The sequence below is a fragment of the Thioalkalivibrio sp. HL-Eb18 genome (assembly GCF_000364985.1).
GTDB lineage: Bacteria > Pseudomonadota > Gammaproteobacteria > Ectothiorhodospirales > Ectothiorhodospiraceae > Thioalkalivibrio.
The window spans coordinates 1-56,717 of the sequence record NZ_KB822963.1 but is presented as its reverse complement, the minus strand read 5'-3'; the positions used below and the strand labels follow the sequence as shown (position 1 = coordinate 56,717).

The 56,717-nt window shown below is 67.2% G+C and carries 50 protein-coding genes (1 of these 50 running past the window's edge); 27 read left to right on the top strand and 23 right to left on the bottom strand.

Going from position 1 to position 56,717, the window contains the following annotated elements:
* The 7 genes from F813_RS0104190 to F813_RS0104160 form a co-directional block, all read left to right on the top strand.
* Positions 1 to 2,219: the 3' portion of a heavy metal translocating P-type ATPase gene (locus tag F813_RS0104190; RefSeq protein WP_017925681.1), read on the top strand. Its footprint begins 304 nt before the window's first position; only the last 2,219 of its 2,523 coding nucleotides appear in the window; the start codon falls outside the window, past its left edge; it ends in the stop codon at positions 2,217 to 2,219.
* On the top strand, positions 2,216 to 3,799 hold the full coding sequence (locus F813_RS0104185; protein WP_017925680.1) for a multicopper oxidase family protein: 1,584 nt from the start codon (positions 2,216 to 2,218) through the stop codon (positions 3,797 to 3,799). The genes F813_RS0104190 and F813_RS0104185 overlap by 4 nt, the downstream gene beginning before the upstream one ends.
* 28 nt (positions 3,800 to 3,827) lie before the next feature.
* Positions 3,828 to 4,664, top strand: coding sequence for a ferritin-like domain-containing protein (locus F813_RS0104180; protein WP_012983289.1), 837 nt, complete (start codon positions 3,828 to 3,830; stop codon positions 4,662 to 4,664).
* A 919-nt stretch (positions 4,665 to 5,583) separates the two neighbouring features.
* Positions 5,584 to 6,189, top strand: coding sequence for a TetR/AcrR family transcriptional regulator (locus F813_RS0104175; protein ID WP_026148136.1), 606 nt, complete (start codon positions 5,584 to 5,586; stop codon positions 6,187 to 6,189).
* A gap of 83 nt (positions 6,190 to 6,272) precedes the next feature.
* Complete coding sequence (locus F813_RS0104170) at positions 6,273 to 7,457, top strand: efflux RND transporter periplasmic adaptor subunit (RefSeq protein WP_026148135.1); 1,185 nt, start codon at positions 6,273 to 6,275, stop codon at positions 7,455 to 7,457.
* A gap of 1 nt (position 7,458) precedes the next feature.
* Positions 7,459 to 10,590 carry an efflux RND transporter permease subunit gene (locus F813_RS0104165; protein WP_017925677.1) on the top strand — a complete coding sequence of 1,044 codons (3,132 nt, stop codon included), beginning with the start codon at positions 7,459 to 7,461 and terminating at the stop codon, positions 10,588 to 10,590.
* Positions 10,583 to 12,031, top strand: a complete 1,449-nt coding sequence (locus tag F813_RS0104160; protein ID WP_017925676.1) for an efflux transporter outer membrane subunit — start codon at positions 10,583 to 10,585, stop codon at positions 12,029 to 12,031. Before F813_RS0104165 ends, F813_RS0104160 begins: the two co-directional genes overlap by 8 nt.
* Before the next feature lie 51 nt (positions 12,032 to 12,082).
* On the opposite strand, the gene F813_RS0104155 is transcribed toward F813_RS0104160, so the two are convergent.
* Complete coding sequence (locus F813_RS0104155) at positions 12,083 to 12,838, bottom strand: UDP-2,3-diacylglucosamine diphosphatase (RefSeq protein WP_017925675.1); 756 nt, start codon at positions 12,836 to 12,838, stop codon at positions 12,083 to 12,085.
* Between the two features lie 7 nt (positions 12,839 to 12,845).
* Positions 12,846 to 13,361 (bottom strand): peptidylprolyl isomerase, encoded by a 516-nt coding sequence (locus tag F813_RS0104150; protein WP_017925674.1) that lies wholly within the window; start codon positions 13,359 to 13,361, stop codon positions 12,846 to 12,848.
* A 509-nt stretch (positions 13,362 to 13,870) separates the two neighbouring features.
* Here F813_RS0104150 and gltX point away from each other — a divergent pair.
* A complete protein-coding gene (gltX, locus tag F813_RS0104145; protein ID WP_017925673.1) occupies positions 13,871 to 15,298 on the top strand; it encodes a glutamate--tRNA ligase in 1,428 nt (475 codons plus the stop codon).
* A 12-nt stretch (positions 15,299 to 15,310) separates the two neighbouring features.
* On the opposite strand, the gene xseA is transcribed toward gltX, so the two are convergent.
* Positions 15,311 to 16,729 carry an exodeoxyribonuclease VII large subunit gene (gene xseA, locus F813_RS0104140; protein WP_017925672.1) on the bottom strand — a complete coding sequence of 473 codons (1,419 nt, stop codon included), beginning with the start codon at positions 16,727 to 16,729 and terminating at the stop codon, positions 15,311 to 15,313.
* 33 nt (positions 16,730 to 16,762) lie between these two features.
* The gene (locus F813_RS0104135) at positions 16,763 to 17,530 is read right to left on the bottom strand and encodes a DUF4197 domain-containing protein (protein WP_017925671.1); all 768 of its coding nucleotides are present in this window, start codon (positions 17,528 to 17,530) and stop codon (positions 16,763 to 16,765) included.
* A gap of 192 nt (positions 17,531 to 17,722) precedes the next feature.
* Here F813_RS0104135 and guaB point away from each other — a divergent pair, with 192 nt between their 5' ends.
* Both guaB and guaA read left to right on the top strand, forming a co-directional pair.
* Entirely contained in the window at positions 17,723 to 19,183 is a 1,461-nt protein-coding gene (guaB, locus tag F813_RS0104130; RefSeq protein ID WP_017925670.1) for an IMP dehydrogenase, read from the top strand.
* A 64-nt stretch (positions 19,184 to 19,247) separates the two neighbouring features.
* A complete protein-coding gene (gene guaA / locus F813_RS0104125) occupies positions 19,248 to 20,825 on the top strand; it encodes a glutamine-hydrolyzing GMP synthase (protein WP_012983278.1) in 1,578 nt (525 codons plus the stop codon).
* 29 nt (positions 20,826 to 20,854) lie between these two features.
* Here the strand turns inward: guaA and F813_RS0104120 are convergent, their stop codons facing one another.
* Together F813_RS0104120 and F813_RS0104115 are read right to left on the bottom strand one after the other, a co-directional pair.
* A complete protein-coding gene (locus F813_RS0104120; RefSeq protein ID WP_012983277.1) occupies positions 20,855 to 21,445 on the bottom strand; it encodes a BLUF domain-containing protein in 591 nt (196 codons plus the stop codon).
* A gap of 82 nt (positions 21,446 to 21,527) precedes the next feature.
* Positions 21,528 to 22,379 carry an HDOD domain-containing protein gene (locus tag F813_RS0104115; RefSeq protein WP_012983276.1) on the bottom strand — a complete coding sequence of 284 codons (852 nt, stop codon included), beginning with the start codon at positions 22,377 to 22,379 and terminating at the stop codon, positions 21,528 to 21,530.
* A 136-nt stretch (positions 22,380 to 22,515) separates the two neighbouring features.
* Between F813_RS0104115 and F813_RS0104110 the strand changes: the two genes are divergently transcribed.
* Complete coding sequence (locus F813_RS0104110) at positions 22,516 to 23,106, top strand: RNA ligase partner protein (protein WP_012983275.1); 591 nt, start codon at positions 22,516 to 22,518, stop codon at positions 23,104 to 23,106.
* Between the two features lie 13 nt (positions 23,107 to 23,119).
* Here the strand turns inward: F813_RS0104110 and F813_RS0104105 are convergent, their stop codons facing one another.
* The 6 genes from F813_RS0104105 to lgt form a co-directional block, all read right to left on the bottom strand.
* Positions 23,120 to 24,220: an RNA ligase gene (locus F813_RS0104105; RefSeq protein ID WP_017925669.1), complete on the bottom strand. Its 1,101-nt coding sequence runs from the start codon at positions 24,218 to 24,220 to the stop codon at positions 23,120 to 23,122.
* Positions 24,217 to 25,887: a Na/Pi cotransporter family protein gene (locus tag F813_RS0104100; protein WP_012983273.1), complete on the bottom strand. Its 1,671-nt coding sequence runs from the start codon at positions 25,885 to 25,887 to the stop codon at positions 24,217 to 24,219. Before F813_RS0104100 ends, F813_RS0104105 begins: the two co-directional genes overlap by 4 nt.
* A gap of 21 nt (positions 25,888 to 25,908) precedes the next feature.
* Complete coding sequence (locus tag F813_RS0104095; RefSeq protein WP_012983272.1) at positions 25,909 to 27,309, bottom strand: MBL fold metallo-hydrolase RNA specificity domain-containing protein; 1,401 nt, start codon at positions 27,307 to 27,309, stop codon at positions 25,909 to 25,911.
* A 75-nt stretch (positions 27,310 to 27,384) separates the two neighbouring features.
* Positions 27,385 to 27,876, bottom strand: a complete 492-nt coding sequence (locus F813_RS0104090; RefSeq protein WP_012983271.1) for a dihydrofolate reductase — start codon at positions 27,874 to 27,876, stop codon at positions 27,385 to 27,387.
* Positions 27,876 to 28,694 carry a thymidylate synthase gene (locus tag F813_RS0104085; RefSeq protein ID WP_012983270.1) on the bottom strand — a complete coding sequence of 273 codons (819 nt, stop codon included), beginning with the start codon at positions 28,692 to 28,694 and terminating at the stop codon, positions 27,876 to 27,878. Before F813_RS0104085 ends, F813_RS0104090 begins: the two co-directional genes overlap by 1 nt.
* 1 nt (position 28,695) lies before the next feature.
* On the bottom strand, positions 28,696 to 29,541 hold the full coding sequence (lgt, locus tag F813_RS0104080) for a prolipoprotein diacylglyceryl transferase (protein WP_017925668.1): 846 nt from the start codon (positions 29,539 to 29,541) through the stop codon (positions 28,696 to 28,698).
* A gap of 72 nt (positions 29,542 to 29,613) precedes the next feature.
* Between lgt and F813_RS0104075 the strand changes: the two genes are divergently transcribed.
* From F813_RS0104075 to F813_RS0104050, 6 genes are all read left to right on the top strand, one after another.
* Positions 29,614 to 31,647, top strand: a complete 2,034-nt coding sequence (locus F813_RS0104075; protein WP_026148134.1) for a thioredoxin domain-containing protein — start codon at positions 29,614 to 29,616, stop codon at positions 31,645 to 31,647.
* Between the two features lie 160 nt (positions 31,648 to 31,807).
* Positions 31,808 to 32,221 (top strand): rhodanese-like domain-containing protein, encoded by a 414-nt coding sequence (locus F813_RS0104070; RefSeq protein WP_012983267.1) that lies wholly within the window; start codon positions 31,808 to 31,810, stop codon positions 32,219 to 32,221.
* Positions 32,222 to 32,334: 113 nt separating this feature from the next.
* Entirely contained in the window at positions 32,335 to 33,150 is an 816-nt protein-coding gene (locus tag F813_RS0104065) for a GNAT family N-acetyltransferase (protein ID WP_017925666.1), read from the top strand.
* 4 nt (positions 33,151 to 33,154) lie between these two features.
* Complete coding sequence (locus F813_RS0104060; protein WP_017925665.1) at positions 33,155 to 33,901, top strand: 1-acyl-sn-glycerol-3-phosphate acyltransferase; 747 nt, start codon at positions 33,155 to 33,157, stop codon at positions 33,899 to 33,901.
* 80 nt (positions 33,902 to 33,981) lie between these two features.
* Entirely contained in the window at positions 33,982 to 35,169 is a 1,188-nt protein-coding gene (locus F813_RS0104055) for a glycosyltransferase family 1 protein (protein ID WP_017925664.1), read from the top strand.
* On the top strand, positions 35,144 to 35,674 hold the full coding sequence (locus tag F813_RS0104050; protein WP_017925663.1) for a phosphatase PAP2 family protein: 531 nt from the start codon (positions 35,144 to 35,146) through the stop codon (positions 35,672 to 35,674). The genes F813_RS0104055 and F813_RS0104050 overlap by 26 nt, the downstream gene beginning before the upstream one ends.
* An 89-nt stretch (positions 35,675 to 35,763) precedes the next feature.
* Here the strand turns inward: F813_RS0104050 and F813_RS0104045 are convergent, their stop codons facing one another.
* From F813_RS0104045 to F813_RS0104005, 9 genes are all read right to left on the bottom strand, one after another.
* Positions 35,764 to 36,093, bottom strand: a complete 330-nt coding sequence (locus tag F813_RS0104045) for a hypothetical protein (protein WP_017925662.1) — start codon at positions 36,091 to 36,093, stop codon at positions 35,764 to 35,766.
* 62 nt (positions 36,094 to 36,155) lie between these two features.
* Complete coding sequence (locus tag F813_RS0104040) at positions 36,156 to 37,337, bottom strand: alanine--glyoxylate aminotransferase family protein (protein ID WP_026148133.1); 1,182 nt, start codon at positions 37,335 to 37,337, stop codon at positions 36,156 to 36,158.
* Between the two features lie 64 nt (positions 37,338 to 37,401).
* The gene (gene glcF / locus F813_RS0104035; protein ID WP_017925660.1) at positions 37,402 to 38,667 is read right to left on the bottom strand and encodes a glycolate oxidase subunit GlcF; all 1,266 of its coding nucleotides are present in this window, start codon (positions 38,665 to 38,667) and stop codon (positions 37,402 to 37,404) included.
* Between the two features lie 3 nt (positions 38,668 to 38,670).
* On the bottom strand, positions 38,671 to 39,783 hold the full coding sequence (gene glcE / locus F813_RS0104030; RefSeq protein ID WP_012983259.1) for a glycolate oxidase subunit GlcE: 1,113 nt from the start codon (positions 39,781 to 39,783) through the stop codon (positions 38,671 to 38,673).
* A gap of 12 nt (positions 39,784 to 39,795) precedes the next feature.
* Positions 39,796 to 40,200, bottom strand: coding sequence for a DUF302 domain-containing protein (locus F813_RS0104025; protein WP_012983258.1), 405 nt, complete (start codon positions 40,198 to 40,200; stop codon positions 39,796 to 39,798).
* Between the two features lie 27 nt (positions 40,201 to 40,227).
* Positions 40,228 to 43,020 (bottom strand): TRAP transporter permease, encoded by a 2,793-nt coding sequence (locus F813_RS0104020; RefSeq protein WP_017925659.1) that lies wholly within the window; start codon positions 43,018 to 43,020, stop codon positions 40,228 to 40,230.
* Positions 43,017 to 44,018, bottom strand: coding sequence for a TAXI family TRAP transporter solute-binding subunit (locus tag F813_RS0104015; RefSeq protein ID WP_012983256.1), 1,002 nt, complete (start codon positions 44,016 to 44,018; stop codon positions 43,017 to 43,019). Before F813_RS0104015 ends, F813_RS0104020 begins: the two co-directional genes overlap by 4 nt.
* A gap of 236 nt (positions 44,019 to 44,254) precedes the next feature.
* Positions 44,255 to 44,887, bottom strand: coding sequence for a PEP-CTERM sorting domain-containing protein (locus F813_RS0104010; RefSeq protein ID WP_017925658.1), 633 nt, complete (start codon positions 44,885 to 44,887; stop codon positions 44,255 to 44,257).
* A gap of 332 nt (positions 44,888 to 45,219) precedes the next feature.
* Positions 45,220 to 45,897, bottom strand: coding sequence for a PEP-CTERM sorting domain-containing protein (locus F813_RS0104005; RefSeq protein WP_012983254.1), 678 nt, complete (start codon positions 45,895 to 45,897; stop codon positions 45,220 to 45,222).
* A gap of 586 nt (positions 45,898 to 46,483) precedes the next feature.
* Between F813_RS0104005 and glyA the strand changes: the two genes are divergently transcribed.
* The 5 genes from glyA (at position 46,484) to ribBA (ending at position 51,448) form a co-directional block, all read left to right on the top strand.
* On the top strand, positions 46,484 to 47,743 hold the full coding sequence (glyA, locus tag F813_RS0104000; protein WP_012983253.1) for a serine hydroxymethyltransferase: 1,260 nt from the start codon (positions 46,484 to 46,486) through the stop codon (positions 47,741 to 47,743).
* 22 nt (positions 47,744 to 47,765) lie between these two features.
* Complete coding sequence (gene nrdR / locus F813_RS0103995; RefSeq protein WP_012983252.1) at positions 47,766 to 48,317, top strand: transcriptional regulator NrdR; 552 nt, start codon at positions 47,766 to 47,768, stop codon at positions 48,315 to 48,317.
* Positions 48,317 to 49,507 (top strand): bifunctional diaminohydroxyphosphoribosylaminopyrimidine deaminase/5-amino-6-(5-phosphoribosylamino)uracil reductase RibD, encoded by a 1,191-nt coding sequence (ribD, locus tag F813_RS0103990; RefSeq protein WP_012983251.1) that lies wholly within the window; start codon positions 48,317 to 48,319, stop codon positions 49,505 to 49,507. Before nrdR ends, ribD begins: the two co-directional genes overlap by 1 nt.
* A gap of 123 nt (positions 49,508 to 49,630) precedes the next feature.
* Positions 49,631 to 50,314 carry a riboflavin synthase gene (locus F813_RS0103985; protein WP_012983250.1) on the top strand — a complete coding sequence of 228 codons (684 nt, stop codon included), beginning with the start codon at positions 49,631 to 49,633 and terminating at the stop codon, positions 50,312 to 50,314.
* A gap of 27 nt (positions 50,315 to 50,341) precedes the next feature.
* Complete coding sequence (gene ribBA / locus F813_RS0103980; RefSeq protein WP_017925656.1) at positions 50,342 to 51,448, top strand: bifunctional 3,4-dihydroxy-2-butanone-4-phosphate synthase/GTP cyclohydrolase II; 1,107 nt, start codon at positions 50,342 to 50,344, stop codon at positions 51,446 to 51,448.
* Positions 51,449 to 51,494: 46 nt separating this feature from the next.
* Here ribBA and F813_RS14405 read toward each other — a convergent pair whose 3' ends face one another.
* Entirely contained in the window at positions 51,495 to 51,659 is a 165-nt protein-coding gene (locus F813_RS14405; protein WP_012983248.1) for a hypothetical protein, read from the bottom strand.
* A gap of 3 nt (positions 51,660 to 51,662) precedes the next feature.
* The gene (locus F813_RS0103970) at positions 51,663 to 52,709 is read right to left on the bottom strand and encodes a folate-binding protein YgfZ (RefSeq protein WP_017925655.1); all 1,047 of its coding nucleotides are present in this window, start codon (positions 52,707 to 52,709) and stop codon (positions 51,663 to 51,665) included.
* A 192-nt stretch (positions 52,710 to 52,901) separates the two neighbouring features.
* Here F813_RS0103970 and sdhC point away from each other — a divergent pair, with 192 nt between their 5' ends.
* The 5 genes from sdhC to F813_RS0103945 form a co-directional block, all read left to right on the top strand.
* Positions 52,902 to 53,282 carry a succinate dehydrogenase, cytochrome b556 subunit gene (sdhC, locus tag F813_RS0103965; RefSeq protein ID WP_017925654.1) on the top strand — a complete coding sequence of 127 codons (381 nt, stop codon included), beginning with the start codon at positions 52,902 to 52,904 and terminating at the stop codon, positions 53,280 to 53,282.
* Complete coding sequence (sdhD, locus tag F813_RS0103960; RefSeq protein ID WP_017925653.1) at positions 53,279 to 53,617, top strand: succinate dehydrogenase, hydrophobic membrane anchor protein; 339 nt, start codon at positions 53,279 to 53,281, stop codon at positions 53,615 to 53,617. Before sdhC ends, sdhD begins: the two co-directional genes overlap by 4 nt.
* On the top strand, positions 53,614 to 55,389 hold the full coding sequence (sdhA, locus tag F813_RS0103955; RefSeq protein WP_017925652.1) for a succinate dehydrogenase flavoprotein subunit: 1,776 nt from the start codon (positions 53,614 to 53,616) through the stop codon (positions 55,387 to 55,389). Before sdhD ends, sdhA begins: the two co-directional genes overlap by 4 nt.
* 80 nt (positions 55,390 to 55,469) lie before the next feature.
* Positions 55,470 to 56,171, top strand: coding sequence for a succinate dehydrogenase iron-sulfur subunit (locus F813_RS0103950; RefSeq protein WP_017925651.1), 702 nt, complete (start codon positions 55,470 to 55,472; stop codon positions 56,169 to 56,171).
* 297 nt (positions 56,172 to 56,468) lie between these two features.
* Positions 56,469 to 56,717, top strand: a 249-nt coding sequence (locus F813_RS0103945) for a transposase (protein WP_155995110.1), incomplete at its 3' end; no start/stop codon positions are given.

Genomic DNA, 56,717 nt, shown 5'->3' with positions numbered 1-56,717 from the left:
GCGCCGGCATCGTGCGCGCGGCGATCGAGAAGCTCGCCGGGATCGAGACGGTGCGCACCAACATCTCCGACCACCGCGTGACGGTGGAGGTGACGCCGGATGGGCCCGATGGCGAGGCCCTGCGCGCGGCTGTGGAGGGGGCCGGCTACGACGTGGCGGCGGTGGAGACCGACGACGCCGCCAGCGAGGCGGACGACGCGGCGATCGACGCCGCCTACGTGAAGCAGGCCTGGAACCGTCTGTGGTTCGCGATGGTGCCGACCATCGCGATCATGGTCCTGATGATGCCGCACATGTTCTGGCAGCCGATCCCCGGCTATCTGTTGATCATCGCGTTGCTGGCCTTCCCGGTGGTGTTCCTGGCGGGGGGCGCGGCCACGCATCGGTCCGCCTGGCGGTCGCTGAAAAGCGGCAACCTGAACATGGACGTGCTGATCTCGATGGGCTCGCTGCCGCCCTATCTGATCGGGCTGGTCGGTTTCGTCTATCCGATGACTTCGTTCATCGAGATGGCCGCGACCATCATGGCCTTCCATATGCTCGGACGGTATCTGGAATTCCGCGCCAAGGGCGAGGCCTCTTCGGCCATTCGCAAGCTGCTGGATCTGGGAGCCAAGACCGCGCGGGTCGAGCGCGATGGCGAGGAGGTCGAGGTGTCGATCAAGTCGCTCCAGGTCGGTGACGTGATGATCGTGCGCCCGGGGGAGAAGGTTCCGACCGATGGCGAGGTGGTGGCGGGCGAGAGCACCGTGGACGAGTCCATTGCCACCGGCGAGTCGGTCCCGGTGGACAAGGGCGAGGGTGACACCGTGCTGGGCGCCACCCTGAATCAGCAGGGGCGGCTGAAGGTGCGTGCGACCCGCGTGGGCGCCGATACCTTCCTGTCGCAGGTGATTCGCCTGGTCAACGAGGCGCAGGGCTCGCGCGTGCCGGTGCAGGAGCTGGCGGACCGCATCACCGCGCGTTTCGTGCCCGCTGTGCTGGTGATCGCGCTGGCCGCGTTCGCGGCCTGGCTGGCGTTCTCCGGGGCGCTGCAGCCGATCCTGATCTGGGGCGAGGGCTTCCTGCCCTGGGTCGATTCCGAACGCCCGCCGCTGATACTGGCGATTCTGGCGGCCATCGCCGTGCTGGTCATCGCCTGTCCCTGTGCGCTGGGGCTGGCTACGCCCACCGCGCTGATGGTCGGCTCCGGCATGGGGGCCGAGCGCGGCGTGCTGATCCGCTCCGGCTCCGCGATCCAGACCCTGAAGGACATTGCGGTGATCGTGCTCGACAAGACCGGCACCATTACCCGGGGGAAGCCCGCGCTGACCGACGTCATCGCGGCCGAGGGTTTTGACGAGTCTCGCGTGTTGCGGGCGGCAGCGGCCGTCGAGGCCGGTTCGGCGCACCCGCTGGCCGACGCCATTGTGCAAGGGGCGCGCGACCGGGAGCTGGAGGTTGCCGAGGTCGAGCAGTTCCAGTCACACACCGCGCGCGGTGTGGAGGCCCGCCTGGACGGCGAACGGGTGTTGGTGGGTAGCCAGCGGCTGCTGGAGGAGCAGGGCCTGGACCCCGCCGCACTGCTGGCGCCGCTGCGGGAGCTGGAGGATGCCGGCAAGACGGCGATGCTGGTGGCCATTGGCGACCGGCCGGCCGGTATTGTCGCGGTCGCCGACACGCTGAAGGAGGAGTCGCAGGTCGCCATCGAACAGCTGCATGCCCTGGGCATCCGCTGCGTGATGGTCACCGGCGACAACGAGCGCACCGCGAATGCCGTGGCCGCGCAGGTAGGGATCGACGAGGTCCGTGCCGGAGTGCTGCCGGAGGGCAAGGTCGAGGCCATCCGTGAGCTGCAAAAGGAGTACGGCGAGCACGTGGCCATGGTGGGTGACGGCATCAACGACGCCCCGGCCCTGCAGCAGGCCAATGTCGGCATCGCGATCGGGGCCGGCGCGGACGTCGCAATCGAGGCCGCCGACGTGACCCTGGTGCGTGGCGAACTGACCAAGGTGGTCGAGGCCGTGCAGCTGTCGCGGCTGACCTTCCGCAAGATCGTACAGAACCTGTTCTGGGCCTGGGGCTACAACACCGCCGCGATCCCGATCGCCGCGGCCGGCCTGCTGCACCCGATGATCGGCGTAATCGCGATGACCGCCAGCTCGCTGTCGGTGATCGGCAACTCCATCCTGCTGCGCCGGAGCATGCCCGCTTCGCGTACTCAAGGAGAGCAACAATGAAACGACGCCAGTTTCTCGGGCTGGCCGCGGCGCTGCCCGTGGTCACCACGTTTGGCGGCTGGACCCTGTTCAACCATGCGGTCTCCGCCCCGCGTTTCGACAACACGCTGTTTCTGCCCGGGAGTGACGGGCCGTTTGCGGTGCTCGCACCCGAGAAGCCCTTCACCCTGGTGGCCGAACAGGGATGGATGCCGGTGCCGGGCCGCAGCGAGACGCCGTTCCTGTGGTACCGCACGCAGGTGAACGGGGACGACTATCAGAACCCGATCCTGCTGCTGCGCACGGGCGACGAACTGGATGTGACCCTCGACAACCAACTCGACGAGGGCACGATCATCCACTGGCACGGCCTGCATGTGCCGGGCCGGGAGGACGGTCACCCGATCCATACGGTCGATCCCGGGGAACAGTACGAATACCGCTTCCAGGTGACCAACCGCGGCGGTACCTACTGGTACCACACCCATGCGCATCACCGGACCGCGCGCCAGGCCCACCAGGGGCTGGCGAGTTTTTTGCTGGTGACGGATGACGACAACGACGCCCTCAACGAGGCCCTTGGCCTGGAGCTGGGCAAGACCGACCTGCCACTGGTGTTGCAGGACAAGCGCTTCGACCGGCTCGGGCATCTGGTGTACCAGCCGAATCCGATGCAGGGGATGATGGGGTATCTCGGGGACGAGGTGCTGGTGAACATGACGCCGTCCGCCCGCCACGAGGTCGAGCGTCGCATCCATCGCCTGCGCCTGCTGAACGGATCCACCGCCCGGATCTATCGCCTCGCCCTGCGGGCCGATGGCGCGGCGGTCCCGTTCCAGGTCATCGGCACGGACGCGGGGCTGCTGGAATCGCCTTGGGAGGTGAAAGAGGCCTTCCTGTCACCGGGCGAGCGTCTGGAGCTTCTGGTCGATTTCGCCGCGTTTTCCGGAGGCGATCGAGTCGAGCTGCACAGCCTGGAATTCGACCCGATGGCCGGTGGCGGCATGATGCGTGGCGGCGGTATGGGCGGCGGCATGGGCGGAGGAATGGGGCGCATGATGGGTGGCGGCATGCACGACGGCGATCCGCTCGCACTGCTTGAGTTCGTGGTCCGCGAGGGCGAGGCGGTCACCGCCGAGGTGCCCGAGCGCCTGTCGCGAATCGACCCCATCGACGTGTCCAACGCAACCGAACGCGACATCCTCCTGGACATGGCCCCGATGCAGTGGCGTATCAATGGCGAGACGTATGACCCGGACCGGGTGCCGATCGAGGTGGAGGCCAACACCCAGGAGGTGTGGACGCTCCGCAATGCGGACCGCAGCATGCCGCACCCGATGCATATCCATGGCTTCTCGTTCCAGGTGCTGTCGCGCTCCGGTGGCCCCGGTTTCGTGCGCGAACAGGCGGTCAACGACGACGGGCTGACGGTCGCGGATCTGGGCTGGAAGGACACCGTCCTGCTGTGGCCGGGCGAGACCGTGCGCATCGCCATCGACTTCACGCACGACTACGATGGCGACCAGCTCTACGTGTTCCACTGCCACAACCTGGAACACGAGGACAACGACATGATGGTGAACGTCCGCGTGCGTGCCTGACGGCACGCCTGTACGTACAGGGAGATCCATGAACGCGACACCGCGACCGGAGGCGGGCCTCTACCGGGTGGCCGAGACCGCCCTGCTGGAATCCGACCCGGAGGCCAAGTGCGAGCGTGTGCTGGGGCTGATGGACGCCTGGTGGTCCGGCGCGACGGCGCCAGCAGCGGCGCCACCCCCGCAGCGCGTGGAGGTGCCCGGGCGCCCCGAGCGCCCGGTGCTCGTGCACCCGCGCGAGCTGCCCCGGCGCGGGCTGCACACGACAGCCGGGCGGGTAGCGCTGGTGCATGCCGTTGCACATATCGAGTTCAATGCGATCAACCTGGCGCTGGATGCGGTCTATCGCTTTCGCGACATGCCGGCGCCGTTCGTCAGCGACTGGCTGCAGGTGGCGGCCGAGGAGGCGCGTCATTTCCGGCTGCTGCGCGCGCGACTCCACGAGCTGGGAGCAGACTACGGGGACCTTCCGGCCCACAACGGGCTGTGGGAGGCCGCGCTCGCTACCGACCACGACGTGATGATCCGTATGGCGCTGGTCCCGCGCGTGCTGGAGGCGCGCGGGCTGGATGTGACGCCCGGGATGATCGAGCGGCTGACCGCGGCGGGTGATCACGCGACCGTGGCGCTGCTCGAGATCATCCAGCGCGAGGAGGTCGCCCACGTGGCGATCGGCACGCGCTGGTTCCGCGAACTGGCCCACGCGCGCGGGCTCGATCCCGAACCGCTGTTCCTCGAGCTGCTAGCCGAGTACATGCCGGGCCGCGTACGCCCGCCCTTCGCCCATGCCGCCCGCCGCGCCGCCGGCTTCACCGACTCCGAGATGGCCCAGCTGGAGGCCCAGGCCGCCGCCCCGACCTCGCTGTAGGATGTGATGAGCGCAGCGAATCGCACCGTTCCCCACGCCGTGCGAAACCCTGATGCGATTCGCTGCGCTCATCACATCCTACGCCCCCCGACGCCCGCGGGCGGGCGCGGCACGGGATGGTGGCAGGCCGCGCGTGCCCAGTCTGTCGGAACACCCGGGGGCAGTGATGAATGGACACGCTCGCGTTGGCAGCCCAGGTTCCCCGATCCTGCGTTGAGCCCCGAAGAAATCAAGAGCGGGCGGGTAGAACCACTACCCGCTGCCTGAGGCGCCTTGCCTCGGAAAACCTGGGGCGACATCCCCGCACCTGATTAGCAACGAGAGTAAGCCAGGCCCAAGGACTGTGCGGGCTCGGGTCTCCAGCTGCCCCCCCCCCTGTTTCGTCATCCCGGAAACCGCGTAGCGGTTATCCGGGATCTCCGCGCTTGGGGTTGCCCCGACGGGGGAGATCCCGGCTCTTCGCTTCGCTCCGGCCGGGATGACCGGGCAGGGGTAAGGGGCCTCAGGAAGGTGACACTCCCAGGAAGGCCTGGATCAAAGTGGCCCGGGACGGCCCATGCACGTCCCCGAATGAGTCCCAGCCGCTGGCTGACTCGCGTTGCTAATCAGGACCCGGCAAGTCATTGAGTGAAGGGGCTCGGCCGCCCGTTTTCGTCAACACGGGCGTGCGCAGGGTGTTGCGGCTCTCTGGTGCAGAGTGAGTGCACGCCAGTCACCGCGCCTTGTGCGCACGCAAAGGCGACGCGCGCGTGCGTGTGCATTCATCAATGTTCCCCAGGTGGCCGATCGGCGTCTGCGCCGTCCGCCCGCCGGTATTGGAGATTCCCGTTTTGACAGGCCTTTGTTGGTGTGAAACCATGCGGACTGACGGGTCCGTCCGTTTGGGGCCTGCATCAAGGACACACGGCGGGAAGCGGAAGTGAGCCAGGCGCGATACGCACGAAAAACCCCGGATGCAAGGAAGACAGAGCTGCTTGCCGCCGCGGTAATGGTGTTTGCCGAGCGCGGGTATCGATCCGCGGACGTTCAGGAAGTTGCCGATCGGGCCGGCGTGGGCAAGGGAACCGTGTACCGCTATTTCAGCGGCAAGGAAGACCTGTTCTGCGCCGCGCTGACCAAGCAGCTGGACGTGCTGGAAGCCCGGATGTGCGAGGCGCGTGATCCGCACTCGGATCCGCTGGAGCGGCTCCGCTCCGGCATTCGTGCGGCCTTTGCGTTTTTCGACGAGCACCCGGAAACCGTCGAGCTGTTCATCCAGGAGCGAGCGGAATTCCGTGATCGGGGTATCCCCCTCTATTTCGCCCGCTCCATGTCACGGCGACATGAATGGGCGCCCGAGTTCGAGGCGCTGATCGTTTCCGGGCGAATGCGCAAGCTTCCCGTGGAGGCGCTCATGGATGGGCTGGGCGACCTGGTGTACGGGGCCGTGATGTCAAGTGAAGCGTCCGCCGGTCGCCCATGCCTGGTGGACCGATTCGATCAAGTGTTTGACATCTACCTGCACGGCGTGCTCCTGGGGTCCTGACCCGGGCGGCCGCACGCAGCTGGATGGCAGCGTCATTGTGTGTGCCGGGGTCCCGTCACACGTTCTACTGGCTTGGAGTCAACATGTACCGAACCACATCAGTTGTGAACCAGACGCTCGGCCGCCTGTGGCCGCGACGCGGGGTTCGCGCCCCTATTGCGCTGCTGGTCCTCCTGCTCCTGCTGACCGCCTGCGGGGCCCCGCAGGACGACGCGGGCGGGCAGGAGCAGCCACTGCCTGTGGTCACCGTGCAGGCCGTCACGCCTCAGTCGGTCCAGGTCGAGGGCGAGTACGCCGGCCGCGTGCGCGGTTTCCGGGAAGTGGAAGTGCGTGCCCGCGTGGACGGCATTCTCGAGGAACGTCTCTACACCGAAGGGCAGCTGGTGGAGGCGGGCGATCCACTGTTCCGTATCGACCCGGAACCCTACGAGATCGCGGTGCGCCGTGCCGAGGCCGAGCGCGGGGATGCAGCGGCCAGCCTGGCCCAGGCGAAGCGCGAATGGGACCGTATCTCGGGTTTGTACCAACAGGATGCGGTGAGCCGCCGCGAACGCGACCAGGCGGAAACCAACCTGCAGCTTGCGGAGGCGCGGCTGGCCATGAGCGAGGCGGCGCTGGCGGATGCCCGCCGTAATCTGCGATATACGGAGGTCACGGCGCCGGTGTCCGGTGCCACCGATCTGGAAACCCTGCCGGAGGGCAGCCTGATCGAGCGTGGCGCGCTGCTGACGGTGGTCACCCGCCATGACCCGGCCCATGTGCGCTTCGCTCTGCCGGAGAACGATGCGGCGATCCAGCGCGTGGCGCGCCGCGCCATGGGGCGTGTCCAGGATGAGGTGCAGACGTACGCGGCCCAGGTCATTTTGCCCGGTGGCGAGGCCTATGAGCGGGAGGGTCAGGTGGATTTCACCGCCAGCACCATCGATCCGCGCACCGGCACGGTCTCCGTCCGAGCGGTGTTCGAGAATCCGGATGGGGATCTGGTTCCCGGCCAGTTCGTGCGTGTGCGCCTGGTCCTGCAGGAGCTGGAGGATGTGTTCCTGATTGACCAGAACGCCGTGGGTGAGGGTCGGGACGGGCCCCGGGTGTTCGTGGTGGATGACGAGGACGTCGCGCATATCCGCACTGTGCGGCTCGGGCCGGTGGTGGATGGCCGCCAGGTGGTGCTCGAGGGGCTGGATGAGGGGGACCGGCTTGTGGTGAACGGGCAGGTGGCGCTGAGTGACGGCGCCTCGGTCGAGGTCACCGAGACCAACGGGGAATCCTGACATGCTGCGCTTCTTCATCGACCGGCCGATCTTCTCCTCGGTCATCTCGTTCGTGATCGTGTTGGCGGGGCTGGCGGCGCTGAGCGCGCTGCCGGTAGAGCAGTACCCGGATGTGGTGCCACCGCAGGTCGTGGTCCAGGCCAACTATCCCGGTGCCAGTTCCGAAGTGCTGGCGGAATCGGTCGCCGCGCCGCTGGAGCAGGAAATCAACGGCGTGGACAACATGATCTACATGGAGTCCACCAGCACCGATGCCGGCTCCCTGCAGATCGCCGTATCGTTCGAGATGGGCACCGATCCGGACCAGGCGGCCATCAACGTCAACAACCGGGTGCAGGCCGCGCTGCCGCGCCTGCCGCAGCAGGTGCGGGATCAGGGCGTGCGGGTGGAAGCGCGCTCCACCAACATTCTGATGGTGCCGGTGCTGAGCTCGCCGGATGGCCGTTACGATTCGCTGTTCATCAGCAATTACGCGCTGCTCAATGTGCTGGACGAACTGGTCCGTCTGCCCGGTGTCGGCGATGCCAGCCTGTTCGGCGCCCAGGATTACTCCATGCGCGTGTGGCTGCGGCCGGACAAGCTCGCCCAGTTCGAGCTCACACCGTCCGATGTGGCCGCCGCGATCCGGGAGCAGAATGCCCAGTTCGCCGCCGGACGCATCGGCGCGGAGCCGGCACCGGAGGGGCAGGCCTTTACCTTCACGGTGACCACCGAGGGACAGCTGGATAGCGCCGAGGCCTTCGAGGACATCATCCTGCGCTCCGGGCCCGATGGCAGCACCCTGCGGCTGGGGGATGTGGCGAGGGTCAGCCTGGGCGCCCAGAACTACGAGTTTTCCGCCACCTACAATGGTGAGCCAACCGTGCCCCTGGGCGTCTTTCTGCAGCCCGGCGCCAACGCGCTGGACACGGCCCGGGAGGTACGTTCAGCCCTCGACGAGTTGTCCGAGCGTTTTCCGGACGGCCTGGAATACACGGTGGCCTACGACATCACCGAGTTCGTGGAGATCTCGGTCAGGCAGGTCTTCATCACGCTGCTGATCGCCGTGGCGCTGGTGGTGGTGACCTTCCTGTTCCTGCAGCACCTGCGGGCCACGCTGATCCCCGTGGCGGCCATTCCGGTGTCCCTGGTCGGCACGTTTGCCGGCATGCTGGCGATGGGCTTTTCGGTCAATCTGCTGACCCTGTTCGGCCTGGTGCTGGCGATCGGCATTGTGGTCGACAACGCCATCATCGTTATGGAAAACGTGGAACGGCTGATGGCCGAAAAGGGCTTGAAGGCGCGGGAGGCGTCCATTGAAACCATGCAGCAGGTGGCCGGGGCGGTGGTGGCCTCGACCCTGGTGCTGGTGGCGGTGTTCGCGCCAGTGGCGTTCCTGGGGGGGCTTTCCGGGGAGTTGTACCGTCAGTTCGCGGTGACCATTGCCGTATCCGTGGTGGTTTCCGCCGTGGTGGCGCTGACCCTGACGCCGGCCATGTGCGCCCTGCTGCTCGACAAGCAGAAGCAAACGGTGGCCCGGCCGTTCGCCATGTTCAATAGCGGCTTCAATGCGTTGACCCGTGGTTTCGTAGGAACGGTGGGCTTGCTGTTGCGCCATCGCACGGTGGGTGTGGCGCTGTTTCTGGGTTTCTGCGCGACGGCGGTGTTCCTGCTGGATCGCCTGCCATCCGGTCTGGTGCCGCAGGAAGACCAGGGCGTCGCGCTGGTGGTGGGCCAGTTGCCGCCGGTATCGGCGCTGGGGCGCACGGAGCGGGTGCGGGACGAACTGACGGACCGCCTCCGGGAGATCGAGGAGATCGAGCAGTTCACCGCGTTCGCCGGATTCGACATTATCGCCTCGTCCCTGCGTACCAATGCCCTGGTCGGCTTTGCCAACCTGAGCGACTGGTCCGAGCGCCGAGCTCCGGACCAGCATGCTTCGGCGGTTGTGGGCAGGATCATGGGTGTCGGGGCCGGTGTCCCGGAGGCCAATGTGTTCGCCTTCGCGCCGCCGCCTATTCAGGGCTTGTCACTGACCGGAGGTGTGGAAGGCTACCTTCAGGTCCGCGGTCAGACCACCACGGACGAAGTGGACGCAGCGGCCCAGCGGGTGGTGCAGGCCGGCAATGAACGGCCCGAGCTGGTTAATGTGCGGGCCACGCTGGATACCAACATCCCGCGCTACAGCGCCACCGTGGACCGGGAAAAGGCCCGTGCCATCGGCGTGCCCATCAACACCATCTTCGAGGCCATGCAGAGCACCTTCGGCGCCCTTTATGTCAACGATTTCACTTACCAGGGGCGTTTGTGGCGGGTGAATATCCAGTCCGAAGCGGAGTTCCGTAGTCGCGAAGAGGACCTCCGGCATATATTCGTGCGCTCGGATGCCGGGGAGATGGTTCCCGTGGATTCCCTGGTGCGTCTGGAGCGGGGCAGCGGCGCGGACATTATCGACCGCTTCAATCTCTATCAGTCGGCGCGCTTGCTTGCGGATGCGGCACCGGGTTACACCACGGGCCAGGCCAAGGAGGCATTGGAAGCCGTGGTGGCCGAGTTGGACTCGGACGCCAACACCACCATGGGCTGGATTGGCGAGGCCTACCAGCTGGACGTTGCCGCCGGTGCCGCTGGCGCGGCGTTCGGTCTGGGGCTGCTGATGGTGTTCCTGATTCTGGCCGCCCAGTACGAGCGTCTGACCCTGCCCCTGGCGGTGGCCACCGCCGTACCCTTCGGTGTGCTCGGCGCGGCCCTGGCAACCATGCTGCGCGGCTTTCCCAATGACATCTACTTTCAGGTAGGGCTGCTGGTGCTGATCGGCCTGGCGGCGAAGAATGCCATCCTGATCGTGGAGTTCGCCGCGCAGAACCGGCGCGAGGGCATGAGTTCCACCGATGCCGCGATGGCGGCGGCGCGGCAACGTTTTCGTGCGATCGTCATGACCGCGATGACCTTCATCATCGGTACGCTGCCGCTGGTGTTCGCCACCGGAGCCGGCGCGGCCAGCCGTCAGGAGATCGGCACCGTGGTGGTGGGTGGCATGATCGCGGCCAGCACCCTGGCCCTGCTGTTCGTGCCGTTGTTCTACAAACTGCTCGAGGATCTGGCCACCTGGCGCCAGCAACGTCGGCAGGCGAAGGAGGCCCGCGATGCGTAAGTGGGGCGTAGCTGTCGCTGCGGCGTTCATACTCGGCGGTTGCGCCGTGGGGCCGGACTATGAGCGCCCGGACATTGATCTTCCGGAGGATTGGCCGGAACACGTCCTGCTCAGTGCCGAGGAGCAGGAGGCCTGGCAGCAGTGGTGGACCCGTTACCAGGACCCGCGGCTCGACGCACTGGTGGCGCGGGCCCTGGACGATAACCTGGATATCCGCCTGCAGGTGCAACGCATTCAGGAGTCTCGCGCCCGTTTGGGCCTGGCGGACGCCAACCGATTGCCCACGCTGGACGCCCAGGCAGAGGCGGCACGGGAACGGCAGCCGGAAGGGCTGTCGCCGATCCCGGGCGCCGGAGGCACCGGAAACCTGTTCTCGATCACGGGGATTCTGGGATATGAGCTGGATCTGTGGGGGCGCCTCGCCCGTCAGGAGGAGGCCGCCGAGGCCTTTCTGCAGCAGTCCCGGTTCAGCCATGAGGCGGTTCGGCTGAATGTGGTGGCGGATGTTGTCGCCACCTACGTGAATCTGCGCAGTGCGCAGGAACAGCTGGCCATTGCCGAGAAGACGCTGGAATCGCGGGCGCGGACCCTGGAACTGGAGCGAATCCGCTACGAGAGCGGCCAGACGGATGCTCTGGTGTTGCGACAGTCGGTGTCCGAACTGGAAACCACGCGCGCGCGCATCCCCTCACTGCGTCAGCAGGTGCGGACCCTGGAAGGGGCACTCGCGGTGCTGGTGGGCATGTCACCGGGCGAACTGCTGGACGAGCTGGATTTCGGGGATCGTCGTCTGGCCGACATGGAACTGCCGGCGCATGTGCCTGCGGTGATGCCATCCGAACTGCTGCGTCGGCGGCCCGACATCCGCGCCGCCGAGGCGGAATTGATGGCCTCCACGGCCGAGATCGGCGTCGCCGAGGCGGACCGGCTTCCGCGCCTGAATCTGATGGGGTTCCTCGGCACCGCCGCCACGGAAACCAGCGATCTGTTTACCGGCTCGGCCGAGACCTGGGGCGTGGGCGCGACCGTGGCCGGGCCGCTGTTCGACTTCGGTCGCGCCCGGGCCCGGGTGGAGACCGCAGAAGCCCTGCGTGACCAGGCGGAAACCCGTTATGCCATGACCATGACTCAGGCGTTTCGCGAGGTGCGAGATGCCCTGGTGCTCTACGAGACCACCGACGAACGTGTGGGTGCGGTCAGGCGCCAGGTACAGGCCATCCAGGAAACGCGTGATCTGGCGGAGATCCGGTATGAAGAAGGCTTTACCGGGTTTATCGAGCTGCTGGACGCTGAACGCGCGTTGCTGGACGCAGAGCTGGCTCTGAGTGAGGCCTTGCGGGATCGGCTCAATGCAACCGCGACCTTGTTCAAGGCGATGGGTGGCGGCTGGGATGGGGAACGATCCGCGCCCCCTCATGCGGAAGCTCGCGTTGAGGACTGAAGGTCGTACGATTAAGGCAGCGTCTGCCTGGGGGAGCCGGAACGCGCGCGTTCAGGCGTGCAGCAGGTGCGCCGGGTAGGGTGAGCCGTCCAGCTGGCGAAGGACCGGGCCGGTCGCGTCGATCTCCAGATACCCCGGGTGCTCGTCCCAGGCGGGGAGGACGCAGCGCTGGCGGGGCTGGCCGTCAACGGTGAGTTCGTGGATGGCCGGGCGGTGAGTGTGGCCGTGGATCATCAGCGGGACGTCGGCGTCGCGGAAGACGTCGGCCACTGCAGTCGGGTTCACGTCCATGATGGCAGCGGCCTTCATCTGGCCGCTGTCGCGGCTGGCGGCGCGCATGGCTTCGGCCTGGCGGATGCGTTCCTCCAGTGGATGACTCAGAAATCCCTTTTGCCATTCGCCACTGCGTACCTGCTGGCGAAAGGCCATGTGCTCGGTGTCGTCGGTGCACAGCGAGTCGCCGTGCAGGAGCACGGCGGGTCCGCAGGGCAGGGCGGCGTGCAGGGGTTCGGGGGCGAGCTGCATCCCCGCGCGCGCGGCGTAGGCCTCGCCCACGAGAAAATCCCGATTGCCATGGATAAAGGCAACCGGGATGTCCAGTGTCTTCAGGCCTGCGGCGAGCCGTTCGGCAGCGGGAAAGCCGGCGTCGTCGCCGACCCAGTACTCGAACAGGTCGCCGAGGATGTACAGCGCGGAGGCCGTGCGCGCCGGGCCTTCCAGAAACGCGAGCACGGCATCCAGCAGGGGGCCGGGTTCGCGATCCAGATGCAGGTCGGAGATGACCAGGGCCGGCGCGCGGGCACTCACGAAGCGGTTAGTCCTCGACGCGCTTGACGCTTTCCATCACGACCGGTTCCTGCGGCACGTCCTGATGCATGCCGGCGCGGCCGGTGGGAAGGGCCTCGATCTTGCGCACCACGTCCATGCCCTCGGAGACCTTGCCGAACACGGCATAGCCCCAGCCCTGCGCGTTCGGGGCCGTGTGGTTCAGGAAGTCGTTGTCGTTCACGTTGATGAAGAACTGCGCAGTGGCGGAATGCGGGTCCTGGGTGCGCGCCATGGAGATCGCGCCGACCTCGTTCTTCAGTCCGTTATCCGCCTCGTTGCGGATGGGCTCGCCGGCGGACTTCTGGCTCATGTTCTTGTCGAAGCCGCCGCCCTGGACCATGAAGCCCGGGATCACGCGGTGAAAGATCGTGCCGTCGTAGAAGCCGTCATCCACGTAGGACATGAAGTTGGCGACCGTCTCCGGGGCGGCCTCGGCATTGAGTTCCAGCACGATGCGGCCATGGTTGGTTTCGATCGCGACCTGCGGATTGGTATCGGCCATGGGGGCTCCTGAAAGCAGTAGGGCAAGAAGGGCGGTGGCCAGCACAATGCCGAGCCGGAAACGGGATCGCTGCACGGGACTGGCCCTCCGGATGAATGTCGGGCGGCCATGGTACCCGGCAGGCGGGGTCCCTGCCAGCAATGCTACTAGGGAGACGCTGATTGAATCGCGCGTCCGCGCTCGAGTCGCTTTTGTGTGCGTTTAATGCGCGGTGACTGTCGTGCAGTCATTCTGCACAAAGGAGCCGCAACGCCGTTCCCACGCCCGTTTCTGATAACAACGGGCGGCCGAGCCCCTGCTTTGAATGGCTTGTGGGGTTGGTGCCCCCTGTTCCCCGATCCTGCGTTGCGCCCCGAATCCATCAAGAACGGGCGGGTAGAACCACTACCCGCTGCCAGAGGCGCCTTGTCTCGGAAAACAGGGGGCGCCAACGCGGACGTGCGATTCAATCAGCGTCTCCCTAGGGCCACGGCCGGCCCGGCTGGTGGCCCGCGGGGTGCTCCGCTACCATGCGCGCGATGACGACACCGCCGACCAAGACCCGTTTCGCGCCCAGTCCCACCGGGCTTCTCCATCTCGGCAACGTGCGCACCGCGTTGTTCAGCGCGCTGTTCGCCCGCTCGCGCGGCGGGCATTTTCTGCTGCGGATCGAGGACACCGACGCCGAGCGCTCGCGCCCGGAGTTCGTGGTTGCCCTGATGCGCGACCTGCGCTGGCTGAAGCTGGACTGGGACGAGGGCGTTGACGCCGGTGGCGATGCCGGGCCGTATGCCCAGTCCGAACGTGGCGGGATCTTCGATGGCTATTACCAGCAGTTGATCGATGCCGGTCAGGCCTACCCCTGCTTCTGCTCGCCCGCCGAGCTGGAGCGAGGGCGCAAGCGCATGCGCGCCCAGGGCAAGCCGCCGCGCTATCCGGGGACCTGTGCCCACCTGAGTGCGGAGGAGGCCGAGCGGCGCGTGGTCGAGGGGCAGAAGCCGACCCTGCGCTTTCGTGTGCCGCTGGGCCGCACGGTCCGTTTCGAGGACGGGGTACGCGGGCCGGTGAGTTTTCGGACCGACGAGATCGGCGATTTCGTGATCCGCCGCTCCGACGGCACGCCCGCCTTCTTCTTCTCCAATGCGATCGACGATGCCCTGATGGGCGTGACCGACGTGGTGCGCGGCGAGGACCATATCGCCAACACCCCGCGCCAGATGCTGCTGCTGGAGGCGCTGGGGCTGGCGGCGCCCGCCTACCATCACCTGCCGCTGGTGATGGGGCACGACGGTGCACCGCTGTCCAAGCGCAATGGTTCGGCCAGCGTCGAGGAGCTGCGCACGGCGGGTTACCTGCCGCTGGCGATCCTCAACCATCTCGCCCGCCTCGGGCACCGCTACGAGTCGGACGAGTTGCTGAGTGCGCAGGAACTCGCGGCGGAGTTCAGCCCGGAACGCATCGGTCACAGCGCCGCGCGCCACGATGCACAGCAGCTGGAGCACTGGCAGGCCGAGGCCCTGCGCCAGCTGTCCGATGCCGACCTGCTGGCCTATCTCGAGGACTTCGATGTGTTCGGGGGCGTGCCGGCGGATGAGCGCCCGGCACTGGCAGGGCTGTTGCGCGACAACATCACCCGTGCCGAGGACGCCAGTATCTGGGTGGAGGCCTTCGCCACCGACCCGCCCCCGGTGAGCGAGGCGGCCGCCGCCGAGCTGCAGCAGGCGGGCGCGGATTTCTACCACGCCGCCCTGGATGCCCTGGACGGGGCCGAGGATTTCTCCGCCCTGGCGAAGGCCGTCGGCGCGGCGACGGGGGCGAAGGGGCGCAAGCTGTTCATGCCGCTGCGCGCGGCGCTGTCCGGCCAGACGCATGGCCCCGAGCTGCCCCGTATCTTCGAGTATCTGGGGCGCGAGCGGGTGCGTGCGCGCCTGCAGGCCGCGCTTGAACAGGCGGGCTGAAGCGCCCTCGCGTTACTCGTTACCCTCCGGCGATTTCGTCGCCGTCACCTTCAGTTCGAGTGCGCCGCGTGCCAGTCGGGCCTTCAGCGGCGCGCCGATTTCGGTCCGCGCGGCGTCACGCAGGACCTGCCCTTCTTCCGTCTGCAGGATCGCATAGCCGCGTTCCAGGACCGCCTGAGGGCCGAGGGCGTTCAGCTGGCGTCGCGTCGCCTCCAGCCGCTGCTGGCGGATCGTCAGGGCCTGGCGCATCTGGTATTCGAGATCCCGGTGCAGGCGGGCCAGGCGCTCGCGGTGCGTGCGGATGTCGTGTGCCGGGGCGGCGCGCGCGAGACGCTGGTGCAAATGGTCGAGGCGCATCCGCGCGGAGGCGATGCGGTTGCCGGGGGAGGCGCCGGCCAGGCGCAGGCGCAGATGCTGCAGGCGCTGGCCGGCCTGCTCGTGCCGGCGCTGCCAGGCGCGTTGCAGGCGCTCGTGCTGCTCGTCCAGGCGCTGTGCGTTGCGTTCCATCAGCTGGCGCGGGTGGCGTCGTTCGAGGCGGGTCCACAGGGCGTTCAGCGTCTGCCGGTGCTGGGCAACGCGCTGGCTTGCGAGTGCAGTCATCCGGTCGCGCGCTCGTTCGATCCGGTGGCGCAGGGTGGCGCCGTCCGGGCTGACCGCCTCGGCTGCCGCGGTTGGTGTGGAGGCGCGCAGGTCGGCGACGAAGTCCGCAATGGTGGTATCGGTCTCGTGCCCGACACCCGTCACCACCGGGATCGGCGAGGCGGTGATGGCGCGGGCCACGCTCTCCTCGTTGAACGCCTGTAGATCCTCCAGCGAACCGCCGCCGCGCGCCAGGATGATCACGTCCACGGTACCCTCGCGGGCGGCCTGTTCCAGGGCCGCGACGATCTGGCTGGCGGCCTGCGCGCCCTGTACCGCGGTGGGGTAGAGGGTGAAGGGCAACAGCAGCGGGAAGCGCCGCGCCAGGGTGCGTTCGATATCGTGGCGCACGTCGCCCTGGGTGGAGGTGATTACACCGAGGCGGTGGGTCCAGGCGGGGAGGGGTTTCTTCCGCTCGGGGTCGAACAGGCCCTCGGCGGCCAGTTTTTCCTTCAGGCGCTGGAACGCCGCCAGGAGCTGGCCCTCGCCGGCCGGCTGCAGCTGCTCGACGATGATCTGAAACTGTCCGCGTGCCGCGTAGATCCCGGCGCGCCCCTGGATCTGCACCGCGTCGCCATCGGCGAAGCGGGCGGCGTTGCGCGCATTACCGCGAAACAGCACACAGCTCACCGAGCTGTTCGCGTCTTTCAGCGAGAAGTACTGGTGCCCGGAGGCGTACTGGCGCAGGTTGGAGACCTCGCCCTCCACGCGTACCCGGCCCAGGCCGTCGCGCAGCAGGCCGTCGGCACACTGGTTGAGTTCGGTAACGGTGAGTACGGGGGCGTCGTTCATGGCTCGGGATTGGCGGGCGTGGCTTTCGAGGGTTTACTGGCGCCGGAACACGCGGTGCAGGACATCGGTGCCGCGTCCCTGCGGGTTGGCGCGCAGGCGGGCCTCTTCCTCGGCCAGCATGAAGAACAGGCCGTCCATCGCATGCTCCAGGACGTGCTCGACCGGATCGAAGCGCACACGTGCGAGGAAGGGGATCTCGCGCATGCGTTCCTTCAGCTCGCCGTAGGTGTCCAGGGCCTGTACCTGTTCCAGACTCTGCTGGATGGCCGGGCGCATCGCCTCGGTGATACCGACGCGTGCGTGGTATTCGAGATGCCGGGTGGCGGCGTCGTCATCGCCGACCAGGATCTCGCGGGCGTTGTCCAGGTCCAGCGCGAACACGGCCCGCACCAGTGGCTCGCGGGCCTCGGGTATGGCGGCCTCGGCGGCCCGGTTCATCCCCTCCTCAAGCTGGTTCAGCGGCGTGGCCATGCCGATGCGATCCAGCGACCGGCGGGCGGTCGCGAGCACCTCGGGGAGCGGGATGCGTACGTCCGGGTTACCGAAGAAGCCGTTGCGCTGGGACAGGGTCTCCGTAGCCGAATGGGAGGCGATGATCAGAGCCTCGTGTACCGCCTCGATGATCTCGGCCGTCGTGAGATCGGAGGCATCCGGGCGGCGGGTCAGCGCGCGCAGTACGTCGGGGTTGAAGGGCCACCAGCTGGCGCGGGCCGTCGGTGCCGCGGCGATCGCCATCAGCCCGGGCGCGAGCATCAGGGCAAGCAGTCGGCGGCGACTCAGGCGGGGCATGCGCTCGGGCATGAACGGGCTCGGTAGCTTGAAACGAGGACGGTCATCGTAGCAGGGTGCCGACGTTGCGTCTGCCGCGCGACATGCACGGCGTTTGCCCGGTCTGCTTGTCGGGAGGTGGCCAGAAAATTTATACTGACCGGCTATTTATCTTTCCCGGGAAAGAATCGGTTCTTTCCCGGCTGGACTGTCCTGGAGCGATGCATGCGGATACTCGGTGAAGCCCTGACCTTCGATGACGTGCTGCTGATCCCGGGGCATTCGAACGTCGTCCCCCGCGATGTTGATCTGACCACGAACATCACCCGCGAGATCCAGTTGAGCGCGCCGGTCGTTTCCGCCGCGATGGATACGGTTACAGAGGCGCGCCTGGCCATCGCCATGGCACAGGAAGGCGGGCTCGGGATCGTGCACAAGAACATGTCGATCGAGGGCCAGGCCGCCGAGGTCCAGCAGGTCAAGAAGTACGAGAGCGGGGTCATCAGCGAGCCGATCACCATCGGCCCGAGCGCGACGATCGGCGAGGTCGTGGAGCTGACCCAGGCCAATCATATCTCCGGCGTGCCGGTGGTGGATGGCAATGACCTGGTCGGCATCGTGACCTCCCGCGACCTGCGCTTCGAGACCCGTATGGAGGCCCCGGTCACCGAGATCATGACCCCCCGTGAGCGCCTGGTCACCGTGCCCGAGGGCGCGGATCGCGGTCACGTACTGGAACTGCTGCACAAGCACCGCATCGAGAAGGTGCTGGTGGTCAACGACGACTTCCAGCTGCGCGGGATGATCACCGTCAAGGACATTCAGAAGTCCACCGAACACCCGAATGCCTGCAAGGACGATCGCGGTCGCCTGCGCGTGGGCGCGGCGGTTGGCGTGGGTGCCGGTACCGACGAGCGCGTGGCCGCGCTGGTCGAGGCCGGGGTGGACGTGCTGGTGGTGGATACCGCGCACGGTCACTCGCAGGGCGTGCTGGATCGCGTCGCCTGGGTGAAGAAGCACTATCCGGAGGTGCAGGTAATCGGCGGCAACATCGCCACCGCCGCCGCCGCGAAGGACCTGGTCGCAGCCGGGGCCGACGGCGTGAAGGTCGGGATCGGCCCCGGCTCGATCTGCACCACCCGCATCGTGGCCGGCGTGGGTGTGCCGCAGATCACCGCGATCTCGGATGTGGCCGAGGCACTGAAGGGCACCGGCGTGCCGATGATCGCCGATGGCGGCGTGCGCTTCTCCGGCGATCTGGCCAAGGCCATCGCCGCTGGCGCCAACTGCGTGATGCTGGGGTCGATGTTCGCCGGGACCGAGGAGGCCCCGGGCGAGGTCGAGCTCTATCAGGGCCGCTCCTACAAGATCTATCGCGGCATGGGCTCGCTCGGCGCGATGCAGCAGGGCTCCTCGGATCGCTATTTCCAGGATCCGAACAGCTCGGCCGACAAGTTCGTGCCCGAGGGCATCGAGGGCCGCGTGCCGTACAAGGGTTCGATCGTCGCGATCATCTACCAGCTGATGGGCGGGCTGCGCTCGTCCATGGGCTATGTCGGCGCCCATGACATCGACGAGATGCGCAGCAAGCCGCACTTCGTGCGTGTGACCGCCGCGGGCATGCGCGAGAGCCATGTGCACGACGTGGCGATCACCAAGGAAGCTCCGAACTACCGAATGGACTGACCGGGCCGTCCCGGCCCGGTCCCGATACCCCACCGGCCGTCCGGCCGGTCCAGCGGATGACCTCATGACCCAGGATCTTCACGCCCACCGCATTCTGGTGCTGGACTTCGGTTCCCAGTACACCCAGCTGATCGCCCGCCGTGTGCGCGAGGCCCGGGTCTACTCCGAGGTGCATGCCTGGGACATGTCGGCGGCGGACATCCGAGCGTTCAATCCCACCGGCATTATCCTCTCGGGCGGGCCGGAGTCGGTGAACATTGATCACCCGCCACGAGCCGAAGAAGCGGTGTTCGAGTTGGGCGTTCCGGTGCTGGGTATCTGTTATGGCATGCAGACCATGGCCGCCCAGCTAGGCGGCCGGGTCGAGCCCTCCGAGCGCCGCGAGTTCGGCTACGCCCAGGTGCGCGCCCGCGGCCATACGCCGCTGCTGCGCGACATCGAGGATCACACCACGCCGGAGGGTTACGGGCTGCTGGACGTGTGGATGTCGCACGGCGACCACGTGACCGAGCTGCCGCAGGGCTTTCGCCTGATGGCTTCCACCGACTCCGCACCGATCGCCGGCATGGCCGACCCGGAGCGCGGCTTCTACGGCGTACAGTTCCATCCCGAGGTGACCCACACCACCCAGGGTCAGCGCATCATCGAGCGCTTTCTGCACGACATCTGCGGCTGCGAGGCCCTGTGGACCGCCGACAACATCATCGATGACATGGCCGCCCGCGTGCGCGAGCAGGTGGGCGACGACCACGTGGTGCTGGGCCTGTCCGGCGGCGTGGACTCCTCGGTGGTCGGTGCGCTGCTGCACAAGGCGATCGGGGACCAGTTGACCTGCGTATTCGTGGACACCGGCCTGCTGCGCCTGGGCGAGGGCGATCAGGTGATGGCGACCTTCGCCCGTCACATGGGCGTGAACGTGATCCGGGTGGACGCCGAGGATCGCTTCATGCGCGCGCTGGCAGGGGTCGAGGACCCGGAGGTCAAGCGCAAGGTGATCGGCGGGCTGTTCATCGACGTGTTCGACGAGGAGGCCGCAAAGCTCGACAACGTGCAGTGGCTGGCCCAGGGCACGATCTACCCGGACGTGATCGAGTCGGCCGACTCCAAGACCGGCAAGGCCCATGTGATCAAGTCGCACCACAACGTGGGCGGGCTGCCCGAGAACATGAAGCTGGGGCTGGTGGAGCCGCTGCGCGAGCTGTTCAAGGACGAGGTGCGCAAGATCGGCGTCGAGCTGGGTCTGCCCACCGAGATGGTCTACCGCCACCCGTTCCCGGGGCCGGGCCTGGGCGTGCGCATCCTCGGCGAGGTGAAGAAGGAATACGCCGAGCTGCTGCGCCGCGCCGATGCGATCTTCATCGAGGAACTGCGCAAGGCCGATCTGTACGACAAGACCTCGCAGGCGTTTGCGGTCTTCCTGCCGGTGAAGTCGGTGGGGGTGATGGGCGACGGCCGGCGCTATGACTACGTCGTCGCGCTGCGCGCGGTGGAGACGATCGATTTCATGACCGCGCGCTGGGCGCACCTGCCGTACGACTTCCTCGATCACGTCTCGCGCCGGATCATCAACGAGATCCCCGGCATCTCGCGCGTGACCTACGACATCTCCGGCAAGCCCCCGGCCACGATCGAGTGGGAGTAGGCGCCGCGGCGCGAGGGACCGGGCCTCCTTCAGGCCCCGGCCAGGAACAGATAGCCTGCCGTGCCGGCGATGCCTGCGGTTACGGCGGCCGCGACCCAGCCCGCCAGGGCCAACTGGCGGCGCCAATCGCCCGGCGGGGCGTGGCTCGTTGAAGGCGTGCTTCCGCTGGTCGCGGGTGCCGCCTCCAGCTCGCTGTCGCGTCCGCTGCGCAAGAGATCCAGCATCGCCTCGATCTGCTGGTCGTCGAAGCCGAAGGGATCGAACCGACGCTGCCCGAATTGCTGCAGTAGGGCGCGCACCTCGCCGGCCGCGGGTACATACTTCATCGACCACTCTCCGAAGCCGGGGCGCTCCAGTTCGCGCTCGCGCAGTACGGTGATCTCTTCGTGGCGCGGGTCGCGGCGGATGCGCTCCAAGGTCGCGTACACCGCTTCGGGTTCACCCTCCAGGCACTGGAAAAAGTGGCCGTCGCCGTAATAGAGGGCGCCCACGATGCGGGCCCGGGGGTTGTTCTGGCGCGACTGCAGCAGGATCCGCCCGACCTCGGGCTCGATACCCTGGGCGGCATGGGCATGAGGCGCGAAGGCCGCGCGGCTGACGTACACCAGTTGGAGGGTCATCAGCGGAACTTCCCTAAGTGGCTATGTAGGGAAGACCACGCCCGGGGGCGGGCGTTCCGCAGCGGGTGTCGGTGTCCTCGTCTTACTCGATGATCTGGTTGACGTGTTCCAGGCCGATCGCGTCGCCTTCCCAGTCCAGATCCCGGTTGGACGAACGCGGCGCCAGGCGGCGCAGTGCAGCGACCCCTTCGCGATCGATGTGGGCCAGGCGGTGGGGGGTGCCGACATGGCTTTCGATGTTCGCGGCCTGTACGACGTCGCTGTAGCTGATCGGGGACTCGGGCTCCGGTTCGCGCTGGAGATTCTCGTGGTCGGCGACCGCGCGGATGATCTCCGGCTCGAAGTTCCAGTTCTTCAGCATTGCGCGGCCGATCGCCACGTGCGCGGCGTCCGCCGCTGCCTGCAGGGCGCGCGGGTCCTCGTAGATCGCCGGTGTCTTCTCCGCGCGGCGCAGGATCGGGATCATGCCGATGTCGTGCACCAGGCCGGCAAGCAGGGCGGTATCCGGGTCCAGGTGGGGATGCCGGTGGGCCAGCAGATAGCTGATGATCGCCACCTCCAGGCTGTGGTTCCACAACGCCTCCATGCGCTGCCGGATCGCGTCGTTGCCGCTTTGAAACACCTCTTTCATCGACAGGGCGATGATGGTCTGGCGCGCCCGCTCCATCCCCAGGCGGGTCACTGCGGACCGGATGGTCGCGCAGCGGCTCAGTCCCCGATAGGCAGGGCTGTTGGCATGACGCACCAGCCGCGTGGCGAGCGCCGTATCGCGAGAGATCAGGTTGACCAGATCGGCGATGGAGCTGGTGTCGTCCTGCACGATGAACAGCGCCTGCACGGAGATATCCGGCAGGGTCGGGATGTCGATCTGCTGGCGTTCCAGATCCGAGCGCAGGCGCTCGAGGAATTTTTCCACTTCCGCGCGGGTGGCCAAGGGTCGTCCCTGTATGGCTGGGAGGTCAGGCGCGATTATGCCACAGGGTGCCCCCAGCGCCGATTGTACGGTGGGCCTGGTTGACGGGTTTCCGGCCGCCGCCGATGATGGAGAACGAACCCGACAGGAGGTCGTGATGCGCCGCTTCGTGCTGGATACCAGCGTGTTCACCAACCCGCATGTGGCGGGCCAGTTTGGCGCGGACCCGGAGGACATCCTGCGGACCTTCCTGCACCTGGCGCGGGACTGCCCGGCCGAGTTCTACATGCCGTTGTCGGTGTACGAGGAGTTTCGTGGCATGCGCGATCTCGAGGCCCTGGCCGCGGATTTCGAGACCGTGGTCTGGGTGCGTTCCCCGCGCCGCTTCGCCCTGACGCTGCCCAGCGACATCCTCTACGAGTTCATCGACGAGGTGCGTACGCGCATTGACCGGGGGTTGCGCATCGCCGAGGAGCACACGCGCCAGGCCGGTGCAGCCGAATCGCTCAAGCCGGAACTGATCACCCAGCTGCGCGAACGCTTTCGCGAGGCCATGCGCAAGGGCCTGGTGGATTCGCGCGAGGATGTCGATGCCGTCCTGCTGGCGATGGAACTCGATGCCGAGCTGGCCAGTGCCGACGAGGGCATGCGCAAGCTGGGCAATCGCATGGGGATCAAGCTGGTTACGGCCGACTACCTGCGCCGGGTGATGGAGAATCTCGCGGAGGCGGAGCGCCCCGGCGCCTGACCCCGGACCCGGGTCAGTCGTACTGGCGGTCGCCGGCCAGGGCGGAGGCCAGTGTGCCCGTGATGCGGTCGAACTGGCGCTCGAATTCCAGCAGCCAGTAGCCATCCTCCTCACGCGGCGCGTCGTCGGCAAAGCTTACGTGACGCCCGCCCGTGGCGCGCATGTGGTTCATGAAGTGCAGGGCGTTGGCATGCTCGCGAAAGCGGCAGCGATAGCGATGGCCGACGTGCCCCTGACGCCGGTGTTGAGCGACCGCACCGTAGAGCCCCGACAGCAGCGCCTGGCCCAGTGTCTGCTCGAGATCGGCATGGTGTCGATCCGGGTGCTCGGACAGGAAGATCGCGAGCCGTGTCAGGCGGTTGGTGAAGTACTCCGGCGGCAGGTCGAGCAGTTGTTCCGCGCAGACCCGGATATCGGAGACGCAGGAACTCCCGGTGACATACTTGGCCCGGTGCTGCCCGTCCGCGGTCTTCAGCACCAGTCCCTCGGCGCCTTCCTCGTCCAGTCGCCGGATCAGCTCGCCGAGGGCGCGGGTGTCGCGCGGGGTGAACCACCCGTGCAGGGGCGCCGGGGGCAGGGCGTGGCGCTCGATCAGCGCGAACTTCTCTGGCTGGGACACGAAGCCGGGCTGTCCCAGGCGCATTAGATCGAATACGAACAAGCCCACGTCATGGGCGACCCGGGGCGTGGACCCTTCCAGGTACGGCGTATCCGGCCCGGCGATCTCCGCGCACAGAATCAGATTGGGTTCGGCATTGAAAATGACCGGGTCCATGAAGTCCACGACCCGGTCAGTACTGAACGCGCAGACGTAACCGCCGCGGCTGAACGCATACAGGCGCCCTTTCCAGCGCAGGATGCGCACATTGAAACCGTCGATTTTTTCCTCCGCCCAGAACGGTTGTTCGAACTGCCGCGGGAGCCCGGCCTCCAGCGACTGGATACGCCCGATTGCCGGGTATCCGGGCACGACCGAGCCATCCGGCAGCACCACGGAACCGCGCGGGTAGTGGTTCACCGGCTCCAGTAGCCGGGCGTATTCCAGCTCGTCAAAGGTCAGGGCCTCGGCGCGACGGTTGTCGATGGCTTCCTGTAACACGTGGCGCTCGATCATGCGGCTTCCGAATCCAGTGTCGAATCGATGTCACGAGGATGGTTTTCCAGGTTCTCGGTGTGGCGTCGAGCCTTGTCGGCCTGCGTCACCAGGCGACGCGCCATGCTGATGATCCGCAGCTGCCGCTCCATCTCGGCCATGCTCAGCGAGCCGAAGGTCCCCTCGCGCAGCAGTGCGGCCTTTAGGTCGGCATAGGCGACTTCAACCGATTGGACGGCCTCGGCGGCCGCGATGTTCTCGCCATTTTCGGGCTCGAGGTTGGCCAGGTCGAGGGCGCGGATGACCTGCTCCTGCCACGCGCGGCGCTGGTCGCTGACGGCTGGGCGTTCCTCGCCGGTGGAGTGCCTGCGCAGGTCGGTGATCTGCTCGGCCAATACGGCTATCTCGCGATGATAGCGGGCGATGCGGACGACCTCGGCGATCCCGTGTCCTACCGCCTGCGGCATGGGGTGGTTGGCGGTGCGGGTGGCGAAATCGCTGATCGCCGCCGTCAGCTGCTCGACGGCGGCCCGGCGGGTGTCCAGGCTGCCCTCGGCTGGCGGATCGGCCCGCAGGGCCTCGCGCGCCATAGAGTGGCTGATATCCGCCAGCCGGTCCGTCTCCTGCAGCAGCGACTGCAGTGCCAGGTCCGGTACGCCGGCGCTGTGCCGGTCAAGGAAACGTGGCCGGGCGATGTCCTCCTCTTCCGTGCGAAAACGCATCTGCAGGAAGCGGATCATCGGCGGGGCGACAGGCACCATCAGCGCCACACCCAGCAGGTTGAACGCGGTATGGAACAGCGCCAGCAGTACCGCCGGGGCCGGGGCCTCCCCGGTGCTGCCCCAGATCCAGGCGATCGCGGCCAGGAACCAGGGCAGGATCAGCAATGCGACGATCGCGGTCAGGCCGTTGAAGATCACATGGGCCGCCGCGACGCGCTTGGCGTTCGGGGTCGCGCCGATCACGACCAGGAGTGCCTTGACCGTGGTCCCGAGGTTCGCCCCGATAACTGCGGCGGCCGCGGCCTCCAGCGGCACGGCCCCGCTCATCGCGGCGGTCAGGGCCATTGCCATGGATGCCGACGAGCTCTGCATCAGCACGGTCAGCAACGCGCCGATGCCGACCATGATCAACAGTCCGGCGAAGCCCGGTCGGGCGAGGGCGGAGAGGTCGAAGGTCGCGCTCAGACCCTCGAAGGTCTCGCGCAGTACATCGATCCCGAAGAACAGCAGGCCGAAGCCGGCCAGGGCCAGACCCAGGTAGCGTGGGCGTGCGGCCTTCATGAACAGGTAGAGCAGGGCGCCGATGCCGATCGCCGGCAGGGCAAAGGCCTCGATGCGGATGTTGAAGCCGATCAGGGCGACCAGCCAGCCGGTCATGGTGGTGCCGACGTTGGACCCGAAGATCACCCAGACCGACTGGCCCAGCGTCAGCAGGCCGGCATTGGCGAAGCCGATGGTGGCGACCGTGACCGCACTGGAAGACTGCACGAGGGCGGTCACACCCATGCCCGAGGCGAGGGCGTGTGGCCGGGTGCGGGTCCACTGCCCAAGGATGTGTTGCAATGCTTTGCCGCCAGCCGTCTTCAGGCCGTCGGTCAGCAGGGTCATCCCGAGCAGGAACAGCCCGAGACCGCCGAGGAAGCCGGCGATCAGGGCATAGGTGCTGACGGCTTCGGCCTCCGGCATCGGTGTTGTGGGAGCGCGGCGCTACAGGGTGATGGTCTCGCCGAAGGCGGGTACATGCGCCTCGGCCCCTAGCTCGTCGCGCAGGCCGGCGGCCAGGGCCTCGCGCGCTTCTGGCTCGCCGTGGACCAGATGGAACACCGGCTGGTGCTGAAAACCGCGTGCCCAGTCGAGCAGCTGGCTGCGCCCGGCGTGGGCGGAAAAGCCGCCCAGGGTGTGGACCTTCGCGTTCACTGCAACGTCTTCGCCCAGCAGCTTGACCTTCTCGGCGCCGTCCACCAGCCGCCGTCCCAACGTACCCGCCGCCTGGAAGCCGACGATCACCAGGTGCGCCTCGCGTCGCCACAGGTTGTATTTCATGTGGTGACGGATGCGTCCGCCGTTGCACATGCCGGAGCCGGCGATGATGATCGCGCCACCGGTGATGCGGTTGATCGCCATGGATTCCTCCACCGTGCGGCAGACCTGAAGCCCGGGCAGATAGCCGTTCGGGTCGCCGTTCGCGGCCTGGTGCAGCCGGTCCATGTCCTCCGGGTCCAGCGTCCGGCGCAGGCGGGCGTAGAGCTCGGTGACCTTGATGGCCATCGGGCTGTCGAGGAAGACCTTCTGCTGCGGCAGGCGGCCGGCGTGATGCAGCATGCTCAGGTGGTAGAGGATCTCCTGCGTGCGCCCCACGGCGAAGGCCGGGATCAGCACGTTGCCGCCGCTCTTGTCGGCCTCGGCCAGCACTTGAGCAAATTCCTCGACCGTCTCGTCCATCGGGCGGTGGTCGCGGTTGCCATAGGTGCTCTCCAGCAGCACGTGGTCCGCGTGTTCCGGGCGGGTCGGAGCGTGCATCAGGACCGCGTCGGCATTGCCGAGGTCTCCGGAGAAGACCAGGTGCCGGTCGCGCCCGCCGGATGGCACGATCAGGTCCACGATGGCTGAACCGAGGATATGCCCGGCATCGCGAAAGGTCAGTCGGACATCGCCCGCGATGGTGTGGGTGTCGCCGTAGGGGATGGCCCGGCAAAGTCCCAGCGTGGTTGCGACATCATCGATGTCGTAGATTGGCTCCAGCAGGGGCTTGTCCGCGCGGCGGCGCCACTTGTTCTCCCACTCGATGTCCTTGCTCATCACGAACGCGGCGTCCTCGAGCATGATCTCGAGCAGCTCCTCCGTGCCCGGTGTGCAGTAGATCGGCCCGCGGTAGCCGTCGCGCACGAGCTTGGGCAATAGCCCCGAGTGATCCAGATGCCCGTGCGACAGGATCACCGCATTGATCGTTTCCGCCAGCTCGGTCAGCGAGGCGCGATTCGCCTCGTCCGCCTCGCTGTTGCCCTGATGCAGGCCGCATTCCAGAAGGATGCGGGCGTCGTCGGTCTCGAGGAGATAACGCGACCCGGTGACTTCGCCGGTCGCCCCCTGAAAGGTCAGTTGTGCCATGACGGGAAGTGTACGCACGGTCAGGCCCGTCTGCGCAACCCGCTGGTGCTTTCCGGGCGCACCGGGCGCTTCGGTTTAGCGGCGCTCCAGGCGTTCGAAGGTAAAGGCGCAGGCGTGGCGGTCGTCGGGTTCGTGGCGTTCGGACCAGACGCAGTCCCAGTCATCGGGGTTGATGGCCGGGAACCAGGTGTCCCCGGCATGGGGTTCGTGCACGCGGGTCAGGTGCAGCACCGAGGCTCGGGGCAGGGCCTCGGCGAACAGCCCGGCACCGCCGATCACGAAGGCCGGGCCCTGCGGGATGGAGGCGAGGGCGCTATCGAGATCCGGATAGACCTCCACTCCATCCGCCCGCCAGTCCGCCTGGCGCGTGAGCACCAGGTTGCGGCGTTTCGGCAGGGGGCGGCCAATGGACTCGAACGTGCGCCGACCCATGATCATCGGGTGCCCGTCGGTGACACGCTTGAAGTGCTGCAGGTCCTTCGGCAGGTGCCAGGGCAGGTCGTTGTCGCGCCCGATCACATGGTTCGGGTCCAGCGCGACGATCAGGTGAATCTCGGGAGTCGCCATCAGATCGCCACCGGCGCCTTGATTGGCGGGTGCGACTGGTAGTCACGCACCTCGATGTCGTCGAAGGTGAAGGCGAACAGGTCCGTGACCTCGGGATTCAGGTGCAGGGTGGGCAGTGGCAGGGGCTCGCGGCCCAGCAGTTCGTCCACCTGCTGTTCGTGATTGTGATACAGGTGGGCATCGCCGAAGGTGTGCACGAAGTCGCCCGGTTCCAGGTCGGCCACCTGCGCCAGCATGTGCGTGAACAGGGCATAGCTGGCGATGTTGAACGGCACGCCGAGGAAGACATCGGCGCTGCGCTGGTAGAGCTGGCAGGACAGGCGGCCGTCGGCGACGTAGAACTGGAACAGGGTGTGGCAGGGCGCCAGCGCCATGCGCCCGGCGTTCGCGTTCTCCTGCGGCGAGATGGACTCGTCCGGCAGATCGGCCACGTTCCAGGCGCTGATGATGTGGCGCCGGGAGTAGGGACGGTTCTTCAGGTTGCTCACCAGTTCGGCCAGCTGGTCGTGCCCGGCCCAGTTGCGCCACTGCGCCCCGTAGATCGGGCCGAGGTCCCCGCCCTCGGTCGCCCACTCGTCCCAGATGCGAACCTTGTGCTCCTTGAGATAGCCGATGTTCGTTTCGCCGCGGATGAACCACAGCAGTTCGTGGATCACCGAGCGCAGGTGCGTGCGTTTGGTGGTGACCAGCGGAAAGCCCGCGGCCAGGTCGAAGCGCATCTGGTAACCGAACACCGAACGCGTGCCCGTGCCAGTACGGTCCGGACGGTCGATGCCGTGCGCGCGGATGTGGCGGACGAGATCAAGGTATTGCTGCATGTCAGGGGTTCTCGGTAGCCGGGCGGGATTCCGGCACGGCGTTCTTGCGCGACCAGACGATCAGGCCGATCCCGAACAGGATGACCGGCAGGCTCAGTACCTGGCCGAGCGTCAGCCAGTCGAAGGCCAGATAGCCGATATGCGCATCCGGCACACGCACGAACTCGACCAGGAAGCGGAAGCTGCCGTAGAGCGTCAGGAACAGCCCGGAAACCAGCCCCGTACGGCGCGGGTGACGCGAGACGATCCATAGCACCACGAACAGCACCAGCCCCTCGAGGAACGCCTGGTAAAGCTGTGACGGGTGGCGCGGCACGTAGTCCGCAGCCGGGAAGATCATCGCCCAGGGCAGGTCGGTGGGCTTGCCCCACAGCTCCCCGTTGATCCAGTTCCCGATACGCCCCGCGCCCAGGCCAATCGGTACCAGCGGGGCGACAAAGTCCGTCAGGCGGAAGAAGCCCACGCCGAGCCGGCGTGCATAGAGCCAGGAGGTTACAAGCACCCCGACCAGACCGCCGTGGAAGGCCATGCCACCCTCCCAGACGCGGAACAGGCTGACCGGGTCGGCGAGTGTGGCATCCAGGTTGTAGAACAGGGCATAGCCCAGACGTCCGCCGATGATCACGCCGATCGCGCCCCAGAACAGGAGGTCGCCCACCTGTACTGGTTGCAGGGGCGCCCAGCCCTGTGTGCGCGCACGCCAGGCCCCCAGCGCCCAGAAGGCCACGAAGCCGATCAGGTACATCAGCCCGTACCAGTACAGGGTTAGTGGCCCCAGCGACAGGGCGACCGGATCGATAAACGGGTGCGTGGGCATGGTCGCTTGCGGATGGAAAATCGGCTGCACATGCTACCCGGCCTGGCCCTGGCGTGCACCTGTACCCGCCGGGGCGAATCCGATTTCCAGGGAGGTCGTGCGATGAATCGACTGGCCGGAGCCAGCAGCCCGTATCTGCTACAGCATGCCGACAACCCCGTGGACTGGTATCCGTGGGGCGAGGACGCGCTGGAACGCGCCCGCCGCGAGGACAAGCCGATCTTGCTGTCGATCGGCTACTCGGCCTGCCACTGGTGCCATGTGATGGCGCATGAATCGTTCGAGGACCCGGCCACCGCCGAGGTGATGAACCGTCGCTTCATCAATATCAAGGTGGACCGCGAAGAGCGTCCCGACCTCGACCGCATCTACCAGAATGCCCATATGCTGCTGTCGCAGCGCCCGGGTGGCTGGCCGCTGACGGTGTTCCTGACACCCGACCAGGTGCCGTTCTTTGCCGGCACGTACTTTCCGAGCACCCCGCGTCACGGGCTGCCGTCGTTCGTCGACCTGATGAATCGCGTGGCCGATTTTCTCGCCGAGCACCCGGACGAGATCCAGCGCCAGAACGAGTCGCTGCAGCAGGCATTGGCGCGCATTTATCGACCGGCAGGCGGGGCGATCCCGGCGATCGGGGTGCTGGACAAGGCGCGGGCCGAGCTGGCCCAGACCTTCGACGATCAGTTCGGTGGCTTTGGCGATGCACCCAAGTTCCCGCACCCGGCGAGCCTGGAATGGCTGGCCTGGCACGCGGCGCGCCACAATGATGCCGAGGCCGAGCGCATGCTCGAGCGGACGCTCGCGGCGATGGCCGCAGGCGGGATCTTCGACCAGGTGGGCGGCGGCTTCTGCCGCTACTCGGTGGATGCGCGCTGGATGATCCCGCACTTCGAGAAGATGCTCTATGACAACGGGCCGCTGCTGGGCCTGTATGCCGAGCGCGCGGCCGCCGGCGACGACCGTGCCCGGCGTGTGGCCGAACAGACGGTCGCCTGGCTGGAGCGCGAGATGCGCGACCTCTCCGGCGCCTTCTACTCCAGCCTCGATGCCGATTCCGAGGGCGAGGAGGGCCGCTTCTACGTCTGGGATCCGGAGATGGTCGAGGGCCTGCTGCCGGAGGACGAGTGGGTGGTCGCCAGCCGGGTCTGGGGGCTGAACGGCCCGGCCAATTTCGAGGGTCGCTGGCACCTGCACGAGGTGGCCCCGATCGCGACCGTGGCCGATGCCCTGGGTATCGACGAGTCCGAGGCGGAAACGCGCCTGGGACGCGCCCGCGAGCGCCTGCTGGCCGCCCGCGAGCAGCGCGTGCGGCCGCATCGCGACGACAAGATCCTGGGGGCCTGGAACGCGCTGATGATCAACGGGCTCGCCCGCGCGGCGCGTGCGCTCGAACGGCACGATTGGCTGGGACTCGCGCGCGCGGCGATGCGCGCGGTGCGTGAACGGCTCTGGCACGACGGCCGGCTGTTTGCCAGCTTCCGCGAGGGCGCCACCAGCGAACTGCCGCGCGCCTATCTGGACGACCACGCCCTGTTGCTGGAGGCCACGCTGGCACTACTGGAGGTCGAGTGGGATGGCGACCTGCTGGGCTGGGCCACGACCCTGGCAGAGGCCCTGCTGGCCGACTTCGAGGATACCGAACACGGTGGCTTCTTCTATACCGCGCGCGATCACGAGGCGCTGATCCAGCGGCCCAAGGTCTACGCCGACGATGCGATGGCCGCCGGTAATGGCATTGCCGCGCAGGCCCTGCAGAAACTGGGCTACCTGCTCGCCGAGCCGCGCTATCTGGAGGCCGCCGAGCGCACGCTGGCCAACGCCGGGCCGATGATCGAACAGGCCCCGTTGGGCCACATGAGCCTGCTGGTCGCACTGGACATGCACCAGCAGCCGCCGCCGCTGGTCGTGCTGCGCGGAGCGGCTGACGAACTTGCTCCGTGGCAGCAACGGCTGCGCGCGCATGATGCTCCGATGTGGGTCTTCGCGATTCCGGCGCAGGCGGACGATCTGCCTCCCGCGCTGGCGGAGAAGGCCGCCCCGGAGACGGGTGTGCGCGCCTATCTCTGCCGCGGCCTGCACTGCGAAGTGCCCGTGACCGACCCCGCTGCCCTGGAAGGTGTGCTCGCCGCGGGTTGAATCACCCGGCCACGCACCCACGATAGAATGAGTCAGCCCCGTTTGTAGGAGCCTGCTTGCAGGCGAAGCCCCTGCCAGAGTCGGACATAGGCAGGAATGTTCGCCTGCAAGCAGCCTCCTGCGGGGGGGCGTCCGATTCATTGCAAAAAGGAATGTTCGAATGAGCGAGAAGAAGTTGATGGATTTCGTCGCCGAGGCGCGCCAGCACGTCGAGGAGATCTCCCCCGAGGCACTCTCCGAGAAGATGGAGGCCGGCGAGGACTGGCTGCTGGTGGACGTGCGCGAACCGTACGAATACGAAAAGATCCATGTGCCGAACTCGCTGCTGATCCCGCGTGGCCTGCTGGAAGGCGCGGCGGACCCGAACACGCCGCATCGCATCGAAGCGCTGGTCAACGCCCGCGACAAACCGGTGGCCGTGATGTGTGCCACGGGCGGACGTGCCGCGATGTCCGTGCAGCGCCTGCGTGAAATGGGCTTTGGCCAGGTCGTGAACGTGGCGGGTGGTATCAAGGGATGGGAGGCCGAGGACCTGCCGGTGGAATCCGGGGCCTATACCGGTCAGCTGCCGTAGAAAACCCTCCCCGCTGACACCCGTGGCGTGTTCACGGGAACGTCACGCGGGTTACACGAGGTCGTCAAATCGCGGGCGTAGCCTCCGGGACAGTTCAACCGGAGGTGGCGCCCATGTCCGCACCGCAGATCATCCCGCCCGCGAAGGCGGCTCACGCCGAGACGGGCTTTCGCGTCCATCTGGCCGCCGGACCGGGCGACCTGGAGGCCGCTCAGCGCCTGCGCTACTCCGTGTTCTCGGAGGAGATGGGCGCGCGGATTTCCGACGCCGAAGGCGAGCTGGATGCCGATTATCTGGATCCCCACTGCCATCACCTCCTGGTACGCGAGCCCCGCACCGGGGAGCTGGTCGCCTGCACGCGCATCCTGACCGAGGAGAGCGCGGCCGTTGCCGGTGGGTTTTACTCACTGGCCGAGTTCGAGCTGGGCCCGTTGATGAACCTGCCCGGCAAGACGCTGGAGATCGGGCGCACCTGTGTGCGCGCGGATCAGCGTCAGGGTGCGGCGATCAATGCCCTTTGGTCCGGTCTCGCCCGCTTTATGACCGCGCGGCAGTATCAGTACCTGATGGGCTGCGCCAGCCTTTCGCTGACCGAACGGACCCCGGCCCAGCTTGCCTGGCTGCGCCTGTTTCATCGCGGCCCGTCGCGTCTGCGCGTGACACCGCGCCGGCCGCTGCCCAACTCCCTCAGTATCTGGCACGGCACACCCTCGCGCGCCGGCTTGCCATCGCTGCTCAAGGCCTACCTGCGCCTGGGTGCCCGTATCTGCGGCGAGGCCTGTCACGATCCCGACTTCAATCTCGCCGATCTGCTGGTCCTGCTGGATGTCAGGGACCTTCCGGATCGCTACCATCGGCACTTCCTGGGCGCGACCGCGCCCGCAAGCCGAGGGTTGCACAATGACGGGAAGCCTGCGGGCATCGGGTAGGCTGATGCGCATTCTCCTGCACCTGCTGAAGGGCGTCTGGCTGACCTGGCGCATGTCGCGCCGGGGCGATGCCTTCGAGACGCGCAGCCGCACCCGCCGCGACTGGTACGACCGTGCGCTGTGGCTGGCGGGGGTGCGTTTTCGCCTGACCGGCACTCCGCCCGAGCAGGCCTCGCTGGTGGTTGCCAACCATGTCTCGTGGCTGGACATCCCGCTGATTGGCGCGGCCGTGGATCCGTGTTTTCTGTCCAAGGACGAGATCGCCCGCTGGCCGGTGATCGGCTGGCTGGCGCGCCAGCACGACACGCGCTTCATCCGCCGCGGCGCCGGCGAGGCGAACGCCCACATCGAGGCCATGCGCGAGGGCCTCGACGAGGGGCGGCACTTCGTCGTGTTTCCGGAAGGGACGACCAGCCGCGGGCAGGGTGTACGCCGCTTCCACCCGCGCCTGTTTGCCGCGGTGGCCGAGAACGGCCATCCGGTGCAGCCGGTGGCGCTGGACTACGAGCGCCCCGAGGGCGGGCCGGTCCCGGTCGCCTATACCGACGACGACCGCCTCCTTGTGAATGCCTGGCACCTGCTGTGCCGCCGCGAGACCCGCGTGCAGGTGCATTTCCTTGCGCCGCTGCAAACCGCTGAAGAGGATCGCCGTTCGCTGGCAGAGGCCTCGCGGGACGCGATCGTCGAGCGCCTGGGGCTGCCCGCCGAGCCCCTGAACCCGCCCACTACGAAGCGACGAAAGGCGCGCTGACCATGGAGGCCGCGACGATGCCCGCCCCGTTAGTTCTTGCATCGCGTGGCCCGAATTCGGAGCGTTTGAGCGCGGGCCGTTTGAACGTGGCCCTCGTGACCGAGACCTGGCCACCCGAAGTCAATGGTGTGGCGCATACCCTCGAGCGGCTGACCGAGGGGCTGCGGGAACGCGGCCACCGAGTACAGGTGATTCGCCCGCGGCAGGTGCTGGATCGGCCCGTCGCGGGGCCCCGGCATGCAATGAGCCCCGAGGATGTCACGCTCCCCGGTATCGCGATCCCCGGCTACCGGGGGCTGCGGATGGGTTTGCCCTCCACGCGCCGGTTGCGCCGCCTGTGGCGGCACTCACACCCGGATGTCGCGTACATCGCCACCGAAGGACCCCTCGGGCATGCCGCGCTGGCGGTGGCCAGGCAGCTCGGCATCCCGGTGGCCTCGGGTTTTCACACTCGCTTCGATGGCTATGCCCGCCACTACGGGCTGGGACTGCTGACCCTCCCGGTGCGGCGTCTGTTGCGGCGGTTTCACAACCGTTGCGGCGCCACCCTGGTACCCACCCGCGCGCTGGCCGAGGAGCTTCGGGAACAGGGGTTCCTGCGGGTGGGGGTGCTGGCGCGAGGGGTGGATACCCGGCGTTTCACTCCCGCGCGCCGTTCCCGGACGCTGCGGGGGCAGTGGGGTGCGAGTGGCCCGGTGCCCGTCGTGATCCATGTCGGACGCCTGGCCGCGGAGAAAAACCTGGATCTGGTGATCGCCGCCTTCCGCGCCATCCAGGCAGCCCGTCCCGATGCGCGGCTTGTGCTGGTGGGGGACGGCCCCCAGCGGGAGCGCCTGGCGCGTGCGCATCCGGATGTCATTTTCGCCGGGCAGCAGACCGGGCAGGCCCTGGCGCAGCACTACGCCAGCGCAGACCTGTTCCTGTTCCCGTCGACCTCCGAGACCTTCGGCAACGTGGTGATCGAGGCCATGGCCAGCGGTCTGCCGGTGCTCGCGTTCGATACGGCCGCCGCCCACGAGCACCTGGTCGATGGCGTCTCGGGTGTCCGCGTTTCGCTGACCGGCGCCCGCCGGGTCGACGAGCAGGCCTTCGTGCGCGCGGCACGCGAGCTCGCCGACCATCCCGAGCAGTGGCCGCTGCTCGGCGCGCGAGCGCGGGAACATGCGTCCACGCTGGACTGGTCCGAGGTGATCGGCGGCTTCGAGTCGGTCCTGGTGCAACTGGTGCAGACGGAGGCCCGTGATGCGCATGCCTCGGCGCATGGATGAGGCGGAGCTGGCGATCTGCCAGCTGTGCAATCAGGTCAATCGTCAGTGGGCGGTCAGCCGCTTCTTCGGACTGATCAGCCGGCTGGGAGACGGGGTCGTCTGGTACGGGCTGATGCTCCTGCTACCGCTGCTCCACGGTCCCGAGGCCGCCTGGGTCAGCCTGCAGATGGCCGTGGTGGGGCTGGCGTCATTACCGCTGTACAAGTGGCTGAAGCGCCGTACGAGCCGACCGCGACCGTGCAACCGCGGCCGTCCGTTCACCCGCACGGTGGATCCACTGGACGAGTTCAGCTTCCCCTCCGGCCACACCATGCATGCGGTGGGATTCACGGTCGTGCTGGTAGCATGGTTCCCCGTCTGGGCCTGGCTGGTGGTGCCGTTCGCCACCCTGGTTGCCGCCTCGCGCCTGGTGCTGGCGCTGCACTATCCCAGCGATGTCGCAATGGGGGCGCTAATCGGGGCCAGCATGGCCGGAGCGGTGCTGGCACTGGCCGGTCTGGTTTGAGTTGACCCCGCCCCTTGTGAGTAGGCTGTCGCCAGCACCCCGGATAGCCACTGCGCGGTCCTCGGGGTGTGGCGCGGTGGGCGAGGGGGTCAGCCGCGCGAGGAGAGGGCCTCGTCGTTGTAGGCGGCGTCGATGGTGACGATGGTCTTCTCCACCAGGCGGAAGCCCTCGACCGGGGCATCGTCGGCCATGTATTTCAGCCTTACTGGGCCGATGGCCTTGACCGCCTCGGCGCGCTCCAGGGTGGTGTCCGGGCGGTCGGCGCCGGCACCGTCCATCAACGCCACCAGCACCTCGGAGGCGATCGGGTTGCGGTGCGAGCCTTCGCGTGCCTTGTCCAGCGTGGCGGCGGGGTCGCCGTCCAGGAAGACCCCGTCCATGTTCTCGTCCAGGTACTGCAGCAGTTCGGAAAGCGTCATGTTGTGTCTCCCGCAGGTTTCGTTATCGGCTCGGATTCGTCATCGAGTCAGGCCGTTCGGCGCTACGATTGCTTGTAGCGGGCGCGGGCAGCGGCGAGGGCCTGTCCCGGCTTGACCGCGCCCATGTCGGCCAGCACGGCCTCCAGCGCGGACAGGCACAGCGAGACGTTGCGTTCGTTGGCGCCATGACCCATCAGGCCGATGCGCCAGACCTTGCCGGCATAGGGGCCGAGCCCGGCGCCGATCTCGAGGTTGTAGCGCTCCAGCAGTTCCGCACGCACGGCGGCCTCGTCCACGCCTGCGGGGACATGCACGGCGTTGAGTTGCGGCAGTCGGTGGGCCTCGTCGACCAGGAAGGTCAGACCCATCGCCTCGAGGCCCGCGCGCAGGGCGGCGTGGTGGCGGGCATGACGGTTCCAGCTGTTCTCCAGTCCCTCTTCGGCCAGGATCACCAGCGACTCGTGCAGGGCGTACAGGGCGTTGATTGGCGCGGTGTGATGGTAGGCGCGCTTGCCGCCGCCACCCCAGTAGCCCATCACCAGATTCAGGTCGAGGAACCAGCTCTGCACCTTGTGGCTGCGCGCCTGGATGCGCTCGACCGCGCGCTCGGAGAAGCTGACCGGCGAAAGGCCCGGGGTGCAGGACAGGCACTTCTGGCTGCCGGAATAGATGGCGTCCACGCCCCAGTCGTCGACCTTCAGCGGGCTGCCGCCCAGGCTGGTGACCGCGTCCACGATGGTCAGGCAGTCGTGCTCGCGCGCCAGACGGCACAGGGTCTCGACATCCGAGCAGGCGCCGGTGGAGGTCTCGGCATGCACGAAGGCCAGGATCTTCGCGTCCGGGTTGCCCTTCAGCGCGTCTTCGACCTTGCCCGGGGAGACCGGGGCACCCCAGTCATCCTCGACCACCACCGCGGTGCCGCCGCAGCGCTCGACGTTCTCTTTCATGCGCGTGCCGAACACGCCGTTGATGCAGACGATCGCCTTGTCGCCCGGTTCCACCAGGTTGGCGAAGCAGGTCTCCATGCCGGCGGATCCGGGCGCGGAGACCGGCAGGGTCAGGGCATTTTCGGTCTGGAATGCGTACTGCAGCAGACCTTTCATCTCCTCCATCATGCCGACGAACACCGGGTCCAGATGGCCGATGATCGGGCGGCTCATCGCGCTCAGCACGCGCGGGTTCACGTCGGAGGGGCCGGGGCCCATCAGGGTGCGCTGCGGGGGGAGAAAGGATTTTGCCTGCATGGATGCGTCTACCGGATTGGAAAAGGGGGAATCTAGTGTGCCGTACGGGCCCGGGCAAGCGCCCCTACGCACCGACGGGAGTTGCCGGGCAGTGGCGTTCGAGCAGCGTCAGCCAGTGCTCGACCGGGGTGTCCGTCCCGGACTGGAGATGCGTCTGGCAGCCGACGTTGGCGGTCACGATGCGCGCGGGCCTCTGGGCTTCCAGGTTGTCCAGTTTGCGTGTACGCAAGCGTGCGGCCATCGCCGGCTGGGTGATCGAGTAGGTCCCTGCCGAGCCGCAGCACAGGTGAGGTTCGGCTGTGGGTGTCAGTTCGAAGCCTGCCGCCTGCAGAAGCGGTTCTACGCGCCCGGCCAGGCGCTGGCCATGCTGCAGGGTGCAGGGGGCGTGCCAGGCGATCGGGTCGTGGCCTTGAGGCGCGCGAATGCCCAGCCTCTGGATGGCGCTCGGGGTGAACAACTCCACCGGGTCGCGTACGCGCTCGGAAACGGTGCGTGCGCGTTCCGCGTAGCCGGGGTCCCCGGCCAGCAGGTGCCCGTAGTCGCGCAGCATGACGCCGCAGCCGCTGGCGGTGCTGACCACGGCGTCCACCCCCTGTTCGAGCATGGGCTGCCAGGCGTCGAGGTTGGCCCGCACCCGGCTCCGCGCGCGCTCCTCGAAGGCCAGGTGATGCTCGACCGCGCCGCAGCAACGGGCCTCGCTGGTTTCCACGACCTCGACGCCGAGGCGTCCCAGCAGGTTCTTCAGCGCGGCGTTGGTGCGTGCGTCAATCGCGTCGTGCACGCAGCCAGCCAGCAGCAGGATGCGCCCGTGGGAAAAACCCTCCAGTGCTTGCGAAGGGGTCGGTTGCGGGGCTTTCCTGGCGTCCTGCCGTTCGGGTACTCGGCGGCGCAGGGTCGCCGGCAGGGCGGGGCGGACCATGCGCCCCAGCCCCAGGGCCAGGCGGAACGGCCAGCGCGCGGGCAGGGTGCGGGCCAGCAGGCCGCGCAGGGTCCGCTCGCGCCAGTTGCGATCGAGGTCCTGCTCGATCACCTCCCGGCCATAGGCGACCAGGTGGTTGTAGTCCACGCCCGAGGGGCAGGTGGTCATGCAGTTGAGGCAGGTCAGGCAGCGGTCCAGGTGGGTGCGCGCGGTGGGGTTCGACTCGCCGGATTCGAGGATTTCCTTGATCTGGTAGATGCGCCCGCGCGGGCCGTCGACCTCGTCGCCCAGCTCCTGGTAGGTCGGGCAGGTCGCGTTGCAGAAGCCGCAGTGCACGCAGGCGCGCAGCGCATCCTCCGCAATGCGCGCGGCCGGATCGTTCGCGAAGCGTTCGTGCAGCCGGGTCTCCATGGCTCAGGTCGTGCGCGGCCGGCGGGAACGGGGGTTCGGCAGCAGGGGGGCGAAGAAGACGCCGTCCGGGTCCAGGGCCTCGCGCAGGCGGCCTTCCAGGGCCTCCAGCGCCTCCCCGCGCGGGTGCAGGCGGGACACGCCCGGGGCGTCGCCGAGCCACAGGCGGGCGTGCCCGCCGGCGTCGGTTACGGCGCGGCGCACGGTCTCGGGATGTTCCGTCGTGCGCAGCCAGCGCTCCGCGCCGCCCCAGTTCAGCAGCCACTCGCCGGACAGCGCGAGCGGTTCCGTCGCCGGTGGCAGGCTGATCCGCCACAGCCGGGCCCCGGCGGCCAGTTCGTCCGTGAACAGGGGCAGGCTGCGGTCCCTCAGTGCGCTCCAGAAGCCCCGGGCCGGGTCGCCCGGTTCGGCGTCGATACGCTGGATGGCCTCGTCCACCGCTTCCTCGCCGCCGCCAAGACGGATATGGGTGACGCCGTCGTGCCAGGCGATGCCCGAGAATGGCCACCCGGTGCGGCCCCAGGCGCTGCAGCGCGCGATGAACGATTCAGTATCATCCTCGCGCTGCAGGTAGCGCTCGCAGGCCGGTCGCGGCAACAATTTGAAGCTGGTCTCCAGGATCAGCCCGAGACCGCCCAGGCTGCCACACATCAGGCGCGAGACATCGAAGCCGGCGACGTTCTTCATGACCTGGCCGCCGAACTGCAGGATGTCGCCGCGTCCATTCACGACCCGGGTGCCGAGCACGGCGTCGCGCAGTGCGGCGGCCCACGGGCGGCGCGGTCCCGACATGCCCAGTGCGACCATGCCACCGACGGTGGCTTCGGGGGCGCCCAGCGCGGGTTCGAAGGGGAGCATCATGCCGACCTCGTCCAGGGCCTGGTCCAGGGTGACCACGGGGGTGCCGCTGCGCACGGTGACGACCAGTTCGCTCGGCTCCAGGGTCACGATCCCCCGATGTTCGTGGCTCTCCAGCTGGAGTACGCCGGTGGGGATGCCGTCGGGGAAGCTCTGATCACCATGCTGGCGACCGCCGCGCAGGGCGATTCGGTTCCCTGCCACGCTGGCCTCGCGGATCGCCTCCGCGAGCGGCGCGGCATGGTCTTTGGTGTCTCTCACCGGGCGGCAGGCTCAGCCGGCTTCCAGTGCCTGGCGGACCCGTTCGAGGCGTTCCCGGACATCGCTGGCAAGGGCCTCGACGCCCGGTTTGTCCACCAGGGCCATCACCGCGACCGGGTCCATGAAACCGACGGTGCAGGTCCCGTCCTGGTTGTCCTGCACCAGGACGTTGCAGGGCAACAGCAGCCCGATGTTGGGATCGGCCTCAATGGCATGACGCGCGAGATGCGGGTTGCACGCGCCGAGGATGCGGTAGGGACGATGATCGAGATCCAGCTTCTTCTTGAAGGCGGCGGCTACATCGATCTCGCTGAGGATGCCGAAGCCCTCCTCGCCGAGGGCCGCCGTCGTGCGCTCGATAGCCGTATCCATCGGGACGCTCAGAATCACGTTAAAGCCGTATTTGGGTTGTTCCATAGTACCGTTCTCCTGTCGCGTGGATCGTCAGGCGCTGAGCGCTGGTGCCGCCGCGGTCGGCCCGGAGGGCGGCTCGCGGCGGCGCTGGTTCCAGGCCACCAGCAGCGCCGGCAGGAGACCCGGGAGGTACCACCAGTAGGGGCTGGGACGGTCGGTCTCCACGAGCACGCTGGTGATCGTCCAGCCGCCTTCCAAGCCTACCCGGCCGGCCGGACTGCCAAAAGCAACCGTCTGGATGCGGGCCTTTTCCGCGTCTTCGTCAAAGGAGACGTCGAGGCCGGCATCGGACAGGCGTTCGCGCGGCTCCAGATCCGGGTCGCCCAGCGGGAACATCACGGTGCGGGTGATCTCACGGCCCTCCAGGTCGATACCGGTGGCCTCCACCCGCAGGGATTCGCGATCCGGGATGGTCTCGACGACCTCGAACAGCTGTTCGGCTGGTATTCGCTCATAGGGCTCTGTTACCCGATCCATCAGTACGGTCGGGGCCAGCAGCACGAACGCGCTGACCAGCAACAGCGCCGATTCCCAGCGGCGGCTCCGGGTCAGGAAGTAGCCCTGGGTCGCCGCGGTAAACAGGAGAACGCCGGCCAGCGAGCCGAGGAAGACGAGCAGCAACTGGAACACGTTGTCCACGCCGATCAGCAGCAGCTGGCTGTTGAAGATGAAGAAGAATGGCAGCGCGATGGTGCGCAGGCTGTAGGCGAAGGCCTGTATCCCGGTGCGGATCGGATCCGCCTTCGCCACGGCCGCTCCGGCGAACGAGGCCAGCCCCACCGGGGGTGTCACGTCCGCCATGATGCCAAAGTAGAACACGAACAGGTGCGCGGCGATCAGCGGGATCAGGATGTCGTTCTGGGCGCCCAGCTCCACGATCACCGGGGCCATCAGGGTCGCGACCACGATGTAGTTCGCGGTGGTCGGCAGTCCCAGGCCCAGCACCAGGCTGATCAGCGCGGTCAGGAACAGCACGAGCAGCAGGTTGCCGCCAGAGAGGGTGTCGACCAGGTCGGTCAGCACCAGCCCGACCCCGGTCATCGCGACGGTACCGACGATAATCCCGGCCGCTGCGGTCGCGACACCGATGCCGATCATGTTGCGTGCGCCGGTCTCGAAACCCTGGAACAGCTCCCATACGCCGACCCAGGCCGCCTGTGCGAGCCGGCCCTGGCGCCGGAACAGTGCGACCAGTGGCCGCTGAGTCAGCACGATGAAGATCATGAACGCGACGGCCCAGAAGGCCGAAAGCCCCGGCGACAGGCGCTCCACGACCAGCGCCCAGACCAGTACCACCAGCGGCAGCACGTAGTGCAGCCCGCCGAGCACCGTGGGCAGCACGCGCGGCAGCGGACGCTCGGTATCCAGTGGCGCCGCTTCCGGTTCATGAGCGGCAATCCACAACAGCACCAGGTAGGCGGTAAACAGCAGGGCGGCGATGATCCAGGCGGCCGCGTCGCCGGCCACGTCCTTGATCCAGCCAAGCCCCCAGTACACGGCGCCCGCCAGTATGACCAGGCTGGAGACCGTGATCCCGAAGCTGATCAGGCGGCCGCGCCAGGTGGTGACGGTAGCGCGCTTGAGGCCCTCCATGCCGTTCTTGCAGGCCTCCAGGTGCACGATGTAGATCAGCGCGATATAGGCGATCAGGGCCGGCAGGATCGCGTGCTTGAGGACCTCGACATAGGGGATGCCGACGTATTCGACCATCAGGAACGCGGCGGCCCCCATGACCGGCGGCATCAGCTGTCCGTTCACGGAGCTGGCCACCTCGACGGCCCCGGCCTTGTGCGGGCTGAAGCCGACCCGCTTCATCAGAGGGATGGTGAAGGTCCCGGTGGTGACGACGTTGGCGATGGACGAACCCGAAACCACCCCGGTCATCCCCGAGGCCATTACGGCCGCCTTGGCCGGGCCTCCGCGCATGTGCCCGAGCAGGGAGAACGCGACCCGGATGAAGTAGTCGCCTGCCCCTGCGCGCTCCAGCAGCGCGCCGAACAGCACGAACAGGAACACGAAGCTGGTCGAGACCCCCAGCGCGATCCCGAACACCCCCTCGTTGGACAGCCACTGCTGCGCCATCGCGCGGGGATAGCTGGCGCCGCGATGGGCAATGATGTCCGGCATGATCGGGCCGGCGAAGGTGTAGAACAAAAAGATCGCGGCGATGATCGTCAGCGCCGGACCCAGTACGCGCCGGGTGGCCTCCAGCAGCAGGATCAGGCCGATCCCGGCGACGATCAGATCGACGTCCGAGGGCGCCCCGGGGCGATCGGCCAGTTCGGCATGAAACAGGTACAGGTACAGCGCGCTGAAGGCCGCGATCGCCGCGAACATCCAGTCGGTCAGCGGTATGTGGTGGATCGGGTCATGGCCGCGCAGCAGCGGCAATGCGATCACCAGCAGGGTCAGTCCGATGATTACGTAGACCTCGGCCAGGCGCTCCAGACCCAGCAACTGCCAGATCCCGAACGCCATCAGGATCAGCCCGCCCAGGGCGTAGGTCACGCCAATGGCGCGCGACCAGGACACGTGGCGCGTGCCCGGGCGGATCGCCGGAAACAGCAGGTAGGCCAGGAATACCGCAAAGGCCAGGTGGATCGAGCGCGCCTCGGTATCCGAGACGACAAAGAAATCCAGCCAGTCGCCCAGGGGTGAGGCGATCCAGATCTGGAACAGCGACCAGGCCACTGCAGTCAGCCAGATCAGGCTGCGTGTGCCGCGCCCCGGGTGACGCGCACCGGACTCCAGTTCCTGAGCAGTCTCGGCCGCGTTGTCGGCCGGTTCCGTGGCCTCCCCGGTAGTCCCCCTGGTCTCGCTCATTCGATCAGCCCCGCTTCACGGAAATAGCGTTGAGCCCCCGGATGCAGGGGGGCCGATAGTCCTTCGTCCACCATCGTCTCGCGCTCCAGCGGGCCAAAGGCCGGATGCAGGCCGCGAAAGGTCTCGAAGTTCTCGAACACCGCGCGGGTGATCTCGTAGACCGCGCGCTCCGAGGTGCGGGTCGAGGTCACCAGCGTGGCACCGACACCGTAGGTGTGAATGTCGTCGCCCTGGCCCGGGTAGGTGCCGGCGGGGATCACGGCGCGCAGGTAATAGGGGGTGTCCTCGACCAGCTGGTCGACGGTCGCGCCTTCGATCGACACCAGCCGCGCATCGCAGGTCGCGATGGGCTCCTGGATCGCGGCCGAGGGGTGGCCGACCGAGAATACAAAGGCGTCGATGCGGTTGTCGCACAGCGCCTGGGCCTGTTCGCGCGAGGGCAGTTCGCTCACCCGGCGAAAGGTGTCCTGGTCCCAGCCCAGCGCCTCCATCAGTTCTTCCATCAGGATGCGCTGGCCCGAGCCCGGGTTGCCGATGTTGACGCGTTTGCCGGGCAGGTCATCCAGCCCCTCGATGTCTGCGTCAGGTCGCACTACCAGGGTGAGGGGTTCGGCATGCAGGCTGAACGCCGCGCGCAGATGGGGGGCGGGGCCGAACGCCTCGAAACGCCCGGAGCCCCGATAGGCGTGGTACTGCAGGTCCGACTGCGCGACGCCAAAGTCCATGTCGCCCGACCGGATCATGTTGAGATTGAACACGGACCCGCCGGTGCTCTCCGCCGTGCAGCGCATCCCGTGCTCGTCGCGGCGGGTGTTGAACAGACGACACAGGTGCTGGCCCGCCGGGTAATACACGCCGGTGACCCCGCCGGTGCCGATATTGATGAAGCGCGATTCGGCCTGTGTGGTGGTGGCCAGCAGCAGGCTGACCAGGGTGAGCACTGGCAGCAGCCGTTGCAGCCATCGCCGGTCGGTCCTCGTCACACTGGATCGATTCATACGCCCTCCGGGGTATTGCCGGGAACGAATCGCGGCAGTGCCGAGGATTCTAGGGAGACGTCGATCAAATAGCACGTTCGCATTCAGGTCGATTGTGCCTGCGGGCGGGGACGATGGGGGCAGCCCCGCCTTTGGATATCCGCGGTCCTGTGCAGGACCCTCTTCAAGCAGGATCAAGGACACGCCCGACAGGCGTGCCCTTTATGGCGCGCGGCGACGGGCCGCGGTGTGTTCGGCTAGGCCGGAAAACGGGACCCCTGAAGCCGGTTTCGGCGAAGTATCAGCCCAAGCAGGCCGAGCCCCAGGCCCATCAGCAGCATCGTCTTCGGTTCGGGGACGGTGCCGACCGCGCTCGAACGGTAATAGACGCTGATATGCGAGATGTTGCGTGTAGCCGCACCCGGATAGTTGAAGGGCGGTTGGGTAAAGGGTGAGCTGTATTCCCCGTTCATTCCGGTCATCAGGAACCCGACGAGGTTGGTGCCGTTGCCATGGCTGAACACGAACAGCAGGTCTTCATAGTCCCATTCGGAATCGAGGCTCCATTGCCCGTTGTGGCGATTGCCATCAAAGCTGGCGAGGGTCGAGCTGTTCGACCCGGGGGAGGTCCAGCGGCCGTCGAACAGCCAGTCGCTGATCCCGAAGAACCCGGTATCGCCCGCGGTATTTACCAGCCAGCTGGAGGGGTCCCCGGTGGTGGAGTCGGTGGCCGCACCATCCAAAGGCGACAAAATTTGGCAGCCGATATTGTTGCTGACCTTGTCGCCGACGTTGCCGGACAGGGCACTGCAATCGAGAAGTGCGGCCTGGGTGGCCCCGGAAAGCGACAGGGTCAACAGGAGCAACGTCCCGGCCAGGAACGAGGGCAAAGGCTTGCATGACATCGGGCTTATCTCCATGGGACGAAAGTCCCTCCATGGTGTCTCATGAATGCGGCGGGGACGGGGATCGTCCGAAAGTGCCATCACTCACAAGGCGGGAATGCAGCACGCTTCGTGCCATGTTCGACGAGATGGGGGATTCGGCTGCTGAAACAACCGCTTGCGGGAATTGCTTTGAGGAGGCGGTCGCGGGGTATAGCCAAGATGTAAAAAAACCGGACATGTCCGGTCGAGGCCAGCGATTCATTGTGGATCGGGGAGCCTGAACGCAATGATGGCGCCACCTGGGCGCCATCATGCCGAAGCCGAGCAGGAGGTGATCAGGCTGCCATCGTGTCCCTGCGCGCTTTGCGGCGGACGACGATACCCAGCAAGCCCAGACCCAGACCCAATAGCAGCAGAGTGTGGGGTTCGGGGACACGGCCGCCGGGGCGGTAGTAGATGCTGACGTGGGAGATGTCGCGGTCGTTTCCTGCCCCCGGCAGCGGGAACGGCGGTCGGCTGAAGGGCGTGGAATAGGAGCCGCTGTAACCGGTCATCAGATAGCCAACCAGGTTCGTGTTGCCGCCGTCCTTGAACAGGAACAGGAGGTCTCCGTAGACGAAGCTCGGATCGAGTGTCCAGGTGCCGCTCAGAGAGTGGCCATTCAGGGTGACCAGGTTGAGTGTCGGGTCCGCCGGATCAAATTCCAGCGGATCGCCGTTGCTGTCGGGCGGGTCTTCCCAGCGACCATCGAACTGCCAGTCGCTGATACCAAAAAAACCCGTGCCACCGGCGGTGTTGACGATCCAGTTGGCTGAGTCGCCGCCCACAGGGTCGTTCGCATTGCCATCGAGCGGCTGGAGTACCTGGCAGCCGATGTTGCTGGTAACGCGATCCTCGAGGCCCCCGTCCAGGCTTTCGCAGCTAATAAACGAAGCCTGTGCGGCGCCGGAAAGGCCCAGGCCCAGCAACAGGGCGGCACTCGCGAAATAGGGTGTAATGCGTATGGGTTTCATTCGATGCACCTTCCCTGGGAATAGCCCCCTGGGTAGCTTGCGCGGATCCGGCCCATCCGGTCCTTGTGCATGCAGGGGTATGCAGAAAAGGTGCCATGCGGGCTCGGTACAAAGAATCCACACGCAAAAACATATGGATAGGCGAATGTCCATGCGCTCGAGCATGGCGCGAAGGGTATGGGTGTAAAAAAGTGTGACGCTGGTTGGGCATCCATTTGGATGACAGGCCTAGTGCGCACGTGGTTAGAGGGCGGTGGCCGTATGCCGGCTTCCACGCCGGTTCGAGATCGGGTGTAAAGAAACAGGACACTAATGGTGAGTACGGGGCGCATCGGTTGGCCTCGCTACCGCACCGGTCTCGTGAAAGAACGGAAACTCGTCTAGGCGATTGAAAAAAAGGAAATAATGTCGGTATTGCGTGGCGTGCCGAATCGCGGGTGGCGGGGCCTTGCCGGCGTGGTCGCCTGAAAAAAAGCCCCGCATCCCCTATCATTACGCGTCTTTGTTTCCCCCTTCCCAGGCCTGCGCCGGTGAATCGGCGCGCCGGGAAACCGAATCCACGAAAGTAATGAAACGGGAGATCCGAATGTTTTCGATCGACATGAGCATCCACGGCTACGACGACGAACTCTGGGGCGCCATCAGCAAGGAGGCGCAGCGCCAGGAAGAGCACATCGAGCTGATCGCGTCGGAGAACTACACCAGCCCGCGCGTGATGGAGGCCCAGGGCTCCGTGCTGACCAACAAGTACGCCGAGGGCTATCCGGGCAAGCGCTACTACGGTGGCTGCGAGTACGTGGACATCGTCGAGCAGCTCGCCATCGACCGACTCAAGCAGCTCTATGGCGCCGACTACGCCAACGTGCAGCCGCATTCCGGCTCGCAGGCCAACGCGGCCGTGTACATGGCCCTGCTGCAGCCGCATGACACCGTGCTCGGCATGAGCCTGGACGCCGGCGGGCACCTGACCCACGGCGCCAAGCCGAACTTCTCCGGCAAGATCTACAACGCGGTGCAGTACGGCATCACCGACGAGGGCCTGATCGACTACGACGAGGTCCAGCGCCTGGCCACCGAGCACCAGCCGAAGATGATCGTCGCCGGCTTCTCCGCCTACTCGCGCGTGGTCGACTGGAAGCGCTTCCGCGAGATCGCCGATTCCGTGGGCGCCTACCTGATGGTGGACATGGCCCATGTCTCCGGGCTGATCGCCGCCGGCGAATACCCGAATCCGATCGACCATGCCCACGTGGTCACCTCCACCACGCACAAGTCCCTGCGCGGGCCGCGTGGCGGTTTTATCCTTTCCAAGGGTCAGCCGGAGCTGAACAAGAAGTTCCAGTCGCTGATCTTCCCCGGCACCCAGGGGGGTCCGTTGATGCACGTGATCGCCGGCAAGGCGGTGGCGTTCAAGGAGGCCCTGGAGCCGGAATTCAAGACCTACCAGAAGCAGGTGATCGCCAACGCCCGCGCGATGGCCGAGGTCCTGGTCGAGCGCGGCTATGACATCGTCTCCGGCGGCACCGACAACCACCTGTTCCTGCTGAGCCTGGTCTCCAAGGGTATGACCGGCAAGGCCGCGGACGCCGCGCTCGGCCGCGCCAATATCACGGTCAACAAGAACGCGGTGCCGAACGACCCGCAGTCGCCGTTCGTGACCTCCGGTATCCGCATCGGCACCGCCGCGCTCACGACCCGCGGCTTCACCGAGGCCGAGTCGCGCGAGCTGGCGGGCTGGATCGCCGACGTGCTGGATGACCACGAGAACGAGCAGGTGATCGACGCGACCCGCGCCAAGGTCGTCGAGATCTGCCGTCGGTTCCCGGTCTACGGCGCGGCCGAATAACGCGACGTAGCGGCGGCTCGCCATGCGCTGCCCGGCCTGTGGTGCTCAGGACACGCGTGTGGTCGACTCGCGCACGGCCGGTCCGGAGCAGGAACAGATCCGGCGTCGGCGCGAGTGCCGCGAGTGCCGGGCGCGCTTCACCACCTTCGAGCGGGCGGAGTTCAGCCTGCCGCGGGTGGTCAAGCGCTCCGGCGAACGGGTCGCGTTCGACGAGGACAAGCTGCGTAGCGGTCTGCGCCGGGCGTTGCACAAGCGCCCGGTGAAGACCGAGGATGTCGAACGCGTGATCGACGACATCAAGCGGCAGCTCGCCTCCCTGGCGGCCCCCGAGGTCAAGTCCGACCGCATTGGCGAGATGGTCCTGGCGGCCTTGCATGCCCTGGACCATGTGGCCTATATCCGTTTTGCCTCCATCTATCTGAGCTTTGCCAGCGTGCAGTCCTTCCGCGAGGCCATCGAGCGCCTCGAGGATGACCTGACACCGGAGATGCGTCGCTCGCAGCTGCGCCTGATCGATGAGGGACTCGCCGACACGGACGCCTCCGCACCGGGCGATTCGCAGGAGGGCAGTTGATGGCACAGCCGGGACACGAGCAGGCGGTGGAGGACCGGCGTCACATGGCGCGGGCGCTGGAGCTGGCCGATCTTGGCCGCTTCAGCGCCGATCCCAATCCTCGGGTGGGCTGCGTGCTGGTGCGCGAGGGCGAGGTCGTCGGCGAGGGGCTGCACTGGCGCGCCGGCGAGTCACATGCCGAAGTGAACGCCTTGCGCGCGGCCGGCGAAGCCGCGCGCGGCGCCACCGTCTACGTAACGCTCGAGCCGTGCAGTCACCACGGCCGTACCCCCCCCTGTACCGAGGCACTGATCCAGGCCGGCGTGGCCCGGGTGGTGATCGCGATGCAGGACCCCAATCCGCAAGTCTGTGGTGGCGGCATGGAGGCGCTGCGCGCGGCCGGGATCGAGGTCGAAACCGGCGTGCTCGAGGCCGAGGCGCGGGCGCTGAACCCGGGCTTTGTCCAGCGCATGGAGCAGGGACGCCCCTGGGTCCGGATCAAGCTCGCGGCGAGCCTGGACGGCCGCACGGCGATGGCCTCGGGCGAGTCGCGCTGGATTACCGGCGAGGCGGCGCGTCGCGACGTGCAGCTGTGGCGGGCGCGCGCCGGGGCGATCCTGACCGGCAGCGGTACCGTGGTGGCCGACGACCCGCGCCTGACCGTGCGCCTGAAGCCGCACCAGCTGGCCGCGCAGGCCGGTTTTCCCGATGACCCGCACTACTCGGACCTGTCCACCCGGCAACCGCTCAGGGTGATCCTGGATGCCCGGCTGCGCACGCCCCCCGGCGCCCAGATCCTGAAGAGCGGCCCCGTCTGGATCCTGACCGGTCCGGATGCAGCACGCTCGCCGGCAGCCGATACCTTGCGTGGGCATGGCGCCGATGTGCGGCCGATCGCGCTGGCCAGCGACTCGCCCGACGGTGGGCTGGACCTTGGAGAGGTGCTGGCGGAGCTGGCGCGTGCCGAGGTCAACGAACTGCATGTGGAGTCCGGACCGGGTCTGGCCGGGGCGCTGGCCCGCGGGGGCTGGGTGGACGAGTGGCTGCTGTACCAGGCGCCACTGCTGCTGGGCTCGAGCGCCCGCCCGCTGGTTGAATGGCCGCTGGCGCGCATGGACGAGCGTGCGGAGCTGGAGATCCTCGAGAGCCGTTGGGTGGGTGATAGCCTGCGCCTGCGCGCGCGCCCGCGCCGCCAGGGCACCGCACATTAGTGGGGATTTGCCTGGCAAGGCCCCGGCACCCGTAACCCAGTGGTGCGAATTCACTAGTGTTTCCCTAAGATGGTCGGTTCGCGGCGCCCCCTCCCGGGGTGGCCTGCAACCGAAACAAGGCCCATGTTCACCGGAATCATCGAGACCCTTGGCAACCTGGATCGTCTGACGCCCAGTGGGGGCGACGTGCGCCTCTACGTGAATGCGCCGGGGATGGACCTGTCCGACACTCGTTTGGGTGACTCCATCGCTGTCAATGGCGTGTGTCTTACCGTGACTGACCTGACCACCGGGGGCTTCGCTGCGGACGTCTCGCGCGAGTCATTGGACGTGACCACACTGGGGGCCCTGGGGCCTGGCGACCGGGTCAACCTGGAGCGGGCGCTGGCCCTGGGCGATCGCCTCGGCGGGCACATGGTCTCGGGCCACGTCGATGGCGTGGGCGAGGTGATCGCGATGGAGCCGGACGCGCGCTCCACCCGCGTGCGCTTTCGCGCCCCCGCCGCGCTGGCGCGTTACATCGCGGCGAAGGGCTCGATCACCATCGACGGCACCAGCCTGACCGTGAACCGGGTCGACGGGGCCGAATTCGAGGTCAACATCATCCCCCACACCTGGTCGCTGACCCGCTTCTCCGTCTACGCCGTGGGTACGCCGGTGAACCTGGAGGTCGACCTGATCGCCCGTTATCTGGAACGGTTGATGCTCGGCGAGCGTGCGGCGGAGCCGGGCACGGACGCCGGCCATCTGTCCGAAGCCTGGCTGGCCGCACAGGGCTTTCCCAATCATTCCGGGCCGCGCGACTGAGCGCACGGCCCCCGACCGAAGGCACGCATGGAATTTTCCAATACCGAAACCATCCTCGAGGAACTGCAGGCCGGGCGCATGGTGGTCATCGTCGACGACGAGGACCGCGAAAACGAGGGCGATCTTCTGATGCTTGCCTCGCATGTGCGCCCCGAGGACATCAACTTCATGGCCAAGTATGGCCGCGGGCTGATCTGCCTGACGCTGACCCGCGAGCGCTGCAAGCAGCTCGCGTTGCCGCTGATGGTGACCGACACCAACGACGTGCATGGCACCAACTTCACGCTGTCCATCGAGGCCGCCGAGGGCGTGACCACCGGCATCTCGGCCTATGACCGCGCGCATACCATCCGCACGGCCGTGGCGCCGAACGCGCAGCCGGACGACATCGTCCAGCCGGGGCATGTCTTTCCGCTGATGGCGCAGCCGGGCGGGGTGATCGTGCGCGCAGGGCATACCGAGGCCGGCTGCGACCTCGCGCGCCTGTCCGGCGCCGAGCCGGCCGCGGTGATCGTCGAGATCCTCAACGAGGACGGCACCATGGCGCGGCGCCCGGACCTCGAGCGCTTCTGTGCCGAACATGACCTGAAGATGGGCACGATCGAGGACCTGATCCGCTACCGTATCGAGAACGAGAAGACCGTTCAGCGCGTCTCGGAGCGCCCGTTCCCGACCGCGCATGGCGAGTTTCGCCTGCTGTCATTCCAGGACGAGGTCGACCACCAATTGCACTTTGCGCTGGTGCGCGGCGAGCCGAAGCCGGAGCAGGACACTCTGGTGCGCGTGCATCTGGAGAACACGCTGCATGACACCCTCGGCTACGCCGGCCCCGATTGTGGCTGGCCGCTGGACGACGCCCTGCGCCGCATTGACGAGGCGGGCGAGGGGGTCGTGGTGGTGCTGCGCAAGCACGAGAGTGCCGAGGCCCTGGCGCAGCGCCTGGAACAGCTTGGGCAGCCTCAGCAGGAGGAGCGCGGCGGGCGCGAGAATTCGGCCGAGTGGCGCATGTACGGCATTGGTGCGCAGATCCTGGCGGACTGCGGCGTGGGCCGCATGAAGCTGATGTCCGCGCCCAAGCGCTTCCACGGCCTGGGCGGTTTCGGGCTCGAGGTCGTCGACTACATCCACGAGTAGCCCGAGGTCACGAATAGCGCAGGGCGCTCTTCGTGACGCGCCCGCGCTATATGACCCCGTCCAGGCGCAGGTAGCCGATCAGGAACAGCACGGCGAGGACCCCGGCCAGCACGTACAGCCAGTTGGACAGCGTCGGGTTGTTGGGGCGGCTGAAGAAGGCCGCCCACAGCGCCAGCAGGATCAGGACGAAAAAGAAGAACAGGAATCGCATGGCTCAGGCTCCTTCCGGTACCGCGTAGGGCAGGTCGACGACCTCCGCCCGCGGGCCATCCGGTGACCCCCAGTGCAGCTCGCCCTCGGCGGCCGCCACCTGCACCACCGCCAGAGCCGAGTAGAGCCCGTCCGGGTGCAGCTCGGCGGCCACGATCTCGCCGTCCGCCTGCTCCGGGTTGCCGTCGGCGCGATACACCGGCGAGCCCGGCTGCGGTGGCTCCGCGGCATGGATCGCCAGGCGGAACATGCGCCGTTTCAGCTTGCCGAGGTAGTGCATGCGGGCCACCACCTCCTGTCCCGGGTAGCAGCCCTTCTCGAAGTTGATCGCCCCCAGCGCGTGCAGGTTCAGCATCTGCGGCACGAACATCTCGCTGGTCGCCTCGACCACGGTCGGCATCCCGGCGAGGATGTCGAGCAATGCCCACTCGCGCGGACCCACCGGGCCCGAGCGCACGTTCAGCTTGTCCCAGGCGGTGCGCATCGGTTCGAGCTCGCCGAACAGCTCGAAACGCGGGTGCACGCCGTTGACGCGCACGACGGTCACGCCGTCTTTCTCGACCACGTCGTCGACGGTTGCGGGGCAGGCGCCCAGGGCGTTGTTCAGTTCGGATTCCGCGTCGGGGCCGGAGAGCCCGAAGTGGATGTGCGAGTCGTCGGCGCGCTCGATCACCACATGGGCCCGCAGCACGAACATCCGCAGCCGCTTGGCGATAGCCTCGATGCGGTCGGCCGGCATCTCCAGCAGATAGCTGTCCGCGGTGCGCAGCACCCGGAACACCGCATAGGCCCGACCTTTGGGGCTGGAATAGCTGGAAATCTGGCTGTGGCTGGCATCGACCTGGGTGATGTCGTTGCCGAACTGCCCCTGCAGGAACTCGGTCGCGTCGTCCCCGCGGACCTCCAGCAAGCCCCGATGGGACAGGTCGCAGATCACCTCGCCATTGATGGCCATGCGGCGTTCGCGCTCGGGGTTGCCGTAGTGCAGGAGGTTGTCGTCCTCGAACTCGGCCCCGGCGTCGATCAGGTGATTCTTCCAGTCTTCGCGCATCGAAAACGCTCCTGTGACAGCGCTCGCGTCGTGTGCCCTGTCGGCTGGCGGCCTCGAGGACCCACGGCGGCGGATTGAGGTGGTAAGCTCAACACAGGTCGGGCGACCGGCTGAACCAAGCGGGTCGATAGTAGACGAACCTCTTGCAGGGTGTCAGCCCGACATTTTTTATCATCCGGTTTTGGGGGTGGCATGAGTTCTCCGGCACGGCCCGTTTTCCTGGATCTGCGCAAGATCCGTCTCCCGCTGAACGCCGTGGTTTCCATCCTGCACCGTATTACCGGGATCTTTCTGATCCTGTCGATCCCCGTCTTGTTGTGGCTGCTTGACCGCTCGCTGGCCAGTCCCGAGGGGTTCGCCCAGGTGGCGGCCATCATCGGTCACCCGGTCGGGCTGGCGTTGCTGCTGATCGGCCTGTGGTGGTTGCTGCATCACCTGTTCGCCGGGATTCGCTATCTGCTGATGGAGTTCGGCATCGGGGAGGATCGGGCCGGCTCGCTGCGCACCGCGCGTGACGCCCTGTATGCCGCGATCTTCGCCACGCTTGCCGTCTGGCTGGGGTTGATCCTGTGAGGCTGCTGTCGGGGCAGGGCGCGTGGTTGCTGCAGCGGCTCACGGCCGTCTATGTCGGGCTGTTCGTGATTGTGGTGCTGGGCTATTTCCTGATCGCACCGCCGGTGGATCACGCGGCCTGGGTGGCGGTAATCGCGCACCCGGCTGTGCTGCTGGGCAGTGCACTGTTTGTCGTGCTGCTGCTGTTGCATGCCTGGATCGGCCTGCGCGATGTCGTGCTCGACTACGTGAAACCATTGGCGCTGCGCCTGACTGTGCTGACCCTCAGCGCGGGCGCGCTCATCCTTTTGGGCCTGTGGGCCCTCTACCTCCTGATTCGAACGGGGCTTGCATGAACCTGACGCGGCGCAAATTCGACGCGCTGATCATCGGCGCCGGCGGCGCGGGCCTGCGTGCCGCGCTGCAGCTGTCCAACGGCGATGCCAAGGTGGCGGTGGTCTCCAAGGTGTTTCCCACGCGCTCGCATACGGTGGCCGCGCAGGGCGGCGTGAACGCCGCCCTGGCCAACGTACTGCCGGACTCCTGGCACTGGCATATGTTCGACACCGTGAAGGGATCGGACTATCTGGGCGATCAGGATGCGATCGAGTACATGTGCCGCGCCGCATCCAAGGTGGTCTACGAGCTGGATCACTTCGGCGTGCCGTTCTCGCGTCTGGACAACGGCAATATCTATCAGCGCGCCTTTGGCGGGCAGAGCCAGAACTTTGGCCAGACCCAGGCGGCGCGTACCTGTGCGGCGGCTGACCGGACCGGGCACGCGATCCTGCACTCGCTGTACCAGCAGAATCTGCGCGCTCGCACGCATTTTTTCGACGAGTACTTCGCGGTGGACCTGCTGCGTGACGAACAGGGTTTCGTGCTCGGTGCGCTGGCCTTCGAGATCCTGACCGGCGAGCCGATCGTGATCGAGGCGAAGACCACGCTGATCGCCACCGGCGGGGCGGGGCAGCTGTTCCGCACCACGACCAACGCCCTGATCAACACCGGCGACGGGATGGCGATGGCGCTGCGCGCCGGGGTGCCGCTGGAGGACATGGAGTTTGTCCAGTTTCACCCGACGGGGATCGCCGGGCGCGGGATGCTGATTACCGAGGGCGCACGCGGCGAGGGCGGCTACTTGATCAACTCCGAGGGCGAGCGCTTCATGGAGCGCTATGCCCCGCGGGCGAAGGACCTGGCCTCGCGCGACGTGGTCAGCCGCTCCATCGCCACCGAGGTGCGCGAGGGCCGCGGCTGCGGGCGCAATGCGGACCATGTGCTGCTGGATCTGCGCCATCTGGGCGCGGACACGATCATGCAGCGCCTGCCGGGCATCCGCGAGACCAGCATGACCTTCCTCGGCGTGGACCCGATCGAGGCCCCGATCCCGGTGTTCCCGACCTGCCACTACAGCATGGGCGGCATCCCGACCAACCGCTTCGGGCAGGTGGTCGCGCCGGTCAAGGACACCCCGGAGGACCCGGTGCCGGGGCTGTACGCGGCCGGGGAGGCCGCCTGTGTCTCCGTTCATGGGGCCAACCGCCTGGGTGGCAACTCGCTGCTGGACATCCTGGTGTTCGGGCGTGCGGCGGCCAACCATATCCTCGAATACCTGCGCGAGAACCACTACCACCGGCCGCTGGACGAGACGGCGGTGGAGCAGGCGATGGCACGACTGACGCGCTGGGACCGCAAGGACCCGGGCGACGGCTCCGCCGAGCAGGTCGAACCGCTGAAGCGCGAACTGCGCAAGGTGATGGAGGACCACTGCTCGGTGTTCCGAACCGACGAGGTGATGCGCGAGGGGGTGGAGAAGGTCCGTGCCCTGCGCGAGCGCCTGGATCACGCGGTGATCGCGGACCACTCGGCCACCTTCAACACCGCCCGGGTGGAGGCGATGGAGCTGGAGAACCTGATGGATTGCGCGATCGCCACCATCCGCTCTGCGCTGGGGCGCGAGGAGAGCCGCGGGGCGCATTCGCGTATCGACTTCCCCGAGCGCGACGATCAGCACTGGCTCAAGCACAGCCTGTACTCGCTGGCGGACGACAGCCTCGACTACAAGCCGGTGCGCACACAGCCGAACACCGTGCCCTCGTTCCCGCCGAAGGAGCGGGTGTACTGATGGCCCGCCGGGAATGCAATGCGGCGCGGGTTGCGGTTCGCGCGGCGAATCGCAGCGACACGCGCTGAAGGAACAGACGGATGGAATTCTCGATCTACCGCTTCAACCCGGAGACGGACACGCTACCGAAGATGCAGCGGTTCACCTTGCCCGACGACCAGGTCGAGCCGGGGATGATGCTGCTGGATGCGCTGCTGTTGCTGAAGGAGCAGGACGATTCCCTGGGCTTTCGCCGCTCCTGCCAGCACGGGGTCTGCGGCTCCGACGGCATGAACATCAACGGCATGAACGGCCTGGCCTGCATCACGCCGCTCGCGGATCTGGAGGCGCCGGTCACGCTGCGCCCGTTCCCGGGGATGCCGGTGATCCGCGACCTGATCGTGGATATGGCCAACTTCTGGGACCAGTACCGCAAGGCCGAGCCCTGGCTGGTCAACGACAGCCCGGAGCCCGAGGTCGAGCGCAAGCAGAGTCCGGAGGATCGTGACCAACTGGACGGTCTGTACGAGTGCATCCTGTGCGGCTGCTGTTCCGCCGCCTGCCCGTCCTACTGGTGGAACCCGGACAAGTTCCTGGGGCCGGCCGCGCTCTTGCAGGCCGCGCGCTTTATCCAGGACAGTCGCGACGAGGCCACCGATCACCGCCTGGCACAGCTGGACGATGCCTGGAAGCTATACCGCTGCCACACCATCATGAACTGCACCCAGGTCTGTCCGAAGGGTCTGAACCCCAGCCGGGCGATCGGCGATATCCGCCGCACCATGCTCAAGAAATCGCTGTGAGCCTCCTGCTACAAAACGGCGGTTCAGCCCCCGTAGGAGCCTGCTTGCAGGCGAATGCCCCCGCCAAAGCCAGACGCGGGCAGAGGCTTCGCCTGCAAGCAGGCTCCTTGTGTCTTGCGGTTCACGGATCGCTACCATGAACCGTATTGGGCTCGGGTAACCCGTCAGGCTCCTGAGGTCACGAACCTGTTCTGTAGATTGGCCCCGAGTCCTTTCTCATCTCGAAGTTTGAACGGTATCCAAGACCCCCCTCCGTGACGGACGGGTGAGGCTGTACGGACAAGGCGAGAGGACGAGATGGCTCATATTGGCGTTGATGTTAGCAAGAACAAGCTCGACTGCATGTGGGTCCGGGATCTGGAGGCGGGCAAGGTGAAGCCCAAGGTGTTCCCGAACCGCCAAGACCAGTACCGGGAGCTGCTGCACTGGCTCGAGCGCAACACCGGCGAGACCCCCGAGGGGCTCCATGTGTATCTGGAGGCCACCGGCATCTACCACGAGCCGCTGGCGTACTGGCTTCATGATCAGGGGGTGCAGGTCCACGTG

What these genes read in the sequence shown, in the direction of transcription:
- F813_RS0104040 (WP_026148133.1), bottom strand. Translation starts at nt 37,337, where the DNA reads ATGCAGGCAAAATCCTTTCTCCCCCCGCAGCGCACCCTGATGGGCCCC.
- F813_RS0104045 (WP_017925662.1), bottom strand. Translation starts at nt 36,093, where the DNA reads ATGACGCTTTCCGAACTGCTGCAGTACCTGGACGAGAACATGGACGGG.
- F813_RS0104105 (WP_017925669.1), bottom strand. Translation starts at nt 24,220, where the DNA reads ATGATCGAGCGCCACGTGTTACAGGAAGCCATCGACAACCGTCGCGCC.
- F813_RS0103950 (WP_017925651.1), top strand. Translation starts at nt 55,470, where the DNA reads ATGGAATTCTCGATCTACCGCTTCAACCCGGAGACGGACACGCTACCG.
- sdhC (WP_017925654.1), top strand. Translation starts at nt 52,902, where the DNA reads ATGAGTTCTCCGGCACGGCCCGTTTTCCTGGATCTGCGCAAGATCCGT.
- F813_RS0104050 (WP_017925663.1), top strand. Translation starts at nt 35,144, where the DNA reads ATGCGCATGCCTCGGCGCATGGATGAGGCGGAGCTGGCGATCTGCCAG.
- F813_RS0104150 (WP_017925674.1), bottom strand. Translation starts at nt 13,361, where the DNA reads ATGGCCGATACCAATCCGCAGGTCGCGATCGAAACCAACCATGGCCGC.
- F813_RS0104065 (WP_017925666.1), top strand. Translation starts at nt 32,335, where the DNA reads ATGTCCGCACCGCAGATCATCCCGCCCGCGAAGGCGGCTCACGCCGAG.
- F813_RS0104060 (WP_017925665.1), top strand. Translation starts at nt 33,155, where the DNA reads ATGCGCATTCTCCTGCACCTGCTGAAGGGCGTCTGGCTGACCTGGCGC.
- F813_RS0104135 (WP_017925671.1), bottom strand. Translation starts at nt 17,530, where the DNA reads ATGCCCGAGCGCATGCCCCGCCTGAGTCGCCGCCGACTGCTTGCCCTG.
- F813_RS0104120 (WP_012983277.1), bottom strand. Translation starts at nt 21,445, where the DNA reads ATGACCCTCCAACTGGTGTACGTCAGCCGCGCGGCCTTCGCGCCTCAT.
- gltX (WP_017925673.1), top strand. Translation starts at nt 13,871, where the DNA reads ATGCGCGCGATGACGACACCGCCGACCAAGACCCGTTTCGCGCCCAGT.
- F813_RS0104005 (WP_012983254.1), bottom strand. Translation starts at nt 45,897, where the DNA reads ATGAAACCCATACGCATTACACCCTATTTCGCGAGTGCCGCCCTGTTG.
- F813_RS0104095 (WP_012983272.1), bottom strand. Translation starts at nt 27,309, where the DNA reads ATGGCACAACTGACCTTTCAGGGGGCGACCGGCGAAGTCACCGGGTCG.
- F813_RS0104090 (WP_012983271.1), bottom strand. Translation starts at nt 27,876, where the DNA reads ATGGCGACTCCCGAGATTCACCTGATCGTCGCGCTGGACCCGAACCAT.
- F813_RS0104110 (WP_012983275.1), top strand. Translation starts at nt 22,516, where the DNA reads ATGCGCCGCTTCGTGCTGGATACCAGCGTGTTCACCAACCCGCATGTG.
- F813_RS0104185 (WP_017925680.1), top strand. Translation starts at nt 2,216, where the DNA reads ATGAAACGACGCCAGTTTCTCGGGCTGGCCGCGGCGCTGCCCGTGGTC.
- F813_RS0104180 (WP_012983289.1), top strand. Translation starts at nt 3,828, where the DNA reads ATGAACGCGACACCGCGACCGGAGGCGGGCCTCTACCGGGTGGCCGAG.
- guaA (WP_012983278.1), top strand. Translation starts at nt 19,248, where the DNA reads ATGACCCAGGATCTTCACGCCCACCGCATTCTGGTGCTGGACTTCGGT.
- ribD (WP_012983251.1), top strand. Translation starts at nt 48,317, where the DNA reads ATGGCACAGCCGGGACACGAGCAGGCGGTGGAGGACCGGCGTCACATG.
- F813_RS0104170 (WP_026148135.1), top strand. Translation starts at nt 6,273, where the DNA reads ATGTACCGAACCACATCAGTTGTGAACCAGACGCTCGGCCGCCTGTGG.
- F813_RS0103970 (WP_017925655.1), bottom strand. Translation starts at nt 52,709, where the DNA reads ATGCGCGAAGACTGGAAGAATCACCTGATCGACGCCGGGGCCGAGTTC.
- F813_RS0104070 (WP_012983267.1), top strand. Translation starts at nt 31,808, where the DNA reads ATGAGCGAGAAGAAGTTGATGGATTTCGTCGCCGAGGCGCGCCAGCAC.
- F813_RS0104085 (WP_012983270.1), bottom strand. Translation starts at nt 28,694, where the DNA reads ATGCAGCAATACCTTGATCTCGTCCGCCACATCCGCGCGCACGGCATC.
- ribBA (WP_017925656.1), top strand. Translation starts at nt 50,342, where the DNA reads ATGGAATTTTCCAATACCGAAACCATCCTCGAGGAACTGCAGGCCGGG.
- F813_RS0104075 (WP_026148134.1), top strand. Translation starts at nt 29,614, where the DNA reads ATGAATCGACTGGCCGGAGCCAGCAGCCCGTATCTGCTACAGCATGCC.
- F813_RS0104165 (WP_017925677.1), top strand. Translation starts at nt 7,459, where the DNA reads ATGCTGCGCTTCTTCATCGACCGGCCGATCTTCTCCTCGGTCATCTCG.
- F813_RS0104020 (WP_017925659.1), bottom strand. Translation starts at nt 43,020, where the DNA reads ATGAGCGAGACCAGGGGGACTACCGGGGAGGCCACGGAACCGGCCGAC.
- F813_RS0103985 (WP_012983250.1), top strand. Translation starts at nt 49,631, where the DNA reads ATGTTCACCGGAATCATCGAGACCCTTGGCAACCTGGATCGTCTGACG.
- F813_RS0104100 (WP_012983273.1), bottom strand. Translation starts at nt 25,887, where the DNA reads ATGCCGGAGGCCGAAGCCGTCAGCACCTATGCCCTGATCGCCGGCTTC.
- F813_RS14405 (WP_012983248.1), bottom strand. Translation starts at nt 51,659, where the DNA reads ATGCGATTCCTGTTCTTCTTTTTCGTCCTGATCCTGCTGGCGCTGTGG.
- guaB (WP_017925670.1), top strand. Translation starts at nt 17,723, where the DNA reads ATGCGGATACTCGGTGAAGCCCTGACCTTCGATGACGTGCTGCTGATC.
- F813_RS0104160 (WP_017925676.1), top strand. Translation starts at nt 10,583, where the DNA reads ATGCGTAAGTGGGGCGTAGCTGTCGCTGCGGCGTTCATACTCGGCGGT.
- glyA (WP_012983253.1), top strand. Translation starts at nt 46,484, where the DNA reads ATGTTTTCGATCGACATGAGCATCCACGGCTACGACGACGAACTCTGG.
- F813_RS0104015 (WP_012983256.1), bottom strand. Translation starts at nt 44,018, where the DNA reads ATGAATCGATCCAGTGTGACGAGGACCGACCGGCGATGGCTGCAACGG.
- xseA (WP_017925672.1), bottom strand. Translation starts at nt 16,729, where the DNA reads ATGAACGACGCCCCCGTACTCACCGTTACCGAACTCAACCAGTGTGCC.
- nrdR (WP_012983252.1), top strand. Translation starts at nt 47,766, where the DNA reads ATGCGCTGCCCGGCCTGTGGTGCTCAGGACACGCGTGTGGTCGACTCG.
- sdhA (WP_017925652.1), top strand. Translation starts at nt 53,614, where the DNA reads ATGAACCTGACGCGGCGCAAATTCGACGCGCTGATCATCGGCGCCGGC.
- F813_RS0104025 (WP_012983258.1), bottom strand. Translation starts at nt 40,200, where the DNA reads ATGGAACAACCCAAATACGGCTTTAACGTGATTCTGAGCGTCCCGATG.
- glcF (WP_017925660.1), bottom strand. Translation starts at nt 38,667, where the DNA reads ATGGAGACCCGGCTGCACGAACGCTTCGCGAACGATCCGGCCGCGCGC.